This is a genomic window from Candidatus Woesearchaeota archaeon (assembly GCA_016180285.1).
Lineage (GTDB): Archaea > Nanobdellota > Nanobdellia > Woesearchaeales > JACPBO01 > JACPBO01.
The window spans coordinates 1-45,885 of record JACPBO010000021.1 but is presented as its reverse complement, the minus strand read 5'-3'; the positions used below and the strand labels follow the sequence as shown (position 1 = coordinate 45,885).

Annotated in this window: 49 protein-coding genes and 2 tRNA genes; 36 read left to right on the top strand and 15 right to left on the bottom strand. The window is 37.9% G+C overall.

Features of this window, described 5'->3' with window-relative positions; translation table 11 throughout:
* From HYU07_04875 to radB, 3 genes are all read left to right on the top strand, one after another.
* Window positions 1-1,319, top strand: a 1,319-nt coding sequence (locus HYU07_04875) for a hypothetical protein (GenBank protein MBI2129547.1), incomplete at its 5' end; no start/stop codon positions are given.
* Between the two features lie 2 nt (window positions 1,320-1,321).
* Window positions 1,322-1,981, top strand: coding sequence for a hypothetical protein (locus tag HYU07_04870; protein MBI2129546.1), 660 nt, complete (start codon window positions 1,322-1,324; stop codon window positions 1,979-1,981).
* Between the two features lie 18 nt (window positions 1,982-1,999).
* On the top strand, window positions 2,000-2,677 hold the full coding sequence (gene radB, locus HYU07_04865) for a DNA repair and recombination protein RadB (GenBank protein ID MBI2129545.1): 678 nt from the start codon (window positions 2,000-2,002) through the stop codon (window positions 2,675-2,677).
* Here the strand turns inward: radB and HYU07_04860 are convergent.
* Window positions 2,664-3,266 carry a 30S ribosomal protein S2 gene (locus HYU07_04860; protein MBI2129544.1) on the bottom strand — a complete coding sequence of 201 codons (603 nt, stop codon included), beginning with the start codon at window positions 3,264-3,266 and terminating at the stop codon, window positions 2,664-2,666. The two genes, radB and HYU07_04860, sit on opposite strands and share 14 nt — an antisense overlap.
* A gap of 264 nt (window positions 3,267-3,530) precedes the next feature.
* Between HYU07_04860 and HYU07_04855 the strand changes: the two genes are divergently transcribed.
* The 8 genes from HYU07_04855 (at window position 3,531) to HYU07_04820 (ending at window position 8,706) form a co-directional block, all read left to right on the top strand.
* Window positions 3,531-3,830 carry a hypothetical protein gene (locus HYU07_04855; GenBank protein MBI2129543.1) on the top strand — a complete coding sequence of 100 codons (300 nt, stop codon included), beginning with the start codon at window positions 3,531-3,533 and terminating at the stop codon, window positions 3,828-3,830.
* Window positions 3,831-3,870: 40 nt separating this feature from the next.
* Window positions 3,871-5,151, top strand: coding sequence for a serine--tRNA ligase (serS, locus tag HYU07_04850; GenBank protein MBI2129542.1), 1,281 nt, complete (start codon window positions 3,871-3,873; stop codon window positions 5,149-5,151).
* Between the two features lies 1 nt (window position 5,152).
* Window positions 5,153-5,695 carry a magnesium transporter gene (locus HYU07_04845; GenBank protein ID MBI2129541.1) on the top strand — a complete coding sequence of 181 codons (543 nt, stop codon included), beginning with the start codon at window positions 5,153-5,155 and terminating at the stop codon, window positions 5,693-5,695.
* Window positions 5,692-6,246 carry a magnesium transporter gene (locus HYU07_04840; GenBank protein MBI2129540.1) on the top strand — a complete coding sequence of 185 codons (555 nt, stop codon included), beginning with the start codon at window positions 5,692-5,694 and terminating at the stop codon, window positions 6,244-6,246. Before HYU07_04845 ends, HYU07_04840 begins: the two co-directional genes overlap by 4 nt.
* A 67-nt stretch (window positions 6,247-6,313) precedes the next feature.
* Window positions 6,314-7,024, top strand: coding sequence for a hypothetical protein (locus HYU07_04835; protein MBI2129539.1), 711 nt, complete (start codon window positions 6,314-6,316; stop codon window positions 7,022-7,024).
* Window positions 7,025-7,086: 62 nt separating this feature from the next.
* Window positions 7,087-8,154 (top strand): AAA family ATPase, encoded by a 1,068-nt coding sequence (locus HYU07_04830; protein ID MBI2129538.1) that lies wholly within the window; start codon window positions 7,087-7,089, stop codon window positions 8,152-8,154.
* Between the two features lie 56 nt (window positions 8,155-8,210).
* Window positions 8,211-8,471 (top strand): hypothetical protein, encoded by a 261-nt coding sequence (locus tag HYU07_04825; protein ID MBI2129537.1) that lies wholly within the window; start codon window positions 8,211-8,213, stop codon window positions 8,469-8,471.
* 94 nt (window positions 8,472-8,565) lie between these two features.
* On the top strand, window positions 8,566-8,706 hold the full coding sequence (locus HYU07_04820; GenBank protein MBI2129536.1) for a hypothetical protein: 141 nt from the start codon (window positions 8,566-8,568) through the stop codon (window positions 8,704-8,706).
* A 245-nt stretch (window positions 8,707-8,951) separates the two neighbouring features.
* Here HYU07_04820 and HYU07_04815 read toward each other — a convergent pair whose 3' ends face one another.
* Window positions 8,952-9,326 (bottom strand): phosphotyrosine protein phosphatase, encoded by a 375-nt coding sequence (locus HYU07_04815; protein ID MBI2129535.1) that lies wholly within the window; start codon window positions 9,324-9,326, stop codon window positions 8,952-8,954.
* A 58-nt stretch (window positions 9,327-9,384) separates the two neighbouring features.
* Here HYU07_04815 and HYU07_04810 point away from each other — a divergent pair, with 58 nt between their 5' ends.
* From HYU07_04810 to HYU07_04750, 13 genes are all read left to right on the top strand, one after another.
* A complete protein-coding gene (locus HYU07_04810) occupies window positions 9,385-10,602 on the top strand; it encodes a hypothetical protein (GenBank protein MBI2129534.1) in 1,218 nt (405 codons plus the stop codon).
* Window positions 10,586-12,004 (top strand): Glu-tRNA(Gln) amidotransferase subunit GatE, encoded by a 1,419-nt coding sequence (gene gatE, locus HYU07_04805; protein MBI2129533.1) that lies wholly within the window; start codon window positions 10,586-10,588, stop codon window positions 12,002-12,004. The genes HYU07_04810 and gatE overlap by 17 nt, the downstream gene beginning before the upstream one ends.
* An 8-nt stretch (window positions 12,005-12,012) precedes the next feature.
* Complete coding sequence (locus HYU07_04800) at window positions 12,013-13,131, top strand: hypothetical protein (GenBank protein MBI2129532.1); 1,119 nt, start codon at window positions 12,013-12,015, stop codon at window positions 13,129-13,131.
* A 19-nt stretch (window positions 13,132-13,150) separates the two neighbouring features.
* The gene (locus HYU07_04795; GenBank protein MBI2129531.1) at window positions 13,151-14,113 is read left to right on the top strand and encodes a hypothetical protein; all 963 of its coding nucleotides are present in this window, start codon (window positions 13,151-13,153) and stop codon (window positions 14,111-14,113) included.
* A gap of 20 nt (window positions 14,114-14,133) precedes the next feature.
* On the top strand, window positions 14,134-15,045 hold the full coding sequence (gene eutD / locus HYU07_04790; GenBank protein MBI2129530.1) for a phosphate acetyltransferase: 912 nt from the start codon (window positions 14,134-14,136) through the stop codon (window positions 15,043-15,045).
* A gap of 117 nt (window positions 15,046-15,162) precedes the next feature.
* Window positions 15,163-16,461 carry a hypothetical protein gene (locus HYU07_04785; protein ID MBI2129529.1) on the top strand — a complete coding sequence of 433 codons (1,299 nt, stop codon included), beginning with the start codon at window positions 15,163-15,165 and terminating at the stop codon, window positions 16,459-16,461.
* A 4-nt stretch (window positions 16,462-16,465) separates the two neighbouring features.
* Window positions 16,466-17,278 (top strand): histidine phosphatase family protein, encoded by an 813-nt coding sequence (locus HYU07_04780; GenBank protein MBI2129528.1) that lies wholly within the window; start codon window positions 16,466-16,468, stop codon window positions 17,276-17,278.
* A 1-nt stretch (window position 17,279) separates the two neighbouring features.
* Window positions 17,280-18,314 (top strand): hypothetical protein, encoded by a 1,035-nt coding sequence (locus tag HYU07_04775; GenBank protein ID MBI2129527.1) that lies wholly within the window; start codon window positions 17,280-17,282, stop codon window positions 18,312-18,314.
* Window positions 18,311-19,741 carry a hypothetical protein gene (locus HYU07_04770; GenBank protein ID MBI2129526.1) on the top strand — a complete coding sequence of 477 codons (1,431 nt, stop codon included), beginning with the start codon at window positions 18,311-18,313 and terminating at the stop codon, window positions 19,739-19,741. Before HYU07_04775 ends, HYU07_04770 begins: the two co-directional genes overlap by 4 nt.
* Before the next feature lie 203 nt (window positions 19,742-19,944).
* Window positions 19,945-21,285, top strand: a complete 1,341-nt coding sequence (locus HYU07_04765) for a hypothetical protein (GenBank protein MBI2129525.1) — start codon at window positions 19,945-19,947, stop codon at window positions 21,283-21,285.
* Between the two features lie 55 nt (window positions 21,286-21,340).
* The gene (locus HYU07_04760) at window positions 21,341-22,354 is read left to right on the top strand and encodes an NAD(P)/FAD-dependent oxidoreductase (GenBank protein ID MBI2129524.1); all 1,014 of its coding nucleotides are present in this window, start codon (window positions 21,341-21,343) and stop codon (window positions 22,352-22,354) included.
* Between the two features lie 79 nt (window positions 22,355-22,433).
* Window positions 22,434-22,658 carry a small nuclear ribonucleoprotein gene (locus tag HYU07_04755; GenBank protein ID MBI2129523.1) on the top strand — a complete coding sequence of 75 codons (225 nt, stop codon included), beginning with the start codon at window positions 22,434-22,436 and terminating at the stop codon, window positions 22,656-22,658.
* Window positions 22,659-22,661: 3 nt separating this feature from the next.
* Complete coding sequence (locus HYU07_04750; GenBank protein ID MBI2129522.1) at window positions 22,662-22,784, top strand: hypothetical protein; 123 nt, start codon at window positions 22,662-22,664, stop codon at window positions 22,782-22,784.
* Window positions 22,785-22,798: 14 nt separating this feature from the next.
* Here HYU07_04750 and HYU07_04745 read toward each other — a convergent pair whose 3' ends face one another.
* Window positions 22,799-23,077, bottom strand: a complete 279-nt coding sequence (locus HYU07_04745; GenBank protein ID MBI2129521.1) for a hypothetical protein — start codon at window positions 23,075-23,077, stop codon at window positions 22,799-22,801.
* Between the two features lie 132 nt (window positions 23,078-23,209).
* Here HYU07_04745 and HYU07_04740 point away from each other — a divergent pair, with 132 nt between their 5' ends.
* The 3 genes from HYU07_04740 to HYU07_04730 all read left to right on the top strand — a co-directional run bounded on the left by HYU07_04740 (window position 23,210) and on the right by HYU07_04730 (window position 26,425).
* Window positions 23,210-23,515 (top strand): hypothetical protein, encoded by a 306-nt coding sequence (locus HYU07_04740; GenBank protein ID MBI2129520.1) that lies wholly within the window; start codon window positions 23,210-23,212, stop codon window positions 23,513-23,515.
* A gap of 497 nt (window positions 23,516-24,012) precedes the next feature.
* Window positions 24,013-24,450, top strand: coding sequence for an S-layer protein (locus HYU07_04735; GenBank protein ID MBI2129519.1), 438 nt, complete (start codon window positions 24,013-24,015; stop codon window positions 24,448-24,450).
* A gap of 19 nt (window positions 24,451-24,469) precedes the next feature.
* Complete coding sequence (locus HYU07_04730; protein ID MBI2129518.1) at window positions 24,470-26,425, top strand: hypothetical protein; 1,956 nt, start codon at window positions 24,470-24,472, stop codon at window positions 26,423-26,425.
* A 140-nt stretch (window positions 26,426-26,565) separates the two neighbouring features.
* On the opposite strand, the gene HYU07_04725 is transcribed toward HYU07_04730, so the two are convergent.
* Window positions 26,566-26,886, bottom strand: a complete 321-nt coding sequence (locus HYU07_04725; protein MBI2129517.1) for a hypothetical protein — start codon at window positions 26,884-26,886, stop codon at window positions 26,566-26,568.
* A 105-nt stretch (window positions 26,887-26,991) separates the two neighbouring features.
* Between HYU07_04725 and HYU07_04720 the strand changes: the two genes are divergently transcribed.
* Window positions 26,992-27,246, top strand: a complete 255-nt coding sequence (locus tag HYU07_04720; GenBank protein ID MBI2129516.1) for a hypothetical protein — start codon at window positions 26,992-26,994, stop codon at window positions 27,244-27,246.
* A 219-nt stretch (window positions 27,247-27,465) separates the two neighbouring features.
* On the opposite strand, the gene HYU07_04715 is transcribed toward HYU07_04720, so the two are convergent.
* The 3 genes from HYU07_04715 to HYU07_04705 all read right to left on the bottom strand — a co-directional run bounded on the left by HYU07_04715 (window position 27,466) and on the right by HYU07_04705 (window position 30,770).
* Window positions 27,466-27,741, bottom strand: coding sequence for an HPr family phosphocarrier protein (locus tag HYU07_04715; protein ID MBI2129515.1), 276 nt, complete (start codon window positions 27,739-27,741; stop codon window positions 27,466-27,468).
* Window positions 27,742-28,291: 550 nt separating this feature from the next.
* Window positions 28,292-29,494 (bottom strand): radical SAM protein, encoded by a 1,203-nt coding sequence (locus HYU07_04710; protein MBI2129514.1) that lies wholly within the window; start codon window positions 29,492-29,494, stop codon window positions 28,292-28,294.
* Window positions 29,495-29,516: 22 nt separating this feature from the next.
* The gene (locus HYU07_04705; GenBank protein ID MBI2129513.1) at window positions 29,517-30,770 is read right to left on the bottom strand and encodes a hypothetical protein; all 1,254 of its coding nucleotides are present in this window, start codon (window positions 30,768-30,770) and stop codon (window positions 29,517-29,519) included.
* A gap of 96 nt (window positions 30,771-30,866) precedes the next feature.
* Here HYU07_04705 and HYU07_04700 point away from each other — a divergent pair, with 96 nt between their 5' ends.
* Window positions 30,867-31,877: a DHH family phosphoesterase gene (locus HYU07_04700; protein ID MBI2129512.1), complete on the top strand. Its 1,011-nt coding sequence runs from the start codon at window positions 30,867-30,869 to the stop codon at window positions 31,875-31,877.
* A gap of 1 nt (window position 31,878) precedes the next feature.
* On the opposite strand, the gene HYU07_04695 is transcribed toward HYU07_04700, so the two are convergent.
* Both HYU07_04695 and HYU07_04690 read right to left on the bottom strand, forming a co-directional pair.
* Window positions 31,879-32,595, bottom strand: coding sequence for a hypothetical protein (locus HYU07_04695; GenBank protein ID MBI2129511.1), 717 nt, complete (start codon window positions 32,593-32,595; stop codon window positions 31,879-31,881).
* A 96-nt stretch (window positions 32,596-32,691) separates the two neighbouring features.
* A complete protein-coding gene (locus tag HYU07_04690; GenBank protein MBI2129510.1) occupies window positions 32,692-32,892 on the bottom strand; it encodes a hypothetical protein in 201 nt (66 codons plus the stop codon).
* Window positions 32,893-32,986: 94 nt separating this feature from the next.
* On the opposite strand from HYU07_04690, the gene HYU07_04685 reads away from it, so the two are divergent.
* The 4 genes from HYU07_04685 (at window position 32,987) to HYU07_04670 (ending at window position 39,351) form a co-directional block, all read left to right on the top strand.
* Window positions 32,987-33,102 (top strand) — tRNA-Gly (locus HYU07_04685).
* Window positions 33,103-33,250: 148 nt separating this feature from the next.
* A complete protein-coding gene (locus tag HYU07_04680) occupies window positions 33,251-33,394 on the top strand; it encodes a hypothetical protein (protein MBI2129509.1) in 144 nt (47 codons plus the stop codon).
* 10 nt (window positions 33,395-33,404) lie between these two features.
* Window positions 33,405-37,202, top strand: coding sequence for a Flp pilus assembly complex ATPase component TadA (tadA, locus tag HYU07_04675; protein MBI2129508.1), 3,798 nt, complete (start codon window positions 33,405-33,407; stop codon window positions 37,200-37,202).
* 1 nt (window position 37,203) lies between these two features.
* Window positions 37,204-39,351 carry a hypothetical protein gene (locus tag HYU07_04670; GenBank protein ID MBI2129507.1) on the top strand — a complete coding sequence of 716 codons (2,148 nt, stop codon included), beginning with the start codon at window positions 37,204-37,206 and terminating at the stop codon, window positions 39,349-39,351.
* 37 nt (window positions 39,352-39,388) lie between these two features.
* On the opposite strand, the gene HYU07_04665 is transcribed toward HYU07_04670, so the two are convergent.
* A tRNA-Phe gene (locus HYU07_04665) sits at window positions 39,389-39,492 on the bottom strand.
* Between the two features lie 75 nt (window positions 39,493-39,567).
* A complete protein-coding gene (locus HYU07_04660) occupies window positions 39,568-39,966 on the bottom strand; it encodes a hypothetical protein (GenBank protein ID MBI2129506.1) in 399 nt (132 codons plus the stop codon).
* Window positions 39,967-40,083: 117 nt separating this feature from the next.
* Here HYU07_04660 and HYU07_04655 point away from each other — a divergent pair, with 117 nt between their 5' ends.
* Window positions 40,084-40,293 (top strand): hypothetical protein, encoded by a 210-nt coding sequence (locus HYU07_04655; GenBank protein MBI2129505.1) that lies wholly within the window; start codon window positions 40,084-40,086, stop codon window positions 40,291-40,293.
* Here the strand turns inward: HYU07_04655 and HYU07_04650 are convergent, their stop codons facing one another.
* A complete protein-coding gene (locus HYU07_04650; protein ID MBI2129504.1) occupies window positions 40,294-40,800 on the bottom strand; it encodes a hypothetical protein in 507 nt (168 codons plus the stop codon).
* A 129-nt stretch (window positions 40,801-40,929) separates the two neighbouring features.
* On the opposite strand from HYU07_04650, the gene HYU07_04645 reads away from it, so the two are divergent.
* Both HYU07_04645 and HYU07_04640 read left to right on the top strand, forming a co-directional pair.
* Window positions 40,930-41,577, top strand: coding sequence for a PIG-L family deacetylase (locus HYU07_04645; protein MBI2129503.1), 648 nt, complete (start codon window positions 40,930-40,932; stop codon window positions 41,575-41,577).
* 4 nt (window positions 41,578-41,581) lie between these two features.
* A complete protein-coding gene (locus tag HYU07_04640; protein ID MBI2129502.1) occupies window positions 41,582-42,715 on the top strand; it encodes a glycosyltransferase family 4 protein in 1,134 nt (377 codons plus the stop codon).
* A gap of 5 nt (window positions 42,716-42,720) precedes the next feature.
* On the opposite strand, the gene HYU07_04635 is transcribed toward HYU07_04640, so the two are convergent.
* The 3 genes from HYU07_04635 to HYU07_04625 form a co-directional block, all read right to left on the bottom strand.
* On the bottom strand, window positions 42,721-42,906 hold the full coding sequence (locus tag HYU07_04635; protein MBI2129501.1) for a DUF1858 domain-containing protein: 186 nt from the start codon (window positions 42,904-42,906) through the stop codon (window positions 42,721-42,723).
* 81 nt (window positions 42,907-42,987) lie between these two features.
* Entirely contained in the window at window positions 42,988-43,182 is a 195-nt protein-coding gene (locus tag HYU07_04630; protein MBI2129500.1) for a ferredoxin, read from the bottom strand.
* Window positions 43,183-43,220: 38 nt separating this feature from the next.
* Window positions 43,221-45,885: hypothetical protein (locus tag HYU07_04625; protein MBI2129499.1), on the bottom strand; the 2,665-nt coding region annotated here is incomplete at its 5' end.

Below are 45,885 nucleotides of genomic sequence, written 5' to 3'. Positions count from 1 at the left end.
CAGAACTAATGGCATATGAGAGTTGGAGGAAGAAGGACAAAATCATTGAAATATTGTCTTCAGATTTTAAACCATTTATAGAAATGATTATTGAAAAGTTTCCAAAAAGGACTGTTTTGCGCTCTTCCGACATCAATGAGGATTCTTTAAAGAATAGACTTCCTGGTTTTTATACAACGAAATTTGTAGGGAATGTTGATGAAGCAAAATATTTGTTTTACTTGCTAAATGCTGTTGCTGATATTTGCGCAGATTACCTCGATTCAGATAAAGTAGCATTTAGGTCAAGAAAGCAAATGAAGGATGGCTTGGGTTTGCTTGCTCAGGATGTTGTTGGAAGGGTGCAAGGAGATGAGTTTGTTAATCAATTATTAGGACTTGAAAAATTCTACCCTGATCTGAGCGGCTATCTTAATGCAGCATTTCCTGATAAAGTCATTGTTGGTTTTTGCAAAGGGCTAGGTTCTATTGCTGTTGATGGCAAACCGCACTATATATTTGAATATTCAAGGAGAAGCGGAGAGGTAAAAGCAACTAGTGCTTTTCAACAAGAAGTAACTTATTTTGAAAATGGAAGAATAGTAACTAAACCAATAGACAGACAGGTGGTGCTCTCAGAGGAATTTATTAAGCATTTTGTAGAAAACGCGTTAAAATTCGAACAAAAACTACAATTTCCTGAAGGATTCGGTTTGAATTTTGAATTTGCAATCCCTTCTTTAGACAAATTAGTTGTTTATTCAATTCAAAATGCTCCATTGCCAGTTAAGAAGGGAACAGTAGCTATTGAAGTTGCAGAATCACCTCTAATAAAACCAGGGGGATATATTGGAGTTGGGTCAAAAACTTTTACAAATTTCGTGTTTATGCCTCCACCAAAAAAAGATCATAAAAATGGCGCATTGGCATGCCCTTATGAATACAATTTTACTAAATATAACGAATCACATCATGATTATTTGCTTTTTATTCTTCCTAAGCATATTTTGATTGGGAATACTAAATCACCAAATGGAACATACAAGTTCACCAATACCTACAATGCAGGTGGTATTGTAGAAGTCCACGAATCTGAGGGTACACACTCCCCTTCTGCAGGAGCAACACATTTTGCCAATTTTATAAGGTGTATAGACCAATTATTTTTGTCAGGCGAACCAACAGAACATTATTTAAAACTGAAGGAGAATTTTGTTGATAAATCAGCTTCTGCTTTAATCGCAGGGAAAGGAGAAATCTATATGGCTGTTGATGAAAATGCTAAAAAAGGTGTGCTAGATTTAAGAAAGGTTGACGAAATAAAATTATATGAGGGGTAAAAATGGCAGTAAAAGAACTATTAATTAAGCTTGGAGTTGAGCAATCTGAGAATGAAGCAGGAGAGCAAGGGAAAAGACTAAACGAGTTAACTACAAAAGTAAAAGAAGCCTATCAAAGAGTCAGGCAATATTTTGATGAGGTAATTAAAGATGATCAACAAGTAAATGATTCATCTAAAAAACATAGTGAAGTAAGGAAAGATTTAGCGACATTAATGGAATATACCGCTCTGTTTGATGATAAAAATTCAAATTCATCCGGGGAGTCGGAAGATTGCCACATTAAAAAATATTATTTGACTGTAGGAGGGGAAAATGCCATTAGCAGTCGAGGGGCATTAGAAACATTAATAGGATATTTTGGTCAACCTCAAAAACAAAAAGAAGAATTATATCTTGATGGCCCTGTGCTAGTTGGAAAGCTGGTTTTTAAAGAATTAGAATTCTTGCAAGATGAATTAGGGCACGATAAATGGAATTTTGGCAGAGAAGGAATGGTTATCATGACTGGCCAATTGGCTTTTCTAAAAAAAGAAAATGGTTTGACCCATATTGCAGTATACCGACCATTTGAAGAGTCGGTTGATGATGAAGCATCTATACAAATTTTCGAGTATAATATTAAAGACCTTGGGCAATTTAAGGGCAAAATTAATAAATGATGCTGCATTAATATGCTTATGAAAAACATTCTGAGCACAGGCTCTGATGCGCTTGATCTTCTTCTTGAAGGAGGCTATGAAAAGGGAATAATAACAACCTTGTACGGGCCGGCAAGCTCGGGTAAGACATGCTCGTGCATGCTTGCAGCAATAAATGCAGTAAAAGAAGGAAGAAAGGTCATTTTTATTGACAGCGAAGGCGGGTTTTCTGTTGAAAGGTTCAAGCAGATAACATCTGATTATGAGACTATCCTCAAGAATATAATTTTTTTGAAGCCCATGAATTTTGCCCAGCAGAAGGAAGTATTTGAAAAATTAAAAGACATTATAAACGAAAAAATAGGGCTGGTTGTTGTTGACACAATTTCGATGCTTTATAGGTTAGAGCTCGCATCATCTGAAAACGGATATAATGTGAATAATGCGCTTGTCCAGCAGATTTCGTTTCTCAGCGAGATTGCGCGCGATAAGAATATTCCTGTTCTGTTAACGAACCAGGTTTACGCGGATTTTGAGGATAAAACAAAAGTAAATATGGTTGGCGGAGACATAATGAAATACGGGAGCAAATGCCTGATTGAATTAAGAAAAGACAATTTCGGCAGAAAGGCAGTTCTTCAAAAGCACCGCTCGATAAAAGAAGGAAAAGAGGTATGCTTTGAAATAAAAAACCAAGGGATTGCTATTCTTCTGTGAAATCATCTGCTGTTTTTGTGAATTCCTCGTTGCTTTTTATCATGCCTCTCAGTTTCATGTACTCTCTTGTAAGGATGTAAAACAGCAATCCAAGGCTTTTCTTTCCCTTGTTGTTGCACGGAACAACCAAGTCAATAAAATTAGACTGGTTGTTTGTGTCGCAAAGCGCTATAACAGGGATTCCGATTTTGATGGCGTCCATAACAGCGTTCCTGTCGGGCCATGCATCTGTAACAAACAGCATTTTTGCCTCTCTGTATATTTCCAGCTGCGGATTGGTAAGCATTCCCGGAGGATATCTGCCTGCAAATACTGTTGCTCCTGTAAGATCGCCAAAGAGCTTTACCGGCTTCCAGCCATTCTCTCTTCTTGAAACAACAATTATGTCTTCAGGGGCGAACTGGGCAAGGAACCTTGCAGCAGCCGCTATTCTTTCATCTATCTTCTGCAGATTCAGGATTGATAATCCATCAGGCCTTGTCTTGTAGATGAACTGCTCCATGTACTTTGTCTTGAATTTTGTTCCTATGTGTATTCCGGACTTCAGATAAATGTCCTGCGGAACTAAAAACGATTCTTCATTGGTCATATTGTTCACCTGTCTGTTCAGCTTAATTACCTAAAAGAGCAGAATTTGCTGCGTCTTTATAACCTCACAGTTTTGGTAATAAATAATGGAAAAGTGGCATTATTTATAAAGTTATTGAAAAAATTTATATAGTTGCCCTATATTCCTCAGCCTATGGATCAAATAATCATTTGCTGGATGTCCTGTTCTTCTGGCAGCTGTTAGGCTGCTTTCATTGTTTATCAAATTTTATGTTTTTTAAAATCAATTAACAAGGTGATCAACATGCTTACTGAAACAAAATATCATAATTGCAATGTTAATGTTGCTTTAACTAAAGAGCTTGTTTATCGGATCGCAAATAGGCTGTCCGATGAAGAAAAGCCAGATATTGTTTTGATAGGATGCAGTATGAAGGCTAAAAAGAATATTGCGCAATTTAATGGCGATGAAATTCGCGGGATTGAAGTGCTTTTAACCTATGCAGGAGGAAATTCATCTTTGCCAAATAAAATATTCCTTTATAAAAGAAGGCAAATCGAAGTTTCTTACAACCCGCCAGATTATGTCATGCTTGGCTTATAAAAACAAAAACTATATAAAATCAGGTATAAAAGATGTTGAAATGCTCGATATAAGCTTCATAAGGAAAAACCCGGCTGTTGTAAAGAAAGACCTTAAGAAAAGGCATGATGAAGAAAAGATCGCATGGCTGGATGACCTTCTTAAAAAGGATGAAGAATGGAGAAATGCAAAGCAGGAAGCTGATGAGCTGAGGGCAAGAAGAAACAAGGCTTCTTTGGAAATCAACGAATTAAAAAAACAGGGCAGGGATATTTCAAAGCTTATAAAAGAAATAAAGGAAATTCCGGATAAAATAAAAAAACTTGAAGAAAAAGAGAATGAGCTAAGGGAAAAGATACATTATTATCTTATGAGGATTCCAAATATTCTGCATGATTCTGTGCCTTATGGCAAGGATTCTTCTGAAAATGCCGTTGTCAGGACAGTCGGCAAGCCGAAGAAATTTGATTTTGAAGTAAAGCCGCATGGCGAGCTAATGGAAGAGCTGAATATTGCGGATTTTAAAAGAGCTGCAAAGATTGCAGGAACAGGGTTCTACTATCTTAAAGGAGCATTGGCATTGCTTGACCTATCATTGCAAAGGTTTGCAATTGATTTCCTGATAAAACGCGGATTTACGCTGATAGAGCCGCCATTTATGATGAACAAAAAAAGCTATGAAGGAGTTATCGAGCTCGAAGCTTTTGAAAAAGTGATGTATAAAATACAGGATGAAGACCTTTACATGATTGCAACATCAGAGCATCCAATGGGAGCAATGCATGCCAATGAAGTGCTTGATGAGAAAGGCCTTCCAATAAGATTCTGCGGCATTAGCACGAATTTCAGAAGGGAGATCGGAAGCCATGGCATTGATACAAGGGGGTTATTCAGAGTGCACCAGTTCAATAAAATAGAGCAGTTTGTATTCTGCAGGCCAGAGGAATCATGGAAAATGCACGAGGAAATCCAAAAAAATTCAGAAGACATGTACAAAGCATTAGAGATTCCGTTCAGGGTTGTAAGCGTGTGCACAGGAGATATTGGGATAATAGCTGCAAAAAAATATGATATTGAAGCATGGTCTCCAAGGGAAAAGCAGTATTTTGAAGTTGGCTCAAATTCAAACTGCACAGCTTACCAGGCAGCAAGGCTTAACATAAAACTGCAGAGAAAAGATGGGACAAGAGAGTATCTGCATACGCTGAACAATACAGGAATCGCAACATCAAGGGCAATGAGGGCAATTCTTGAGAATTACCAAAATAAAGACGGAACAATAACTGTGCCGAAAGTTTTAGTTCCTTACATGAACGGAATAAAGAAGATTGACAAGATTTAAAATGGATGAAGAATTCAGGGAAATCTTTTTCAGCGAGATAATCTCAATAACAGGCGGCTTATTTGCCGGAACAATGCTTGCTGTTTTTGTCAATAAGTTATTTCTCATTCCCGGGCTGCTTATCCTGCTTCCGGGATTCCTTGAGATGCGGGGCAACATAAGCGGATCATTGGCAGGAAGATTAAGCGTTGATTTGCACCTGAAAAAATTAAAGCCTGCCTTTAAATTTAAAAACAATGCTATTCTGAAAGACAACATTGCTGCGTCTTCACTGCTTGTTGTCTTAGTTGCTTTTATCCTGGGCGTTGTTGCGTACTTTGCCACTTTTTTTATCTTTAACATAAACAACCCGGCAATAATATATATTGCAGTGATCGCAGCTGTTCTTTCAAATATCATTGAAATTCCAATGACTGTCCTAAGCTGCTTCTGGCTCTACAGGCACGGATATGACCCGGACAATATAATGGGGCCTTACCTGACAACAACAGGCGATATAATAAGCGTGTTTTCAATATTGATCGCAATAATGGTGGCTGCATGATAATCGGCAAGATAATCAAAGAGAGCCTTAAGGTGCTGATATTGGCTTCTATCTTAAGCTCTGTTGGCGGGTTTGGATTGCAGACTATTCAGATAAAGCTGGCTGCAATAATTCCCCTGCTTATTCTTCTTCCTTCGCTGAATGACATGATAGGGGATTTTGGAATGATAATAACTTCAAAATTCACAACAGCATTGTATGAAAGAAAGATTAAAAGGCCGTGGTGGCGCTCTCATTTCGTGAAGCATCTTTACAGGGTAATAATTCCGATTGCATTGATATCTGCTGTTTACATATCGATTTTGTCAGTTTTTATTGCTTATGCAAGAGGCTTTAGTTTCGATATTATTCTGCTCTTAAAAATAATCGGGCTGGTTGCTCTGACAACAGCCTTGCTTGTCGTGATAATATTTTTGATCTCAATTATCGGCGGGCTTTATGTTTACCACAGGAAAGAGGATCCTGATGACATGCTGATCCCGATAACAACGTCTGTGGCAGATCTTGGCAGCATGCTGCTGTTTTCAGGGATGATTCGGTGGATGTTTTGATAAGCAAAAACTATTTATAGTTAAGTAAATTTCTAATAAATAAAAGTAAAAATAATTGGCATGTAAAATGGCAACTGCACTAGAACAAATTAAAGAGATTATTAGTAAAGAATTTAAAAAACTAAGAGAAGCTTTTAGAAAATCTGAAAAAAATTCCTATAAATATGTTATAGGGGGAGTTATTTTTGGAGTTCTCACATCGTTGTTTTTTTACACCCTTAGTGTACAAGATTCTATAAAGAACACTGAAAAAACATTAAATTATACTACTTGGATTACAAGTCCGGTTACATTAAAAGTTGTTGATTGGGTAAACGAAAGCGAAGGCAGATGGTATATAAATGTAACAAATACACATCCGTTACGTTCCACGGGGACCATATACCTATATAGATTTGAAATCAATCCACATACACCTCATATTATAAATAAAACAGGCATAGGACCGGGTCAAACAATATTCTATTCATTAGCATTCAATGTAACAGAAAAAGATTTGTTTCCTAACAGATCTTCATTAGAGCCTTTACATATCCTAACTATATCAAATAAGGCATATTATGTAATGGAACATGAATCAATTTCGTTCAAAATAAGTTGTGATAACTGTCCATCTCAAGGCATTATACGTCGTTTTCCTGATTTTGAAATTGTAAAATATCGGATGTCATTTACGACTCTTGGTTTGACTAATCTGACTATCCCTTCTTATACGTGGGTGGATTATACTATGAAGGACTTAATTGAAGAATATCGGGAAAAGAATATGTTACCTTAACTTTTCTCAGAAACCAATTAGTTTTAACAACATTTATATACCGTTTTTCTTTACTCCGATGTATGACCTTATTCAAAGACATGTTAAGATCAGATGAGTCAATATTCCAGGATACTGTTGCCCTTGACTATGATTACATTCCGAAGCTTGTCCCATTCCGTGAGAAAGAGCAGCGATTCATCGCAGCCTGCATAAAACCCTTATTCCAGAAAAGAAACGGGAAGAATGTATTCATCTACGGCAGGCCCGGTGTTGGCAAGACAGTTGCAACAAGGCATGTTGTGAACGAGCTTGAAGAGGAAACTGCTGACATTATCCCGATCTACATAAACTGCTGGCAGCGGAACAGCAGCTACAAAATCATGCTGGAGTTATGCAGCAAGCTCGATTACAGGTTCACGCAGAACAAGAAAACAGATGAATTGTTTGACATTGTAAAGGAAATCATCAATAAAAAATCAGCTGTTTTTGTTTTTGATGAAATCGACAAGGCAGAGGATGTTGATTTTATTTATTTCATCCTGGAGAACATTTACAGGAAAACAGTGATTATCGTGACAAACTACAAATCCTGGCTTGACGAGCTTGATGAAAGGCTGAAGTCAAGGCTGCTGCCTGAGCTGATTGAATTCCCGCCTTATGATGAAAAAGAAACTTATGAAATTTTGAAGCGCAGGCTGGAGTATGCGTTTGTTCCAGGAGTCTGGGATGAAGATGCATTCGGAATAATTGCAGAAAAATCAGCAGAGATTGGCGACATAAGAACAGGGCTATTTTTAATGAGAGAAGCAGGAAACTGCGCTGAAAACAAAAGCAGCAGGAAGATAAAGATGGAGCATGCAAAAGAAGCATTAAAAAAGCTTGAAAATTTTTCAATAAAAAGCAGCGATTCATTGGAAGATGATGAGAAACTTATACTGAGCATCATAAAGCAGAATTCAGGTGAAAAAATAGGGGATTTGTTTGGCATTTACCAGAAGAAAAGCGGGCAGGCATCTTACAAGACATTCCAGAGGAAAGTGTCTGATCTTGAAAAGAACAAGTTTGTCAGCATCAGGAAGATCATAGGATCAGGCGGAAGCACGTCGATAATTACGTACCAGACGACTAAGAAGCTGACGGAGTTTTAAGTAAGATCTTAGATTGTTTTAATAAACTTTATAAGCACAAGGGCATTACTTGCATTATGGTCGAGAGCAACCTATTAGAAATTATTGATGAATCAGGACCAGAAGATCCTACAAAAGTTGTCGCTTTTTATATTTTAAATGCTGTCAGATCATCAGTTAACTCTATTAAGTTGAAACCAAAGAAAAAAGTGGTTAACATTTTTTATGATGGTTCTGTTGAAGAACAACTGCCTATTGCGCGATATGCTTCCATATGTGAAAGAATTAAAACAATGTCGGGTATGGATCTAAGCTTAAAAGAACGACAAAAGCCCTAACTCTTTAAAATTCAGGCATCTCAGGCTTTTTAGAAAAAGCCAGTGGACAGATGGGGTAATGAAGTATTTAAATAAGTTTATCTGTATTCTTATCATGATAAACAAAATCGATCTCAGCCTTCCGACAATAGGAAGCTTGTTTTTCCAGCAGATTAAGGATCTTACATTTAAGACATGCAGTACTGAAAAGAAAAATGCGCTTGATTTTCAAATAAGCAAGAGGTGGTCAATATGAATCATGACTATTATACTGAAGATGAACTTGAAGATTTCGTTGAAGACTAAAATGAATGGAGAAGATTTATTAAAATGCAGCAGAGCAAAAAACATCCCGTTAAGAAATGGGAAGTGTCTTTAATGGAACTCCAAAATCATATTGGGAAAATGTTCAAGGTAACAAGAAAAATACCAGGAATGTCAATAGCAGAAACCAAGATATTCAGAACAATGAAAACAGCAAAGAAACAATTTGATGAATGGCTAAAATGATGCACCTTTTATTAATTCATTAAACTTGGATTTTAAATTTTCAATTAACTCAGGTTGGTTGTAATGGTAAATGTCAGGAATGTTCAAAGAAAGAATGCGCTTTTGCATATATTGTTTAGGAAAACGCTGAGATATTTCACTCCTTTGGGAGTCTTCCATAACTATAACCACATCAGCCCACGAAAGCTGTTTTTCAGTAAGAGGCCGGGTATTATAGAGGCCAGCAGATTTAGTTTCAAATCTGTCTTTAAATATCTTTTCAGCTGTCTTGCTCCGGTTTTGGTTTTGATTGCATACAAACAATACGTTCATAATAAGATAATGGCAAGCACATAATTTAAACTTTACTATTATTAACGCCTCCAACGAAACCTTGTCCAACCCGAAAGGGTTGGATCTCTTTCTTTTTATGCGTGATTTCAAAATGGAACTTAATGACGCAGAAAATAAAAATGAGAAATTGACATCATTAAATAGCCCTTACTCTGTTCAGTATTCAGAAAATGTAAAAAACGCAATAGAGTGTGCTCTAAAAAGAGGGTTATTAGAAAAGTATAGCGTAAATCACTCAATGATAAACGCGTATCTTGATAAAAAGTCAGAAATACCATTATGGATTGTTGAAGCTTCTTGCAATATTAACCTTGACGATATAATGGTGCCGGCCCAATATCAATATTTGTGGTTCTGTTTGCACAATACGATTCTAAAAAGAAGACAACCGAGTGGAAGAGAGTTTAGAATAAAAGTAAATTTTTCGTCTTGTTATCTGGAATTAGATAAAAACATTGAGAACTTATTACATGAAGCATGTAAATTTATGAAACTTCCTCTATACAAATTTACGTTTTTATGCGGTTATAAAAAAGCAATCGCAAATAACAAAAAAACAATACCATTACTCGCCCTACTGAAGATCTCCCAAATCTTAGAAATAAACATCTGGAATTTACTAAGCGGCCATCACCTATTTAGTAAAACTAATAGGACGGGCAAGCTGGTTATTCCTACGAATAGCGTAGATGTCGATCTGATGGTTTTGCTGATTTGGTTGAGAACAGAAGGGCATGTGGAATTAAGAAGCACCCACATAGAAATCAATCAAAAAGGAGATATAGAAAGTCTAAAAGAAATAAAGAAAATAATTATGAAGAAATTCAATTTAGAAGAAAAACATTTAATATTCTCGATTGGTAAAAGGGGCGAAGATAGATTAATCATCTCATCAAGTCCTTTAAAGCAACTTTTATGTTTAAAATACGAATTTCCTCTTGGTTATAAAAGTGGCGTATTAAAACCAATGGTTTTAGAGGGTTTATTCAATGATGACTACGAAAGGATAATGGCTGCATTTATCCAAACTGAAGGGTGCTTATCGTATTCTTATACTAGAAATAAAAAGAAAAAATTACCTAGGTTCGAGTTTATAGTTAAAGATGGAAATTTAGCCAAAGAGTGTTTATTTGCATTAAGAAAGTTAGGATTCGCCCCATCACTTTCAGAGAAACAAAATATATTTAAAGTAGGATTATATAACTCTAAACAAGTGGTTGATTTGGTCAATAAAACAAAAAAATATTTTTTTAATCAAAAAAAGATAGTCTATTTAAGGGGTGTATGCACAAGTGGAATTGGATTATGAAAAATTAGGCTTTAAAGCAGGTCTTGAGTGTCATCAGCAGCTTGAAGGCAAAAAGCTGTTCTGCAACTGCCTGACACTGAACTCCGGCAAAGAAGCAGATATAAAAGTAGAAAGAAAGCTCAGGGCAGTTGCTGGCGAGCTGGGCATAATAGATGAAGCTGCAAAGTATGAGATGGCAAAAGGCAAAAAATTTCTTTATGAAAGCAGCTCCGAAGATACCTGCCTAGTAGAATACGATGATGAACCTCCGCATCAAATAAACAAAGATGCACTATATATAGCTTTGCAGGTTGCACTGCTTTTGAATGCAAAGGTTGTTGATGAAATTCAGGTTATGAGAAAAACAGTTATTGACGGCAGCAACACATCTGGATTTCAGAGAACAGCGCTGATTGCGAGAAACGGATTTATTGAAACTTCAAAAGGCAATGTCAGCATTCCGACAATCTGCCTGGAAGAAGAGGCTGCCCAGAAAATAAAAGAAAGCAAAGATTTCACAGAATACAGGCTTGACAGATTAGGGATTCCATTGATAGAGATTGCAACCGGAGCTGAACTGAAAGACCCGGAGCATGTTAAGGAAACCGCTGAAAAGCTCGGAATGCTTTTAAGAAGCACAGGAGGCTGCAAAAGAGGAATCGGAACAATAAGGCAGGACATTAACTCGTCAATAAAAGGGCATCCAAGGGTGGAGATAAAGGGATTTCAGGAACTGAAGTCAATTCCGAAGATAATAGAATACGAAGTTAAAAGGCAGTTGGAAGAGATTAAAAAAGGAAAAAAGCTGAATGAAGAAGTGAGAAAGGCTGAGCCAAACTTAACAACGTCCTTTCTAAGGCCAATGCCGGGAGCAGAAAGAATGTACCCCGAAACTGACGTAATTCCTATAAAATGCGGCATTAAAAATATAAAGCTGCCTGAGCTGATACAGGACAAAATAAAAAATTTAGAGGGCAAATACAAGATAAGCAGGGATTTGGCAACTCAGCTTGTGAAGGAAGAGATTGATTTTGAAAAATATGCTGGAAAATTCAAGAACATTGAGCCAGGGCTTATTGCTTCTTCTTTAATCTTAACGCCAAAAGACATAAAGGCGCGCTACAATAAGGAAGTGACCGAGGAGCAGATTGCAGCAGTTTTAAGTTTATTTAATGATAAAAAAATACCGAAGTCCGCTGTAAATGAAATTTTGCTTGAGCTTGCTGGCAAAAAGGAGTTAAAGGAAATAATCAAGAAGTATGAAGCTGCTGATAACAAAGAGATTGAAGAAGAAATCAAAAAAATAATAAAAGAAAAGCCCGGACTGAGCGCAGGCGCGTATATGGGCATTGTGATGGCTAAGTATAGGGGAAAGGCCGATGGAAACAGCATTATGGATATTTTGAAAAAATTTATCAAGTAGAGCAGTCTATGATGAAGGTGAAAATGAGCTATAAAGAGATAATAAAGGAAAAAGTCAGGGAGCTGTTAGCTGGCCCTGAAAATAAAAAATTTACTATCGACATGCCAGTAAAGAGCTATAACATACATCCATTCAAGATATTATTTAACAAGCTCATCATACAATTATCCAGAAAAATCATCCCATCAGGATTTAAGAACTGGCTGGTGAGGCTTACAGGATTGAAGATAGGCCGTGATGTCTGCCTGCCAAATGACATTATTTTTGATCCTTATTTTCCGGAGCTGATCAATGTTAAGGATGGGGCCTTGGTAGGGGGCCCAAATAAGCTGATGGCTCACGAATATAAAGACAGCAAACTTACAATTGGAAAGGTTGTTGTTGAAAAAAGAGTTTTGGTGGGAGGCTATTCCTATTTAGGGCCGGGAGCTGTTATAAATGAAAACAGCATACTTAATCTTGGCTCTGAATTGCAGTCAGAAATGCCATCTGGCGAATTATGGGGGGGCAAGCCGGCAAAAACACTTAAAAAATTCACAGAAGAAGAGCTTGAAAAGTATTTCAAGCCAAGCGACGGGAAGTGCAGGGAATATTATTCGGATTTTAATAAAAAAGTCAGAGAGTTCCAAAGAAACAAAGAGGTTAACTTTATCAAATTCCATTACAATGGGAAAAGGCTTAATGCAGGAGATGACTGGTGGAGGGCGCGAAATGTTTTCAGGATATTATATAACGGCGTTATAATAGAAACCACGAAGTTAATGGGGCCATCGCCATTAAAGAACTTTTTGTTAAGAATGGCTGGCGCAAAGATAGGCAAAAATGTAATAATAAAGAGGGGCGTTACGTTTGACCATATTTACCCGGATACAATAACTGTTGAAGACAATGTGGTGATAGGGGAGAATAGCGAAATAGCAGGGCACGAATATACCACAACACAAACTATTTTCGGAAGGGTTTTAATAAAAAAGAATGCTGTAATAAAAGAGCATGTTTTAATAAGGACAGGAACAACAATAGGCGAGAACAGCATCATAGAGCCATATAGTTTTGCGCAAAAAGAAATACCTGCAAATGAAGTTTGGGGAGGAAGCCCAACTCAATTTGTAAAAAAAGCCGTTTAAAATGATGAAATTGATTAAAATGCTTAAACTGCTATTATTTTTTTTGAACTTGGAAGGCAAGGTAAAGAAAGCAGATAGTTCAGGTAAATCAACTGCCGTTAAAAACTCTAAAGACACAAATGTTGAAAGAACATATGCTGCACTACAAAAAACAGTTGAGCCTTATAGAGCAGAAGCATCTCGCCCATCTTTCGGAGGAAGAACAAAAGCAGCTGTAAAAAACATTGCGAATATTGCGAGAACCGCATTTGACAGCACTGTCGGCAATGTAATAGCAAAATACCAAGATTATGATACGAAAAGGTATTTTAAGAAAAATCCTGGAAGCAAGGATCCTTTGTCATATTTAGTGGCTGGATTTGGCATGCCCAAGGGTTCTCAGAGGGTTCTTGCAGGCCAACTGAAAAAAGCAGGCATTAGATCTCTTCATTTAAAGACATATCATCATTTGCCGCGCAAAGAATCATCAGAGAAGGCTTTTGAGCAGATAAAAAAATTTCAGGAAGAAGTCAAGCTTAAAGAACCTTATAAAAGAAGCGATTCTATTAGCGGCCATAGCAGCGGGGCAGACCTCGGGATTTATATGGCTGGTGATAAGAGGATCGTGGACTATGGCATAAAATATGTGCAGGCAAGAGCTCCTGTACCTTATGGAGTTAATAAACCTACAATGGCTCAAAGAGCAATTCTGTCGCTTTCAAAAGCCGATGATCCCAGAACTGCTTTGGGTAAAAGAAATGCTGCTGAAATGGCAATCAGGAAACCATTGGTTCCTGTTCATATTATAGCGGGTAAATATGATGCATTAGTGCCACCACGTGATACAGTATACGGCCATGCAACAACACACAAAGTAATTGATCATCCATCCTCAACTCATTTTGGAACAAGCGGCGCGAATAAAGATATGAATGAAATATTTATAAAAGAATTAGTGGGTTATTCAACGAAAGACAAATATAAATACAAAAAGGCAGCATAAAATTTTATGGGGTGGTTTAAATGAAACTAGATATAATCGGCATCATGGAAAAGCTCGCAAGGAAAAAGCCAGTCAGGGTTGTTGTTTGCGAGGGATGGGATGAAAGGTGCTTAAGGGCAGCTGAGAGCATAGCAAAGAATAAGCTTGCAGAGATCGTGCTTTTAGGAGATCCTGGCCTGATCAAAGAAAAAGTTAAAGAGTTTAACCTGGATATAGGCAAGACACAGATAATTGATTTCAAAAATTCTGAATTAAAGGAGGAGCTTGCAGAAAAGTTAACTGAGCTGAGGAAGCACAAGGGAATGACAATAGAAGAGGCAAGAAAATTAATCCAGAATGAGAATTATTTTGGCTGCATGTATGTTTATTGCGGCTATGCAGATGCTTTAGTGGGCTCTGCAATATGCCCCACAGGAGAATTAATGAGGCCTGCGCTGCAGATATTAAGGAAAAAAGATACACTTGTTTCAGAAGTATCCATATTGAATGATGTTAAAAATGACAGAACGCTCTTTGGCAGTGATTTCAGCCTTAATATCGAGCCGAATGCAGAAGAGCTTGCGCAAATCGCCCTTAATGCTGCAGAATGCGCCAGGGATTTCACATTAGATCCAAAAGTTGCTTTGCTGTCATTCTCAACAAAAGGAAGCGGAGGGGAGCATCCTTCAATACAGATTGTGAAAGATGCAGTAAGAATTGCAAAAGAAAAAGATAAAAGCCTTTTAATTGACGGCGAGCTTCAGGTTGATGCAGCAGTAAGCAAATTCGGGGCAGAAAGGAAATGCCCGGACTCGCCTCTGAAAGGGGAGGCAAATACGCTCATATTTCCCAACCTTACTGCATCAAATATTTTTGCCCACGGGATAATGCAGTTTTCTGATATGAAGCTTGAATTTGCCATTCTGAAGGGATTGGCGAAATGCCAAGAGTGATGCAAATTGAAGTGGGATGTAGATAAGCTGAATGGCGTTTTATGGATAGCTGCTGAAGCAGCTAAATCTTTATGCGGCTCTATGGATAAAGAGACAGGCATAAAATTCAGAGAGCATATGTGCTATTGCAAAGGCCATATCTTTCACTGGTGCACTTTAGAAAAAGAGAATGAGAAAGTGGGCAATTTTCTCGTTGAAAGTTTTAAAAATAAAAGGTTTTCTAGCAGATTTGTTAAAGATTACGGGATACTATATAAAAAAGTGGTCAGAGAATTAAACAGATTAGATGAAAAAAAATTTTCAAAATTAAGCAGCAATGAGCTGTTTGGGATACTGAAAAAAACCACAGATTTCTATATAAGGATATTTGATTTTGGGTTCATAATAGAGCCAATGGATTTTGTCATGCCCTTGCTCATAAGATCAAAGCTTATGAAACAGGGCTATAACACATCTGAGATTGCAGATATGATGGCAATTGCAGATATAACGTTTATCAACAGGGAAACTCAGGAATTAATCAGGATTGCCAAAGAAAAAAATGAAAACCAGAAAAAACTTCTGAAAGAGCACGCCTATAGATACAGGTGGCTGCAGTCTGCACATATGGGCAGAAAGGATCTCCCATTTTCTTATTTTGAAGAAAGGCTGAAGGAATTAAAAGAAAAGGATCTTGGCAAAGAGCTTAAAAAATTAAAAAACTTCAGGAAAGATGAGGAAAATATAAAAAAAGGAATTCTGTCTAAAAAGCCGGTTGATGATGAAACAAAAAAACTGCTGGAAGTAGCAGATATAATTGCTCCGCTGCATGACAGAAGAAAAGAGCTGTTTTTGAGAATTGTTTACACATTGGATACCGCAAGAGCAGAGATAGCCAGGCGATATGGATATGCCAAAGAAGAATTATCTGTTTTTCAGATTGAAGATTTGTTTAAACTAAAAAATAACAAGAAGCTGGACAGGGAATACGCAAGAAAACTTCTGGGAAATGCCCTTCTTTATATCGATACCGAAAAGGGCATATGGAAGTATTATGCCGGTGAAGAGGCAGAAAGCATATTCAAGAAAGAAACAGATTTTAACTTGGGGGATATAAAAGAGATTGAAGGGCTGTCGGTTTCCCTTGGAAAAGCAAAAGGAAAGATTAGGATAATACACGGCGTGGAAGATATAGGCAAAATGAAAGCCGGTGAAATTCTTTTGTCCAGCATGACAAGGCCTGAGTTTGTCCCTGCCATAAAAAAGGCAGCAGCGATCATAACTGATGAAGGCGGGGTAACATGCCATGCAGCAATTGTTTCCAGGGAAATGAAAATACCCTGCATTGTCGGAACCAAAATAGCGACCAAGGTACTAAAAGACGGCAATTATGTTGAAGTTGATGCTGATGAAGGGGTCATCAGAATCCTAAGGTGAATTTATGAATAAAGAACTTCGACCAAAATTTAAAGCTAAAGAACAAATTGTGACCCGCTACGTTGTTGATTGCCGCAGACATGGGGAAAAAGAAGAAGGGGAAGAAAAAGATAAAAAACCCAGATTGTCAGTAAATGGTGAAGCTCAGGGAAGATTCGTTACAGCTTTAAAACCACCCTATACTCCCGGTGATGTCTATATCAGCAAAATTCCTAGAACTAGGCAAACAGCAGAAGCTATGCAGGAGACAGAATGGGAAAAAGGCAAGGAAGTTTTGGGGATAGGAGCGGGTAAAATATTTGAAACAGAAAGATTAGGGGATGAAACATTTTGGAAAAGTAAAAAATTCCGAGATAGCTATTTTAAAATAAAAGAAGAAAAAGGAGTTAACGCCGCAAATCAGTGGTATTTGAATTTTAAGAAACAAAAGCCTTTTGGCGAAGCGATTTCACCAGAAGAAGCAGCGGCATCTTATGCCAGTGTTATTTTGGGTTTAGCAGATGAACTGGCTTCAGGCAAGGAAAAAAATAAAATAGGCCAATTGCCTAAAACAATAATCAGCCATGATTTAGTTATGGAGCCGTTTTTATATTTTACAATCGGCAAGCAGGTAGAAAAAGACCGAGATTTGAAAGGGGAAGGTTTTATTGAAAAAAGCGGCGGCACTTTAGAGCCGATTTCAGGCTTAGAGATTGAATTAGAAAAAAAGGAGAATAAAATCAAGGCATTGCTGTCTTTCAGAAGCAAGAAGTACGAGCTTGACTTGAATAAGATGAAAAAATTAGTAAAAAAATACGAAAACAATTGGGCTGAATAATATGGTCAATATTAAGAAGATAATTAAATCCCTGCCAGCTGATTATTCGAGGCATACAGTCAGGGACCTTTCTGCTTTGACAGCCTCGATTTTTGCCGAAACTTACGATAAAACATTCAAGAGAATATTTGGCTATGATTTTAGCTCTAATTTATGGGCAGTTAAAGATGATTCAGTAAATTTTTATCGTTCCCAGTCAGAACATGAGCAGTTCGATAAATTTATGGGAGAAAAAGTGATCGCCAATAATATGGCATATTCCAAACATTTAGCTGCTGCCCTAGTCAAATACACAAATTGGATTAATGATTTTATGAAAAATAATAGCACCCTAACTGCCTTTTTAAAGCGAAGAAAAGAATTTATTGACAGCTATCGTTTGTTTTTTGCCTATCACCAGGCTGTTTATTGGGCAGGGGATTATGCTTCTAAAATTTCTGCTGCAAAAGAAACTTCAGAAAAGGTAGAGATTTTAAAAGCCGCCTATAAATATAATGAACTAGTTGTGCCCGATGCAGAAAAATATTTTAAGAGCATAGGCGTCAGCAAGCTGCTTTGTGATGAACTGGCTGAGAGCATTGATGTTAATAAATCTAAAAAGTGGCCAATTGGAATTTTATTTTTAAATAAGAAAAGAATAATTTTAAACAAGGCGCAGGTTAATGAAATCGAGGCCTTGATAGAGAAAAGGAACGAATTAAAAGATAAAAATATCAAAGAAATCAAAGGCATAGCGGTCAGCCGCGGCATTTATAAAGGCAGGGTAAAGGCAATAAAAGACTTAAACAAGCTTGATCAGGCAAATAAAGGCGATGTTTTAGTGACAATAATGACTCGGCCGCAATTTAATGTTTGCTTGAAAAATGTTGGCGCGATTATAACTGATGATGGAGGCATGCTTTGCCATGCTGCAATTTTAGCCAGGGAATTCAATATACCTGCAGTTGTCGGAACAAAGATCGCTACTAAAGTCCTGAAAAACGGCGACTTGGTTGAAGTGGACGCCAATCATGGCGTGATAAAGATAATAAAATGATCGATCCAAAAAAAGAATTATTCAAATGGGGACCTATAGAAGGAAGACCCATCTATGTGGATATATGGAACGTCATGCTGGTTGATTTTCCAAATTTTTTTGACGGAAGCTGGCCTGACATGATTACATATCTTAAGGACGATACTATCCTGGCTATCTCAGATTACCAAAAGCTCAGGGATAACGGGGAGCATCTGTTCAAAAAATACGTTCTAGATGAAAAAGAGCTGAATAGCAAGTACAAGACCTGGCTTAAAGCTGTCAAGGAACTTATTAGCTTTGAAAACAGAATAAACAAAGGGCTTATGAATCTGAGCAGCAAACAGCTGAACAAGCTTTTCATCAAGTGGATAGATAAGTATAACCGATTCTGGATTTATGGTTTGCTTCCTGAAATCTGTAATTTTGGCGCTGAGCAGATGCTGAAAAAGAGGATTCTTGAGTCATATCCTTCTGATTTTATAAAAATATTCGAAAAGCTAAGCGCGCCCGAAGACTTCTCATTCTTCCAGATTGAAGAAATGGAATTCATGAAAATAAAGCTTGTTAAGAGCAGAAAAATGCAGGAAAAAATGCTCAGGCAGCACCAGAAAAGGTATTACTGGCTTAGGAATAATTATGGCTTTACAAAGATTCTGGATGTCAGTTATTTCAGAGAAGAGATCGGCAAAATAAGCGTAAAGAATGCGAAAAACAAGACAAAGGAAATAAACAATTATGCAAAACGTGTAAAAGAAAACAAGAGGAAGATTATTGCAAAATACAGGATAAGCAGCGATATGGCAGAAATCGCGCACAAGCTTTCATACTGCGTCTGGTGGCAGGACATGAGAAAAAAATACATTTTTATCGCCAACCACATAATAACAGCTTTCATGCAGGAGATAGGCAAAAGAAAGGATATCGATTTCAAGGAGCTGTGCTACTATACGCTAGCAGAGATAATCGGGCTGCTGCAAAAAAACATAAGGGCGGATGCGAAGCAAAGGTTTGGCGGCTTTATAGAATACTATCATGAACGGGGCAATATATCCTATATGGAAGGCGAAGAGGCGAACGAATTCATAGAGCCATACATAAAAGTGGAAGTTGAGGAAGATATAAAAGAGATAAAAGGAATGGTCGTAAGCTCTGGCAAAAAGGTTGTTGGAGAGGTGAAGATCATCAAAGATCTAAGGAACCTGGAAAAGATGAGGAAAGGGAACATACTTGTTGCAGCAATGACGAGCCCCGATTACATAATTGCAATGAGAAAAGCCGCTGCAATAATTACTGATGAGGGCAACATGACCTGCCATGCAGCAATTGTTTCCAGAGAATTAAAAATTCCATGCATTGTCGGAACTAAAATAGCGACCAATGTGTTGAAAGACGGCGATTATGTTGAAGTGGATGCAAATGAAGGCGTAATCAAGATAATAAAATGAACAAAGAAGATATTTTCAGAATATTGAATGGCCGTGAATGGAAAGAGGAAGAAAGCCAGATCTCCCCTATAATACTGGATCTTGCCAAAACATGCCATCTGGAAGGCAAATACGCCTACAAAAGAAAGCTCTACACGTTTTCAGCATATTATCTGTCAAATAATTACGGCTATGAATGGGTTTCAGCTGATGAGTCAAGAAATATGCTGAAGTGGGCATTGGATGCACATAGAAAAGACAGGCATTATTTCATAAAGAAATACAAGGAATTTGAAAATGTCTTTAAAGAGATTAAAGAAATTTTTAAAATAATGCGAAACAAGAGCATACAGAATTTTACAAATAAGCAGCTAAAAAAACTGTTTTCCAGGATTTTCTATCTGATGAAAAAGCAATACGGCTATTCCTTGGTTATGGAAGGAATGGACCTGCTGGAAGAGCAGGATTATTTAAGGCTCCTGCCTGCAGTAAAAAAAGAGGACGCGCCTGAAGCAATCAGAATATTAAGCACTCCGGAAAAATTAAGCTTTCTGGAAAAGGAAAAAATGGCTCTTTTGAAGCTTGCCAAGGCTGCTTTCACAAACAAAAATTTAAAGAAGGCAGTTATGAGCAATTCCATTGAAGAAATTAAAAAATTTCCTGATTTTTTTAAAAAACTTCAGGAGCATACAAAAAATTATTTCTGGATTCAGAATAGCTTTCTTAAGGCATTTTATTTGAGCGAAAGTTATTTTTTAAATTTAATATCTGATTTGATTGAAGCAAAAAACCCTGAAGCAATTAAAAATGAGATAAACAAATTTGAGAATAAGCGCAAGACTGCCAGAAAGGAAATAAGTGCCGTGTATAAAAATTACCACCCAGGCCCTGAAGCCAAGATGTTTTTTGATTTAGTCAGGTTTTTTTCAACATTCCAAGATGACAGAAAAGAAAGCATACAAAGATTGGTGTTCTCAGTTGACAGGATATTTGATGAAGTTGAAAAAAGGATTAAGGTTAAGAAATCTGAATTATATAATTATTTATTTAACGAAGTAATGGCCACATTAGAAAGCGGCAGATTAGCCAGCAAGGACGAGCTGAGCAAGCGTGAGCATCTTGCCTGCTTTTCATATCTGGAAGGGGAAGAAATAAAAACCATCATGCTGTACGGCAAGGACGCATTGGATGTTCTGGATTTCTTCAAGAAAAAAAGGGAGGAAATAGCAAAGAAAGGCATTATAAAGGGCTTTATTGCTTCAGTAGGCAATGGGGAAAAGACTATAGAAGGCAAGGCAAGGGTTGTTTTTGACCCTGTGAAAGACGCATTCAGCAACGGGGAGATACTTGTAACAGGGATGACAAGGCCTGAATTTGTCCCTTTGATGAAAAAGGCAAAAGCAATCATAACAAATGAAGGCGGCATAACAACACACGCTGCAATTATAAGCAGAGAATTAAAAATTCCCTGCATAATCGGAACAAAAATTGCAACAGATATCCTGAAGAGCGGAGATATTGTTGAGATTGACATGGAAAAGGGGATTATCAGGAAGATAAGGTGAAATGCAAGCAAATGGCAAATAAAGATCAATCTCTGAGAAAGGCATTGAATTCAAAATGAGATATGATGCTGTCATTGTCGGAGCTGGATTAGCTGGCCTGAAAGCAGCAGAAGTTCTTGCAAAAGGCAAAAAGAAAGTCATTGTTCTGGAAAAAGACAATGATTTCTGCATTAAGCCATGCGCAGCAGGAGTTTTAAGATATGATCTGAGGCTGATCCCGGAAAGCATAATTGAGAGAAAATTCAGAAAAGTATGCCTGAATCATGAAAATAAAAAATATGAGTTCAAAGGAACAAAAAAACCGCTCATCATAACAGTGGACAAAAAGAAATTATGCAGGATTATTGCGGAAAGCGCTATAAAAAATGGCGCAAAGATATTGAAAAATTCACAGGTTTCCAAAGTGACTGATAATTTTGCAATGGCAAACAATAAAAAATATTTTTACAAATATCTTATAGGCGCAGACGGCTCTAATTCGATTGTCAGAAGGTATCTTGGCCTGAAAACAAAGAAGCTTCATTTTACGCTGGAATATTCTACAAAGAATGAATTTAATGGGCTGGCGGCTTATACAAATTTTGAAAATGGGCTGGGCTATCATTGGATATTCCCGCACAAAAATTATACGTCAATAGGATCCGGCTCAACTAACCCAAAAAACCTGAAGGAGAATTTTTATGATTTCTGCAGAAAAATCAATGTTAAAATAGACAGCTCAAAGCTGAAAGGCGCAATTATAAACTTCGACTACCGAGGATACAGGTTTGGGAACAAATTTCTGGTAGGAGATGCTGCTGGGTTTGCTTCCGGCTTTACAGGGCAGGGGATTTATTTTGCATTAAAAAGCGCGGAAGATGCTGCAACGCTTATTTTAGACAAAAGCTATGAGCCAAAAGGCATTGAAGAAATCTTAAGAATGAAGAGAAGGCAGGAAACCCTGATGGCGCTCCTGGAAACCGGCAAAAAGATACCGGGCATATTTGATCTGGAAATGAATATGCTGCTTTGGGCAGCAAAGAAAAGAGCCTTCATTAAGTGGCTGGCAAGGCTGTTTTCCTGGATTTAACAGTCAGTTTTCGATAGATTTAAATAGAATTGCTAATTTCATGCTTTTAATTAATTTTGTTTTTTTGGAGGTAAAAATGATTGAGCAATCAAGGCCATTAGATGCGCTGAACAAGTGGCGCGACAAAAGAGTAATAGTTGAGCTTAAAAACGGAAAGCAGCTTATCGGCATTATAAGATCTTTTGACATTCACATCAATGTTGTTCTGGATGAAGTTGAGGAAAGGGAAGCCGGGGAAACTAAAAGGAAGCTCGGAACAGCCTTTGTAAGGGGCGATACGATAATTCTTATAAGCGCTGCATAATGGATGATATACTGCCGCAGATGCGGGAAAAGGACATTTCACATGAGCAAGCACAAATGCAGCTCATGCGGCTATGGGGCAAGCGCCAGGCTAAGGAAGTATAACTGGAAGAAAGCAGGGAAATAGATTTTACATTTAAATCAATTGAATTTGATTCCTAAACATCTCTCAATAATAACTTCAATTTCTTTTAACTTTTCTTTATTTAGAGAAACCTGCAATCCATACTGGGCAGGTTTTGGTAAAATTAAATTTTCTTTGATTAGTTTTTCACAAGTTTTTTCTACCTCCTTGCCAAGATGAGATGGAAAACCCTTTTTTATTGTATCAAAAGAAGTATGCACACCTCCAATTACTTTTTTTCTTCTTAGATGATAGAGGATTGTCGCTCTAATTTTTTCTTCATCATTGGATTCCATATGCCTCTTACGAAACTCACTCATATTTAAATGTTTCTAAATTAGTAATTTAAAAACATAAATAGAAACATTTATATATTAGTTATGCTAAAAGTATAAATAAAAGTATAACTATTAGGTGAGGCAAAGAAAATGGAAAACGAAACAATATTTGTGAAAGTCTTTGGAAAAACCCCTCTTATAAAGGTACTGGATTTTCTAATAACTTATCAGCTTTTTGATTACCCATTAACAGAAATAGCCAAAAAATCAGGGGTCGGCTACTCAACATTGCAGACCTTTTGGGATAAATTAGAAAGGAACTGCATTGTTATTAAAACAAGGCGTGTAGGAAAATCAGACCTATATAAGTTAAACACATCAAACCCTGCTGTTCAGCAATTAATGAAGCTTGATTGGAATTTAATTAAAGGCGTAGAGCAAGAATGTTTAGTTTAGATTTTTGCGTTAAATATATATAATAGCGCGATTTCTGATTGCTTATGCGGAGTTGCCGGAGTGGCCAAACGGGATAGAGATCGAAAGATTGTCCAAGCTTAGGTGTAATGAGGAAGCAACTTCCAATGATATTAAGACACCTATTGGGTCAGTCCCTACGCAGGTTCGAATGTTGCAGAGCAACTGAAAGTCCTGCACTCCGCATATTTTTTGTATACTGATATACATAATATCGGTACTGTCTGAGGTCTAAAATGGAGTTGAAAACGACGTTTTTTAGATATTTTTTAGATTCTCTATTTGTAGGTAACAACTATCTGAAAACTTAAAATTTTGGCTAGATAGGCCTTATAACTAAGTTTAACGCTTATAGCAAACTTAGAAATAGGAATAGTTTGCAGAAGAGCAAGCTTCCTACAGCCATCTAAGTTTGTGGAAAAAAGAGGAACGATGTTCCCTTTTGGAATAATGCTAAGAAAACACGGAGGTGTTTAAGCATGAACGTGAAAAAAGCAATAAAGAGGATCGCTGCAATAGGAACAGGCGCAGCAATGTTAGGCGCTACAATCCTAGGCGCAGTAGCAGCAGCTGACTTGAGTCAGTACCCGAGCCCATTGTTTATTGGGACTGATGGAAAGTTCAATGCCGTACTTGTAGTTGGCAAAGCTGCAGCATCAGAAGACATAATAGGTGCTATTGACATTGCAACAGCATTGCAAGCAGCATCTGTTACAACAACAACAACAGGAGCAACAACAACAGTTTTGGAAGGTGGTGCAAAGGTAGAAACATCTGGACAGAAGTTGTATTTTGGAGATTCTATGAACACAACAAAAGTGTCTCTTACATCAACTGAATTGGCGACTTTCTTGAAAGACGGCAAAATAACTGATGAAGACGGCACAGAGTTCACATACAAGCAAATAATAACCTGACAGCTTAAATGATCCAGTAGTGTATGTTGATCTGCCGAGCACAGCTAACTTCTCTTATGAAGTCAGCTTCCCAACAGCAGTCAACACACAAAGATTAAGAAACAAGCTGCTGACAATAATGGGCAAAGAGTACACATTCTCTGGCACAGTTGCATCTGGGGCTAGCTCAGGCATTGGTGGAACAGGCGGAGAATTGAACTGCTCTGATACAACAAACGGGCTTGTGCTGTATGGTGGAGGAAAAGACCAGATATTCACCGCAGGAGAAGCTATAACTGTAACAGTTGGCGGAAAAGACATTCCAGTTGAAGTAACTGGTGTTAACACAGGAACAACAACAGCAACTGCAACAATCAAGGTCAATGGAGAATCTGCTTCAGTATCAGCAGGCGACACTGTTGTGCTAGGCGGAATAAGAACATATGTCAGAGACATATTTGCTTATACAACACCAGTAACAAGCGGTGCTGTAAGATTGTTCATTGGAACAGACAAGATGACGTTGATCAGTGCAAATGAAGTGAAGTTAGCTTCAACAAGCATCAGCGGTACATTGGTTGATATGTCTTGCTCAATGACAAGCGGAAAAACACTATTGTCAACATTGAGGATTGATATAAAGCCGTACAGCTTTGATGTGGACAGGAAATACCTGAAAGTTGGAGACTCTTTGACAGAGCCAGTATTTGGATTGCTGAAGATGTCATTCACAGGCATTATACCTGACTTGAAGGCTTCGTCAAGAGATGTTATAAAGATCTACCCAAGCGGAGAGCAAAAGGTAAAGCTTGAGTTCACCAACAAAGCTGGGCAGAGTTATGCATTGAATGTAATCAACACAAGCGATGATGTAAATCGAGGAACTTCACTTGCAGTTGATGGCAATGCTTTGATTACACACAACGGAGCTAACACAACTGGCGGTCCTGCACTTACAGCAAGATCCGGTACAATAAGAGAAAACGACTACTTCATTATTGACACCAATGGTTATTCGCACATACTGCAGTTGAAGAAAATCAGCACAAACCCGAATAAAATCAAGGTTAAGGAAGCTGCATCTGGCGGAGAGACAACTGAGTGGAGCTATAATGAAAGCGGTGGAACTGATCTAACTGGTGAAATGAGATATGACGGAAACGTCTATACATTCACTATGGAAAACAACGCAACACTAACCGGGCTGAACGTTACAGGATTGACAAACAAAATTACTACGAAAGGAGGAATGAGGATTGACTTGCCTTTGACAGGAGGTAATGCATCTAATGGCAACATAGTCAACTTCACAGAAGAGACAGCGTACAACGACGGCACCTACACGAACAACGTTCAAGAAACATTAGGTAATATGACTATTAATACGTCAGTAACGTATCTGTCGAGTTCAGCGCAGTGGGATACAATACTTTCCTCACCATTAGGTGGCGGTGCTACAATGACGAGTGTCTCGAACACATACGATAGCAAAGGAGTATCCAAGTACGGAACGTATATGGACTACACCAGCTCAAGCGGAAGCAACAAGATAAACTTGTATTATCCGTCTGCAGCTGCAAGCTATGATGTGTACTTTGGACCTGCAACAGCAACAACAACCACAACTGGCGGAACAAAGACACAGACAGTCAATGTTTGGAATGTTGGAACTGCCAAGCTAGACAGCGAAGTTGCTGACATCAAAGCTCAGAACGCCATAATTGTAGGCGGACCTTGCGCAAACACAGCAGCAGCAGCAATAATGGGAAGTCCGAGCCCATGCGGCAAAGATTTCACAGAAGGCAAAGCAATGGTAAAGCTGTATAGTAATGCAGACAAAGTTGCAATGCTAGTTGCTGGATACAATGCTGAAGACACAAGGAGAGCCAGCAGAGTAGCTTCGCAGTGGAGCAAGTATGCGTCAAGCATGAAGGGAGCAGAAGTAACTGTAACCGGCACAAGCTTGACAGACATAACTGTAGCAGCTGCGCAATAAAAAGGTTTTACCTTTTTTCTTTTTTTTCTTTTAATTTTTGATGAGCACTTGAGAAAAGTATATTGATGATTAGTTGAGTGAACTGCTTTTTAGTGGTGCACACTGCCTTTTATGATTATTGAAGAAAATTTGTTATATGGCTAAATTGTAACTTCTGTAGAAATAAATTTTTCTGTTTCCAATTTTGTAATAACCCTGTCCATTCTTACCAGTTCTTTTACCCAAGGATTTTTTACGTTTAATCTGAACAATTTTGCATTTCCTATTTTTCTCGTGAAGATTACTATCCCTTTTTCAACCAAACGCGGCCATATTTCGGAAAAGGCTGTCCAGCCGACACCTGAATTGTCGCATATATCCGTCATGCTGTAATCCATATCCCTGCCTAAAATTAAGAAATCCAGTACTCTGATCAACGGGTAATCCCCGAAGTATTCTGCAAATACGCTTTTCTCTTCCATCGTAAGCAATAGAAAATAAAGCACATATTTAAATGTTTCTATTTTAATAACCATGGTTTACAAAACGAAAACTATAAATACGAGTGCTCCTTTTCATAGGTTTGCATGGATGAAAGGCTGGTTATAAAAAAGTTCATTGTTAGGAAATTATACAGAAAAAGGATGTGGCTTCATAAGCATACAAACATCAATAATCTTCCAAAAGGGTTATCCAATGAATTAAGGGTTTCCAGAGAGGTTAAAAAAGCAATAGAAGAGCTTCTTAGTGAGCAGATACTTTTATCCAAACCCACCCATTATGGCCTGGAAGTCAGCCTGAATCCTAAGAAAATAAGGGAGATTGAAGAGCTAATTGACTAGGGCTTAGCAATACTCTTCGTTATCCTCTTATCATATTCTGTCAAACGATATAATTTATACCTGCCTTTATTAGTAACACCTGTACCATAAATTACTTCGCCATAAAACATTGCACAATGGAGCAAGTAACTGTAGCAGCTGCGCAATAAAAAGGTTTTACCTTTTTTCTTTTAATTTTTGATGAGAACTTGAAAAAAACTATTATTCTATGCAGATTTTTTACAATAAAGATGTTCCTGTTTTAGTTTTGTATTCGCAAAACCCATTATTGCATAACTCATATAGCCCATCTAAAGCTTTTTCAGCATTTTCCCCTTTTGCTTTAAGCGTGATTATCGATCCCTTCTCTGCAGCAAGCGTCATTATTCCCATAATGCTTTTTGCAGATACTTCGTTTTCGTCTTTGATTGCATAAATATCTGCTTTGTACTTATTAGCTTCTGCAGCAAATAATGCTGCTGGCCTGATATGCAAACCATGTTCATTTTTGATCATTATATTTACATATTGATGTCCATCTTGCCTGTATTTTTCCCCTATTTCATATATTTTTTTGATTGGCTCTGCTGTTCTTGTAGCAACGTAAGCTGTTAACTGTCTTGCCAATTCCTTTCTATCTTTTCCCATTAAATGTAAATGCATTTCACCGCCAATAGGAAGGACTCTTAATGCTTCCCGAACCTCGCTATCGTTAATGCCTTTTAATTCAAAGTAAATGCCCTTTTTATTATCTCTCACCAAAACCTCGCATTCCAGTCCTTCTGTAGTTTTGTGTATGTCCAGAAATTCTTCTATTGTGCCATTTGTTATAGGAACGGAAATATCAAAATGCTCTTCTACGTGAGCATCCATCGCTTCCTTATGAGCTGGACTATCCAAAACCATCACTTTTGGAACATTCTCTTCGCCAGTCAATCTTATATATTCTTCATGTATTGTTTTCATTTTTCAAAAACCCCAGAATTTCTTCAAATAGAAAAAATCCCAATAGAAGCAGATTTATGGCTTTATTTAAAAATCTTTTGTTTTTCACTACTATGTTGTGTTAAACTTGTTCACCATAGAACACATTGTCCTTGTCTCTTGTTATCCTCAGCTTTACAATGCCGCTCTCCTGGCTGCAGTTTGGAACTGTAATGCACCTTTCATCTGCAACAGCGATCTTTTCGCTCTTCCGCCTGCTTTCGCACATTATTTTTGCTTTTATTATCTGGCCTTTTTTAAACGGCTTTGGAAGCTTTTTTGTTTCCCTTATGTTAAAGTCATCTTTGGTTAAAAGAAGCCTTATGCTGTATTCTGACTCCAACTCCATCAGTTTTTTTCTGAAAATATCCATTGGAATTGCTTTTACAGGATTTCTTCCATACCGATAATTAAGGAAGTTCTGCAGGCCTATTTTTGAATTTATTTCCTTGCAGAATCCTATTAATTTTGCAATCTCATCGTCATTTATGCCTGGCACTAAAACAGGAGCAATGAGCAAACTTGATTTCTTAGCTATGTAGCGGGCGATTTCCTTTATTTTTTCAACATCATAAATGGTTCCTGCAAGCTTTTTTGCCAGTTCCTTATCTAATGCCACGAGGGAAAGATTAAATCTGGTTAATCCAGCATCCGCTAATTCATCTACCAACTTTTTATTCAATAAAACACCATTTGTGTCTATTGAAATAACGCCGACTTCTTTTATTTTTCTTAAATCCTTGATTAAATCTGCAAGATTGGAATAAAGCAATGGCTCGCCCTGCGCATTTATATGGGCTTCAATATCTCCGATGCCCTTGAAGGCAGCCAATTTCCTGAATTCCTCAACAATGTAGTCTTTCTCTACGACAAAATCAACAGCCTTGTTCGTGCCTATGCCTTCATTTACGCTGCAGAATATGCAGCCCAAGTTGCAGCCTGTAATTGGCTTAATTTCTATTAATGATGTTCCGCGGTCAACCAGGCCGAAGCTGTTTGAGCCAATCAAAGGAATGCCTGAGTTTTTATGGATGTAGATTGTTCTGTTTCCTGATATTTTGCTTTTTAAGCCTGTTATTTTTTTTGAAAGGAGAATATTGAATTTGTTTGATGCGGATTTCTCTGATATATTTTCAAAATAAATGCTGTTTTTGCTTATCTTAAAATCGGCTATTCTTTCAAGCTCTTCTTTTTCAATCTTAAAATAAAAATATTTCATGAAATTAACAACTATTTCGTTTTCTTTTTCAAGGAATTCAAGGTTTTCAAATGTTAAAGCTGCCATAAGGAGAATAATTCTGATGTTTTTATAAATGTTGTGCAGTTATGAACATGTTTAATTTAGTTTGTTTCTTTAAGTTTCCCAGTAAAATGCTGTTTTTCAGAATATTCTTCAGATCATATCCGAATTTCTTCTCTACAAGAGATTCGGCATATTTCAGCATTAATTCCTTGGATGCAAAATTAATCGGCTTTGCATGCATTGCCTTCCTTACACTCTCGCGACAAACCCACACACCAAGCGGAACAGCATATTCGCCTGTAATAAATCTAAGGCAGAGAACACTTGCCTGTCTTTTTAGGTTATGCAGTCTTTCCAATATTCCAATCCTTGCTGCATAATATCCTCCTGACGTGTTCTCGGCATAATTCTTTCTTCCATTATATGTTTCAAAATCAGTCATATAAGATATTTCATTGCTATTTATGTTCCATGATGCCCTTGGCAGATAAGTTTCAAACAATTCATAACTCCATACTTCTGGAAATAAAAGTATGAGATAATAATTACCAAGATAACCTCCGAAATATGCGCAATAATCCGCCCGATTGTATGCTTTTATTTTATTTATTAAGAATTTTCCGATATTATCGTCTGTTGCTGTTATTGACCATCTAGTCGGCACCAATTTCCTGTCCGTTTTTAATCCTAGAGTTCCAACGCTCAGCAATTTGCTTAAAAAATTCTCATCAAAATCATGCCTGTAAAGGTAAATCAAGGCATCGCCTGCCTTTAGGTCAGAGTCAGCTACGACTTTTTCAACTTTAAAGTCAATCTTCGGGTTTTCTGTAATTTCAAGCTTCTTCAGTGCAGCATTTGGGCCCATTGGCGCAACATAAGGGTCTGTGTTTAATCTGAACCTTGGCTTATCTTTAAGCTTGACTTCAATGTCAACTGGCTTAGAAGCCATTCCAACTTCGCGGCTTATTTCAAGTAATTTGCTTCTGTCTTTTACATTTGCTGTAAACCTTGAGTTGATCAAAGCAGAGCGGAAATCTATTATTTCAGGAATGTTGAAGTTTTCATTTGCCCAGTATCTCGGGGCGTCGAAAAGCCACGCATCCTCTCTCTGCTCAGGCGGGCTTAATACCCCGATATTGACAAAAGGATAGCCTACTCTGCCTACAAAAGGCGCTGGAGAGCTGCCGAAAAAGCTGTCTGTGGCTATTGTTTCCTTTACCTTAAACATTGCTTCAGACTTGGCTATTATTGGGCAGAATGACCTTCCGCAGGCATTTAGAGGATCAGCTCCTTTGCACTTGATGCACGGGATGTTCATAAGGAGAGAATGCTTTTGGGGTTTATAAAGTTAAGCAGCAGAGATGTCCAGTGGAACAAGGTAAATATTTAAATAAACCCTCTATTCCATGATGCTATGGATTACAATAAGATCAGAGAAGAGCTTGAAACCTGCACTAAGCCGCTGTTTTTCTTTCATGATGATGCAGACGGCGTATGCTCATTTCTGCTGTTTTATAAGTTTATAAAGGAAGGGAAAGGCATTATTGTCAAAGCCACACCCAGGATTGACAGCAAGTTCATAAGAAAAGCTGAGGAATACCAGCCGGATAAGATCTTTGTGCTGGATATTGCGATGATTGATGACGAATTCATTGATGCTGTAAAGACAAAGATAGTTATGATAGACCATCATGAACTTTTGGAAAAGAAAAAAATCCTTTATTTTAACCCAAGGCTTGAGGGTAAGAATGTTCCAGTGACATATATTTGTTATAAAGTTGCAGGCGGCGATCTGTGGCTTGCAACATTAGGGGCAGCAGCAGACTGGTTCTATCCTGAATATGCTGAAGAATTTTCTAAAAAATACCCTGATTTATTGCCTGAGAATATAAAAGACCCTGAAAAGATGATGTTTGAAACAAGGCTTGGAGAGCTGATGAAAATCTTTTCTTTTGTTGTTAAGGGCGACACAGATACTGCCAATAAATGCATAAAGATATTGACGAGAATAAACGAGCCTTATGAGATCTTAGACCAGACTACGCCGCAGGGAAAATTCATCTATCAGCAATATGAGAAGATAAACAAGGAGTATGAATCACTGCTGAAAGAGGCCTTAAAAACAAAAACCGAAGGCAAGACTTTCATGTATATATACAAAGATGTCAAGATCAGCTTTACAAAAGAGCTGTCAAATTATTTCCTTCACAAATATCCTGATAAAATCATAGTTATAGGGCGGGAGAGGTTTGATGAGGTCAAGCTGAGCTTCAGGGCATCAAAAATAAATGTGAGAGATGTTCTTCAAAAGGCGCTTGTCGGGATAGAGGGCTATGGCGGCGGGCATGAGATGGCGTGCGGAGCAAACATAAAGAAAAAGGATTTTGAAAGGTTTATGGAGAACTTTGAAAGATGCTTAAGATAAATTAAGTTAAAAATCTAATAATCCCAAATTTTTCATGCTCTACCCTATCTTTCTTGAAGCATAGCAAATCTTCAGATCTGACGATTGACTTATAGAGCTTTTCATATAATTGACTGAACTCCGTGGTTCTATAGCCAAATGAATAGAACCATAGTTTTTTTCCATCACCATCCTGCTTAAAGCCCACTTCAAACTCAATTTCATATTTTTCTTGCAAAAAAACTTTTCTTGTACGGTCATCATACCTCTTGATTTTTTCTTTTTCAAAACCAACTTCTTTTTTATTATAACTATCTATCATAGTTGGCTTTTCTCCGGTATACATCCTTGCCGAAAATCTATTTATTGATTCCAATGTTATTTTTCTGCCTTCTTTCATTATAAAAGGCGCATTAGTTATTCCCCCCATCAAATCGTCGTAATCTCCCTTTATTCCAAATTTTTGACGATTTCTCTTTAAAAAATCCATAGCTGCTTCTTCTTCAGCAGGCATAGATTCCTTATAAAGGCTTAGCTTATATTCCAAAGAAGTTCCTTCAAAAACATCTTTTATGATATTATAAGATTGCCTTATTAGTTTTTTTAAAAACGGCCAACTTTCACCCACAAGTATAATTGTTGTGTCGATAGGAAGGGGAAAACCGGGTTGCGTCTCTAATTCCGTTAATTTTTCTTCAGAAGGAATAAACTCAGCTAATAATCTTTCATCAATTGCCATGTTCTTTAAACCCAAATATACAATTGTGAGCAGGATATATAAAGTTTTCTTATGTTTTGAATATTCCGCTAATCAAAATTAATCCTGCGCCTGCAATCACTTTTTCAAATAAAAGAACCAATACCATAAAATAAGGACTGCGATCAGCATGAGCAGCAGGACAAATCCAAAGCCGCCTCTTTTTTTGCCCCTTACAGCTTCATCCCTTTTCGATATATTCTCTCTTTTAAGCGACCTTATTGTTCTGCCAAGCCTTCTTCTTTCCCTTTGAAGGGATCTTATATCTCTTTCCGCCATGAGGGTGTTTTAGATAAGGAAGTATAAAAAGATTTTGTTTTTTTTGCGCCAATATGAAAAGTTTTATAAAATGAGGATAATCTTTACAAGCTGTGCACCGGTGGTCTAATGGCATAACTGGTTACGCTTGTAACAGTTGCATTAAATGACAACGGCCTTCCATTTATGAGAAGAGAGCCGTTTATTCGGGTTCAAATCCCGGCCGGTGCATTTAACCATCTTCTTAGAAAATCTCAAAAAACCGCAACCCTTAAATACTCTTTCTTTCAAGTATGTTATAAAATAAATAAAATAATGTAAAATATATTTTATAATATATGTGCATTATGCGCCCTGCAAGATAATGCTGTGAAATGCCATGAAAAAGCCAATAAGCGCGACAATTGAGGAAGACCTGATCGAATGGATTGATTCTGAATTAAAAGACAGGACAAAATACAGGAATAAGTCGCATCTGATTGAGATTGCTCTTGAGTTATTAAAAAATAAGAAGGAAAAATAAAGAGGAAGGCATGCCGGAAGAAGACTATGATGTATTGAGGGAAGGCGAAGATACTGTGCTTAAATTCAACGCCGAGAACTGGGATTTCGCCCCTTCTCTGGAGGATTCCTCTGCATGCATGTCCCGCGCAGTAGATGTACTGACTGAGATAGGCAATATCACGAAGATAGTGTTCTCGCAGAAAAGGGATTATGAGTATGATTACGCGCAAACTCAGCTGTTGGCAGAAATAGCAAGGCTTTACAAGCATATGACGAAGCAGCGCGATGTTTTTGGCTATGAAAATCTCGCAGCAGACCCTTACTGCAGGGCTTATGCGGACAAATGGTATGCTGATACGCAGAATATTGTTTTTAAAATGCTGAAGTCTGACCCGATAGACGCATATATTGAAATTAAGCGATTAATCCGGCATGAAAAAATAATCCTGGAGAAAACCATTGATGAGCGTTATGTTCCGTGCTCTAAAAAATACCTTTCAATATTGAATTATGTGCTGAAGCTTTTAAGCAAAACGAAAATGATTACACTTGCGCAGCCTTATCTTGCAGGATACAAAAGCGGGGACAGGGCTGTTTACAGAAAGATATTCAACCCGATCATAAAGCCGGATTTTATGTTTACCAAATTAATGGCTGCTTATCCTGAAAATGGAGAAGAGCTGGATAATTACGATGTTGAAGGCACCGAAGTCATGATATTCGGGGTTCCTAACACTGTGCAATATCTCTATCATATGACTCCGCCTGAATTCAAGCTAAGCGAGGAAAAGTATGACGTATTGGATGCTGCAAGAAAGATAATGGCTGAGCATAAGCCGACAAAGGCAGAGTTTACAGATCCAGAAAGAATGAGAGATGTTTTCTTCAATGTAGGGAGGGATTTGATAGAGGAACTGGCATCTTACAAAAATATGAAGCTAAGGGAAAAGGAGGTCAGCGAACTGGCAAGCATTTTGGTCAGATATACAATTGGATTCGGGCTTATTGAAGTTTTATTGAAAGATGAAAAAGTGCAGGATGTTACAATCAACAGCCCAATGGGCAAGACTCCAATGTTTATTGTGCACCAGGATTTTGGGGACTGCATGACCAACATCATTCCGACAAGCACAGAAGCTGAGTCGTGGGCATCAAAGTTAAGGCTGCTTTCCGGAAGGCCATTGGATGAAGCAAATCCCATTCTTGATACAGAAATTCACATACCCGGAGCAAGGGCAAGAGTGGGTGTTATTTCATCTCCCCTTAATCCGACTGGACTGGCATATGCATTCAGGAGGCACAGGGATAAGCCCTGGACTTTGCCATTGTTCATAAAGAATGGAATGATGAATCCGCTTGCAGCCGGAATTCTCAGTTTCATTATAGATGGATCGAGAACAATGCTTGTTGCAGGAACAAGATCAGCAGGAAAAACATCATTGCTGGGGGCAGTAATGGTTGACATAATGAGGAAATATAGAATAATAACCATAGAAGATAGTGTTACAAGCGACTCCAGTTTATGCATTTATAGAAATGGAAGGGTAGAAAGAACAACTATGGGGGCATTAATTGATGATTTGTTTAATAAGTATGGCGCATGGTATAGCTTGACTGAACATGAAGTTACAGGGAATCCGGAAAATATAAAAGTTTTTGCAATGGATAAACAAGGAAGGATAAAGCTTGCAAATGCAAGCAAATTCATTCGCCATAAAGTAAAGAAACCAGTCTATAAAATAACCACGAGAACTGGAAGGACTATAAAGGTAACGGGCGATCACTCGCTTTTTGGGCTTGATGATAAAGCAAACATAACAGATGTTAAGGCGAACGACCTCAAAGTAGGAAGCCATATAGCTGTGCCAAGGGTTATTAACATCAATAATAAATTAATTCAAAAGTTTGATTTGCTTGAGCAATTAGTCAAAATTCCAAAATCCTTTTTCTGCGGCGAATCCATTAAAAAGGCAATATTAGAATATGAAAAAGAGATTAAGCATCTTGGAAAAGAAGCAGGATATGGAAAATCAGCAATTAAAAACTGGCTTAAGAAAGGATTTTTACCTCAAACAATATTATCCTCTTTAATTGCCTTAGGGTTAAAAGCAGGAAGCGAAGCATATTTCTCCTATAATAACAGTATTACGAAACTTCCAACAAACATTGAGCTTACGGAAGAATTTCTAACTTTTATCGGCCTTTGGATAGCTGATGGATGCTATGATAGAAATTCAGTAATAGTATCATGCAATGATGCAGGAGATAGAAAAGTGTTTGATGACACAGCGCAAATGTTTGGCATTAAAAGAAAGCTGCATTCTGATGGGAGTTCTTACATGATGAATTCAAAGCCATTAAAGGTATTGATGAAGGAATGCCTAAGTTTAGAAGGCGATGCATACACAAAAAGAATCCCCGAATGGGTTTATAGTCTTTCGAAAGAGCAAATAGCCTTTGTTTTAAAGGGAATTTTTTCAGGGGATGGTTGTGCTTCAGATAAGGAACTCGTTATCCCGCTTTCGTCCATGAATCTTTTAAAAGATCTGCAATTCTTGCTTTCTGTCTTTGGCATCAATCTTAGGATTGGAACTATTAGAAAAGATGGCACTTATAATGCGGCAATCAGCACATTGAAAGATTTCATTAAGTTTTATGAAAATATAGGCTTTTTGCAAGAATATAAAATAGCAAAGCTAAGAAAATTATGCTCTAAACTCAGCACTCACGACAGTTCTGATATTGTGCCTCTTAGTTTAGAAGCTAAAAGGTCGCTTTGGACGGAATATAAACAACTAAATTATCACGATTATATAAAGAGAGATAACAATATTGGCAAAACCAAGCTTGCTCAAATTGTTGAATTAATGCAAGAGAGCAAACTAAAAGCCAATCTAACAAATCTTGCGACTTCAGACATATTCTGGGATGAAGTTAAGGCAATAGATGTACTCCAAGATTTTGAAGATTTTGTGTACGACATTTCTGTACCAGAATGCGAGAGCTTTGTTTGCGAGAATATGGTTGCCCATAACACTTTAGAATTGCCAGTATCTGCTCTCAGAGATTTAGGCTATAACATCCAGTCAATGAAAGTTGCGAGCGCTTTAACTAAAGGAACAACTGAAGTTTCTGCGGATGAAGGAATAAGGTCAACGCTTAGATTAGGGGATTCTGCATTAGTTGTCGGAGAAGTTCGTTCGATGGAAGCAAAATCACTCTATGAGGCAATGAGGGTGGGTGCATTGGCAAATGTTGTTGCAGGAACAATACATGGCGATTCTCCTTACGGCGTATTTGACAGGGTTGTCAATGATTTAGGAGTGCCAAGAACAAGCTTCAAGGCAACCGATATTATAGTTGTTGCAAATCCAATAAGATCGGCAGACGGGCTGCACAGATGGAGGAGAGTTACACAAATAACTGAAGTAAGGAAATTCTGGGAAGATGATCCTCTGGCTGAAGGCGGCTTTGTAGATTTAATGAAGTACAACTCAAAAACAGACAGCTTGGAAGCAAGCAAGGATTTGGTAAACGGAGATTCTGATATATTAAAAGCAATAGCAGGCAATGTCAAGGAATGGGCAGGCAACTGGGATGCTGTGTGGGACAACATACTGCTAAGGGCTAAAATAAAAGAGGCAATAGTTGATGCAGCTGATAAGTCAAAAATGCCTGATTTGCTTGAAGCAAAGTTTGTTGTTTTAGCAAATGATGAATTTCATAAAATATCCGATGCCGTAAAAGAAGAAGTTGGATTCTTGGATTCGAAAAGAATATTTTTTGACTGGAATGAATGGCTGAAGAGGTCAGCTAGGCAAAGCTAAAATGGATAATCTGGGATTTGACGATTTGAAAAAAAGGTACGAAGATAAGATAAAGCTGGCCATAGAAGGAAAGCAGGAAGCAGGCACGCCAAAAGTGCTTTCCCGCGAATATAAAACATTCAAAAAAGAGCTGATGCCGAGGCAATATACGATTTATGAGCAGCTCTGCAACATTAGCGAGAAAATTCTCAAGATGCAGCCGAGCAAGAAAGCTCTTCCTTCAATTGAAGAATCAATAAAAATCGCGCATCTTGAAGTAACTCCTGCCGGCGTTCAAAGCTTTTCGCTGCTGATGCCGTTTGTTGTTGCACTGCTTGGGTCTGTATTCGGATTTGTGCTGACTGGCGGATTGTTTTTTGTAATGTTTTTTGTAATGGCTGGCCTGATAATGATTTTGCCGCTTCAAAAAATTCCAGAATACCTTGCCAACAGCTGGAGGATGAAGGCGTCCAATCAAATGGTGCTGTGCACATTCTATATTGTAACTTATATGAGGCATACATCGAATTTGGAGCTTGCAATTGAATTTGCATCAAATCACCTTACTCCGCCGCTTTCTCTGGACCTGAAAAAGGTTTTGTGGGATGTTGAAACTGAAAAGTACAAGTCAATAAAAGATTCTCTAGAGGCATATCTTGAATCGTGGAGAAAGTGGAATATGGAGTTTATAGAAGCAATGCATTTAATTGAATCATCGCTGTATGAGGGAGATGAGGCAAGAAGACTGGGCTTGCTGGATAAGTCATTGTCAGTTATTCTCGAGGAAACTTATGAAAAGATGCTTCATTACGCCCATAATCTTAAATCACCAATTACAATGCTGCACATGCTGGGCATTATTTTGCCGATACTCGGATTGGTCATACTGCCATTAGTTGTTAGCTTTATGGAGGGCGTAAAGTGGTTTCATTTAGCGGCTCTTTATAATATTGCATTGCCAATAGCTGTTTTTTATTTAGGAAAAAATGTGCTGTCACAAAGGCCGACGGGCTATGGCGATACTGACATATCTGAGTTCAATCCGCAGTTAAGGAGATATAAAAACATAGTTATAAAAATTGGAAAATCGGAAATTCTGCTCAGCCCCATTATTGCATCAGTTATTATTGCATCAGTTTTATTCATTATTGGATTAAGCCCGATTATACTTCACATTATTCAGCCAAATATTGACCCGGCAATACAATTGGGCGATTTTGGCGAGATGAAAGTGCTTGATTACAGGCTTGCAAAAGACAATGTAACAAAGATTGGTCCGTTCAGCCCCATAGCAGCATTGTTCAGCCTTTTATTGCCTCTGGGCCTGGGGCTTGCAATTGGAATTTATTTCAAGCTGAGATCAGACCATTTGATGAAAATAAGAGAGGATTCGAAAAGACTGGAGACGGAATTTGCTTCTGCCTTATTTGCGCTTGGCTCCCGACTTGGAGATGGCTTGCCTGCGGAAATTGCATTTGGCAAGGTTGCTGACGATATGCAAGGCACGGTTTCAGGAAGCTTTTTCCAGAAAGTTGACCAAAATATAAGGAGGCTTGGCATGAGCGTTCAGCAGTCAATCTTTGACCAGAAATACGGCGCATTGATGGATTTCCCCTCGAACATAATTGAAAGCTCGATGAAAGTGCTGGTTGAAAGCTCCAAAAAGGGAGCAAGGATTGCAGCCCAATCTCTGACAAATATTTCCCGTTACATAAAGGAGATACATAAAGTTGATGAAAGGCTGAAAGACCTGATGGCAGATATAATCTCTTCGATGAAATCACAGATAAATTTTCTGACACCGGTGATATCGGGCATTGTAATAGGAATAACGTCAATGATAACATCAATACTTGGCGCAATTGGGACTAGAATGCAGGCAGTGAGCACAGAAGGGGGGAAAGTTCCGGACATTTTCGGCAATCCAGGGATTCCTCCTTATTACTTTCAGCTTGTTGTCGGAATTTACATTGTACAGATAATTTATCTGCTGACTGTGCTTGAAAACGGGATAGAGAACGGATCTGACTCTTTAAATGAAAAGTATCTTCTTGGAAATAACATGATGAAAAGCCTTGTGCTTTACTGCGTAATTGCAGGAATAATTACAATAATATTCAATCTGATCTCCGGGAAGATACTAGCTACACTGGGGCCTGCAGGAATATAAGACCATTTCATTAAGGGAAAAAAGCAAGAAATAAAAGTGGGACGGACGGAATTTGAATCCGTGACAGTCCGCATCAAAAAGCATTGCTTCCTGATTCCACGGTCTTCAGCCGTGTGCTCTCCCAGGCTGAGCTACCGTCCCATTATAGAATTAAATTTTATGATTGTTTATATGGTTTTCGCTTTTTTCAGAAAAAAATAGAATTCAATAACAGGATCAAATTTCTTCTTCATCAAAATCAATATCTTCCCCTTCACTTTCCTTTGCTATATTTGAAAAAATCTCTTTATCTTCCCCTGATTCTTTATTCTCGCTTGGCGCAGAAGAGCTGACAACCTCTAATGTTCCGAACTTTCCAGTTGTAAGCTGCTTTTCACCCTGCCATTCATTCACATAGCCGTTTTTAATGTGAACCTTGTCACCTGCCTTAACTGTTTCGATCTGGTCATTCCACAGAGTTATCTTTATCTCATCCCCGAGATGGTCCTTTGCAGTTGCATTTGCCACTTTACCAGATCTTCCGAACTTGCTGAACTCTCTGGGAGGAGAGACCTCTACTACGTCAAGCACAATGTCAACATTGCCTTGTTTTGGTTCCAGGTCTTTTACGTTCATAGCAGCTAGAAATTATAATCAGTTTATAAAGTTATTTGTTCTCATTTAAAAAAACCAAAAATTTATATACTATGGATTTTTATAGCTATTCATCATTATATAAAAGAGGTGAGCTTGATGGTTGCTTTGGCAGGAACAGATGCTGTAATAAGGATAACATTGGCGATTATAATAGGGACATTGGCTGCAATAGTCTACAGCTTGCGTGTGCTCGTTCTTATGGAAAGGAGAATAGCAAGGGTAGAGATGCATATAGAAAACATGGCCAACAAGATAGTCAAAGAGGAATACAGGATAGAAAAGGCAGTGAAAGGCAAAAAAAGATAATCAGCGTTTAGCCAGCTCTTTTTCCAGATCTCTTATTTCTTTCTCTATATCTTCTATTGTTTTGCTGTTGTTTTCCTGCTCAAGGAGCTGTCCGCATTCAGGGCATTTGTAGCTGAAGTCAACAGCCTGCTCAAAAATAAGGCGGATACACTTGTTTTTGCAGATGAAAAAAATGCCGCTTTTTTCCCTTATGAGCCTCTCTTTAAGCTTCTCTATTCTCTTCTTTTTCAGGTCAAAAAAGAGATATTTGACCATTTTACTGTTGAAAGTCCAGTAATAGATGTACCACCCCTTTTTCTTGTCTTTTTTCCTGTTAAAAGAGACCAGATTTGCGTTATAGAGCCTGTACAGCATGTTTCGTGTTTCGTTTATTTCACGCTTTACAGCTTCTGCTATTTTGAATTCAGATACGTTCTTCTTGTTCTTCAGATACCTGACTAAAGGAATCGTGTCTTCGCCAGCGACTTCTTTGACTACATTTTCAATTATGCTGTTTGAAAGTTTCATTTTCTTTTTTAGAAGCCCTAAACAGGATTTATGGCCATATGTAAACCAGTATTTTCCCTTTATAAATCTTTTTATTTTCAAGGTTGAATTTAGAAAGATTAATTAACAACTTCAGCCAAAACAAGGCTTATGCCAAAAGAATCAATAGTTGTAATATGCTCGCATTCAGATGACCAGATACTTGGGCCAGGAGGCACATTGGCAAAATACGCGAAAGAGGGCAAGGAAGTTTATACAATCATACTGTCCTATGGAGAAAAAAGCCACCCTCATTTTCAGAGGAAGGTGGCGGTTGAAACAAGAGTAGAAGAGGCTAAAAAGGCAGATGATGTTATCGGCGGCAAAGGGGTTGTTTTTCTCGGATTAGAGGAAGGAAAATTTAAATTAGAAGCAGAAGAAAAAAATGCAAAAGAAAACATTAAAAAAATGATTAAAAAATTAAGGCCTTCAAAGATATTCACGCATATGTCGGATGACCCGCTGCCGGACCACAGGGCGGCGCATCAACTTGTTCTTGAAGCTGTTGATGAGCTGCAATACAAAGGGCATGTTTACAGCTTTGCAATCTGGAATATATTGAAGATAGGAAGAAGGAACCTTCCAAAGCTTGTTGTTGATATTTCAGATACATTTGAGACAAAGATTAATGCGCTTAACTGTTTTGAAAGCCAGAAGCTTTCTCTATTATTCCTTTTGTGGAGCGTTTATTTAAAGGCAATAGTTAACGGCCTGAAAAACAAATGCAGATTTGCAGAGGTGTTTTGGAAGGAAAGGTAACAAGATGAAGCCGAAACTTTTGATTGCAACAGACTCGTTTTTGCCAAGGTGGGATGGTGTTTCAAGATTTCTGTCAGAGATACTGCCGGCCATAAAGGACAGTTATGACATTACAGTGCTTGCGCCTGATTTTAAAGGAGAGTACAAAGAAATAGAAAACGTGAAAGTAATAAGGCTAAGAGTGCATGAATTCAGGATTGGCGATTATAACCCGCCGAGAATTGTATATAAGAGCATAAATCAGTTTGTAAAAGACGCTGATTTAGTCTGGACGCAGACAATAGGGCCAATCGGCGCAGCCACTATTTTTATTGCAAAAAGGCTGAAAAAGACAACAATAGCATACATGCACTCAATAGAATGGGAGCTTGTAAGCAAAAGCATTTCAAGAAACAGGCTTATTGGATGGTGGACGCACTTAATTGTCAAGATAATTGCATGGTTCCTTTATAATAAATGCGACATAATAATGGTTCCTTCTTTGCAGACAGCTGAATTGCTGACATGGCAGGGAATAAAGACAAAAAAGACAGTTGTGCAGCTGGGAGTTGATGTCCATAAATTCATTCCGTCAACAAATAAAAAACAATCCAAGAAGAATTTAGGATTGGCTGAAGACGGCATTGTCATAGGATTTGTCGGAAGAATTGGATTTGAAAAAGACCTGCTTACATTATACAGGGCGTTCATAAGGCTTGAAAGAACTTACCAGAATATAAGGCTGTTTATTGTAGGAGAAGGAAGAAAGGAATTGAAAGAATTATTCGGGAGAAGGAAAAGCATTATTTTAAGCGGAGCAGTGAATAATGTTGTGCCATATCTGCAGGCAATGGACATTTATGTCCTGCCTTCTTTGACAGAGACAAGCTCGCTGTCAACAATGGAAGCGATGTCAACGTGCCTGCCGGTTGTATGCACTCCGGTGGGAGTTGTAAAAGAATACATACGGGACGGAAAAAACGGGCTTTTGTTTCCAAAGCAGAATTCATATGTCTTATCTAAAAAATTAGAGTTTCTTATTAAGAATCCTGAAATGAGGTCAGCGCTTGGCGAAGAAGCAAGGAGAACAATAGTTGAGAAATTCTCATGGGAGAAAACTGTTTACAAGATAAAAAGAGTGCTGGAGCTGTACAGCTGAGTTTTTTAACCCTTCTTAGATGCTGCTTTATTAAGGTCATTAATTAATTTATCCAGGTTTATGCCGTGCGCAGCTGCTCCCTGCTCTATGCTCTCAAATTGGGCAATTCCGCAGCCGATGCAGTGCAGGCCATGCTGCATGAAAACAGCTATGGTATCCGGGTATTTTAGAACAACTTCTCCGATCGGCATGTTTTTTGTAATTTTGCCTATTATTTCCTTTGATTTTTTTATTTTGTTAGTTTTTATTGTTTTACCTTTCATTTTCTTACCTCATTTTTTAACTATCTTTATTGCTGAAACCGGGCAGCTGTCTGCTGCTTCTTGGTTGCAGCCAACATCATTAAGCTCAAGCTTCTTAGGAATTGCCTTATCGCCTTCTAATTTCCAGTTTTCAGGGCATACAGCTTCGCAGCTTCCGCAGCCGATGCATGCTTCCTTATCATATATTATTTTTACTTTTGCCATAAAATTAAGCTTTTACTGCATTTTATATAGCTTATGAATCATATTTTCATGCTGACAACCTTGCTTATCTTGTTTTCATCCATTGTTATTCCATATAAAGTATCTGCTTCTGAAATAACATGGTCATTGTGGCTGATCATCAGATACTGCGCCTTTTCAGAATACTGGCCTATCAGCTTTGCAAATTTTTCTGAATTGTGCTTGTCAAGGGCAGCATCAACCTCGTCGAGAACATAGAATGATGCCGGCTGATGCTCCTGTATTGAGAAAATAAACGCAAGCGCTGTAAGTGTTTTTTCACCGCCAGACAGGCTCCTGATATCCAAAAATTTGTTTCCGATAATCCTCACTTTTATCCTGACTCCGCCTTCAAATGGATTCTGCTCATTTTCAAGCTCAAGGAATGCGTCGCCTTTGTTTGAGAGCAAGCTGAATATTTTTTTGAAATGGTCATTTACTGTAGACATTGTGCCCATAAACAGCTCTTTCTTCTTGCCCTCAATCTCAGCCATCATGCCGAGCACATCTTTTTTCTCTATGCCGAGCTTTTCTTTTTTCTCGATAAGCGCATTAAATTCTTTCTCAACAGCCTCATAAATATCCAATGCCCTCATATTCACGCTTCCTATATTATCCCTCATCTTTTCAAATTCATTTATTTCCTTTTTCAAGTCCTCTTCAGACTTGTGGGAAGCAAGCTTAACGCCGGCATACTGCTGGAACTCCTCTTCCAGGCCGGCAAGCTTTGCTTTTACTGCGGCTTCGTCGATAGAAAGCCCATTTATCAGGGTTTCATTTTCTTTTAATCTTGCTGCAAAAGACTCGATCTTTTTATTGGAATCTGAAATCTCGTCATTCATCTTGTTTCTTTTTTTGTAAAGAGCTTCAAATCTGGAGTAAAATTCCTTTTGCTTATCCTCTTTTTCATTTAAAACAGAATGCTGGTTTTTTATCCTGTCTTTCAAATCAACAATCTGCTTTTTAAAGCTTTCAATTTCCTTGTCAGCCTGCTTAAGGATTTTTATTGTATTTTCCTTGTCCCTGAGATGTATTGATTGTACCTGGTCATCGATATTCTTTATACTGAGCCCCCTCTTTATGACATCAGCATCAAGATTCTTTTTAGTTTCTTCAAAAGCATTCAGCTCAGCCAGTATTTTGGGGTTTTTCAAGTCATTTATTTTGTTTTTTAAATCCTGTTTTTTTGTTTTGTTCTGGGCCAGCTCATTGTTCAGGGCAGAGATGTCATCTTCAAGCTTATCCTTCTTCTTATCTGCATCTTTGATTTCAGCTGATAATGATTCTTTCTTTCTTCTGCTGGCGTCAAGATCTGAATCTTCAAGGTGAAGCCCTTTTTCAATTTTTATCACATCCCCTTCAAGGTTTGCCTTGAATGTCCTCAAAGAAACTATCTTATCGTCAACTTCCTTCCTTCTTTTTTCAAGAGCGGAAACAAGAGTTTTTAGCTCGACAGCCTCTTCATTTTTGCCTTCAATATTTTTGGCTATGTCCTCTTCCTCGAATCCAATGCCTTTTGTCCTGTGCCTAAAGCCGCCATGCATTGCTCCGCTTAATTCCGCAGAATCACCGTCAATTGTCACCATCTTTGATGTTCCGATGCCGATTCTTCTTGCAACATCAATGTCATCAACAATAAGGGTATTGGCGAAAACATGCGAAAAAATATCCTTGAATTTAGATTCATAAGAAACAAGGTTAACAGCAAGATCATGCACGCCATTGCTTGACTTTAATTTCTCAACTTCAGGCCTTACAGGGGCGGGCTTTATTTTGTTCAGGGGAAAAAATGCTGCTACTCCGAGCTTGTTTTCCTTGAGGTATTTTATGCATTTTGCAGCTGTTTTGTCGTCTTCCACAACAACAGCATCTATTTTCGGACCCGCAGCAATTTCCAATGCAAGGGCGTATTTTGAATTCACTTTTCCAAGCTGGCCTACAGTGCCGTATATCCCGCCGAGCTTGCTTTTATTTTCAAGCACTTTTTTGACAGCAATATTGCTGAAAAACCTTTCCTGGCTGCCAACGCTTCTCGCTTCCAGCTTGGACAGCTCCTCAACTAATTTTGTTAATTTATCCCTCGAGTTTGACAGCTGCAATGCAAGTGAAGAATCTTCATTCAGCAGCTGGCTTAGCTCATTCGATGCCTTCTTAAGCTCTTCTTTCTTTCTCTTCAAATCCTGAATGTCTTTTTTGTGCTCTTTTTCGATTTCCTCAACTTTTTTGATTGACTCGTCTATTGATTTTACGCTGAACTCGAGCATATCTTTTCTTCTTAAAAGCTCCTGCTGCTCTGCTCTTAACTGCTGTATCTTGTTCTGTTTTTCTTCAAGATATTTGTCAATTGCCTCAACTTCTTTTTCAATATCCTCAACATCCTTTCCAATCCTGTTTTTCTTTTTGAATTCATCCAGTTTTTTGCTAAGATCGGCTATCTCTTTCAGCTTTCCTGACTTTTCTTCTTCTAAGCCAAGCTTTTCATTATTCAAGGACTCAATCTTTTCCTCAGTCTGTGAAAGGCTGCTTTGCAGCCCCTCTTTTCTCTGCATTATCCTTGAAATCTCAGCTTCAAAGCTTTCCATTTTAGTCTTGTTAGCTGCTGTGTCCACTTTAAGCTGCTGTATTTCTGAATCAAGAGAATCCTTATAGCCGCGCTTTTCAACTTCTTCTGTTATTTTTTTTATC

What these genes read in the sequence shown, in the direction of transcription:
- HYU07_04835 (MBI2129539.1), top strand. Translation starts at nt 6,314, where the DNA reads ATGGCAACTGCACTAGAACAAATTAAAGAGATTATTAGTAAAGAATTT.
- HYU07_04650 (MBI2129504.1), bottom strand. Translation starts at nt 40,800, where the DNA reads ATGAAACTTTCAAACAGCATAATTGAAAATGTAGTCAAAGAAGTCGCT.
- HYU07_04695 (MBI2129511.1), bottom strand. Translation starts at nt 32,595, where the DNA reads ATGGCAATTGATGAAAGATTATTAGCTGAGTTTATTCCTTCTGAAGAA.
- HYU07_04680 (MBI2129509.1), top strand. Translation starts at nt 33,251, where the DNA reads ATGAAAAAGCCAATAAGCGCGACAATTGAGGAAGACCTGATCGAATGG.
- HYU07_04870 (MBI2129546.1), top strand. Translation starts at nt 1,322, where the DNA reads ATGGCAGTAAAAGAACTATTAATTAAGCTTGGAGTTGAGCAATCTGAG.
- HYU07_04825 (MBI2129537.1), top strand. Translation starts at nt 8,211, where the DNA reads ATGGTCGAGAGCAACCTATTAGAAATTATTGATGAATCAGGACCAGAA.
- HYU07_04810 (MBI2129534.1), top strand. Translation starts at nt 9,385, where the DNA reads ATGGAACTTAATGACGCAGAAAATAAAAATGAGAAATTGACATCATTA.
- tadA (MBI2129508.1), top strand. Translation starts at nt 33,405, where the DNA reads ATGCCGGAAGAAGACTATGATGTATTGAGGGAAGGCGAAGATACTGTG.
- serS (MBI2129542.1), top strand. Translation starts at nt 3,871, where the DNA reads ATGCTCGATATAAGCTTCATAAGGAAAAACCCGGCTGTTGTAAAGAAA.
- HYU07_04630 (MBI2129500.1), bottom strand. Translation starts at nt 43,182, where the DNA reads ATGGCAAAAGTAAAAATAATATATGATAAGGAAGCATGCATCGGCTGC.
- HYU07_04830 (MBI2129538.1), top strand. Translation starts at nt 7,087, where the DNA reads ATGACCTTATTCAAAGACATGTTAAGATCAGATGAGTCAATATTCCAG.
- HYU07_04700 (MBI2129512.1), top strand. Translation starts at nt 30,867, where the DNA reads ATGGATTACAATAAGATCAGAGAAGAGCTTGAAACCTGCACTAAGCCG.
- HYU07_04855 (MBI2129543.1), top strand. Translation starts at nt 3,531, where the DNA reads ATGCTTACTGAAACAAAATATCATAATTGCAATGTTAATGTTGCTTTA.
- HYU07_04740 (MBI2129520.1), top strand. Translation starts at nt 23,210, where the DNA reads ATGGAAAACGAAACAATATTTGTGAAAGTCTTTGGAAAAACCCCTCTT.
- HYU07_04795 (MBI2129531.1), top strand. Translation starts at nt 13,151, where the DNA reads ATGCTTAAACTGCTATTATTTTTTTTGAACTTGGAAGGCAAGGTAAAG.
- HYU07_04770 (MBI2129526.1), top strand. Translation starts at nt 18,311, where the DNA reads ATGATCGATCCAAAAAAAGAATTATTCAAATGGGGACCTATAGAAGGA.
- HYU07_04660 (MBI2129506.1), bottom strand. Translation starts at nt 39,966, where the DNA reads ATGAACGTAAAAGACCTGGAACCAAAACAAGGCAATGTTGACATTGTG.
- HYU07_04780 (MBI2129528.1), top strand. Translation starts at nt 16,466, where the DNA reads ATGAATAAAGAACTTCGACCAAAATTTAAAGCTAAAGAACAAATTGTG.
- HYU07_04820 (MBI2129536.1), top strand. Translation starts at nt 8,566, where the DNA reads ATGATAAACAAAATCGATCTCAGCCTTCCGACAATAGGAAGCTTGTTT.
- radB (MBI2129545.1), top strand. Translation starts at nt 2,000, where the DNA reads ATGAAAAACATTCTGAGCACAGGCTCTGATGCGCTTGATCTTCTTCTT.
- HYU07_04670 (MBI2129507.1), top strand. Translation starts at nt 37,204, where the DNA reads ATGGATAATCTGGGATTTGACGATTTGAAAAAAAGGTACGAAGATAAG.
- HYU07_04800 (MBI2129532.1), top strand. Translation starts at nt 12,013, where the DNA reads ATGATGAAGGTGAAAATGAGCTATAAAGAGATAATAAAGGAAAAAGTC.
- HYU07_04840 (MBI2129540.1), top strand. Translation starts at nt 5,692, where the DNA reads ATGATAATCGGCAAGATAATCAAAGAGAGCCTTAAGGTGCTGATATTG.
- HYU07_04710 (MBI2129514.1), bottom strand. Translation starts at nt 29,494, where the DNA reads ATGGCAGCTTTAACATTTGAAAACCTTGAATTCCTTGAAAAAGAAAAC.
- HYU07_04640 (MBI2129502.1), top strand. Translation starts at nt 41,582, where the DNA reads ATGAAGCCGAAACTTTTGATTGCAACAGACTCGTTTTTGCCAAGGTGG.
- HYU07_04720 (MBI2129516.1), top strand. Translation starts at nt 26,992, where the DNA reads ATGGATGAAAGGCTGGTTATAAAAAAGTTCATTGTTAGGAAATTATAC.
- HYU07_04635 (MBI2129501.1), bottom strand. Translation starts at nt 42,906, where the DNA reads ATGCCGATCGGAGAAGTTGTTCTAAAATACCCGGATACCATAGCTGTT.
- HYU07_04690 (MBI2129510.1), bottom strand. Translation starts at nt 32,892, where the DNA reads ATGGCGGAAAGAGATATAAGATCCCTTCAAAGGGAAAGAAGAAGGCTT.
- HYU07_04645 (MBI2129503.1), top strand. Translation starts at nt 40,930, where the DNA reads ATGCCAAAAGAATCAATAGTTGTAATATGCTCGCATTCAGATGACCAG.
- HYU07_04705 (MBI2129513.1), bottom strand. Translation starts at nt 30,770, where the DNA reads ATGAACATCCCGTGCATCAAGTGCAAAGGAGCTGATCCTCTAAATGCC.
- HYU07_04860 (MBI2129544.1), bottom strand. Translation starts at nt 3,266, where the DNA reads ATGACCAATGAAGAATCGTTTTTAGTTCCGCAGGACATTTATCTGAAG.
- HYU07_04785 (MBI2129529.1), top strand. Translation starts at nt 15,163, where the DNA reads ATGTGCTATTGCAAAGGCCATATCTTTCACTGGTGCACTTTAGAAAAA.
- HYU07_04745 (MBI2129521.1), bottom strand. Translation starts at nt 23,077, where the DNA reads ATGGAATCCAATGATGAAGAAAAAATTAGAGCGACAATCCTCTATCAT.
- HYU07_04750 (MBI2129522.1), top strand. Translation starts at nt 22,662, where the DNA reads ATGATATACTGCCGCAGATGCGGGAAAAGGACATTTCACATGAGCAAG.
- HYU07_04715 (MBI2129515.1), bottom strand. Translation starts at nt 27,741, where the DNA reads ATGATCAAAAATGAACATGGTTTGCATATCAGGCCAGCAGCATTATTT.
- HYU07_04725 (MBI2129517.1), bottom strand. Translation starts at nt 26,886, where the DNA reads ATGGAAGAGAAAAGCGTATTTGCAGAATACTTCGGGGATTACCCGTTG.
- HYU07_04765 (MBI2129525.1), top strand. Translation starts at nt 19,945, where the DNA reads ATGCTGAAGTGGGCATTGGATGCACATAGAAAAGACAGGCATTATTTC.
- HYU07_04775 (MBI2129527.1), top strand. Translation starts at nt 17,280, where the DNA reads ATGGTCAATATTAAGAAGATAATTAAATCCCTGCCAGCTGATTATTCG.
- HYU07_04845 (MBI2129541.1), top strand. Translation starts at nt 5,153, where the DNA reads ATGGATGAAGAATTCAGGGAAATCTTTTTCAGCGAGATAATCTCAATA.
- HYU07_04760 (MBI2129524.1), top strand. Translation starts at nt 21,341, where the DNA reads ATGAGATATGATGCTGTCATTGTCGGAGCTGGATTAGCTGGCCTGAAA.
- HYU07_04655 (MBI2129505.1), top strand. Translation starts at nt 40,084, where the DNA reads ATGGTTGCTTTGGCAGGAACAGATGCTGTAATAAGGATAACATTGGCG.
- eutD (MBI2129530.1), top strand. Translation starts at nt 14,134, where the DNA reads ATGAAACTAGATATAATCGGCATCATGGAAAAGCTCGCAAGGAAAAAG.
- HYU07_04735 (MBI2129519.1), top strand. Translation starts at nt 24,013, where the DNA reads ATGAACGTGAAAAAAGCAATAAAGAGGATCGCTGCAATAGGAACAGGC.